At 67.1% G+C, this 55,045-nt stretch carries 52 protein-coding genes (2 of these 52 only partly in view); 25 read left to right on the forward strand and 27 right to left on the reverse strand.

The window, feature by feature from the left end; all coding sequences use genetic code 11:
• From AC5P5W_RS01060 to AC5P5W_RS01070, 3 genes are all read left to right on the forward strand, one after another.
• Positions 1-68 carry the end of a sensor histidine kinase gene (locus AC5P5W_RS01060; protein WP_197574601.1) on the forward strand. It extends 1,246 nt beyond the left edge of the window, so only the last 68 of its 1,314 coding nucleotides appear in the window; the start codon falls outside the window, past its left edge; it ends in the stop codon at positions 66-68.
• A gap of 125 nt (positions 69-193) precedes the next feature.
• A complete protein-coding gene (locus AC5P5W_RS01065; RefSeq protein WP_197574602.1) occupies positions 194-1,207 on the forward strand; it encodes a hypothetical protein in 1,014 nt (337 codons plus the stop codon).
• A 78-nt stretch (positions 1,208-1,285) separates the two neighbouring features.
• Entirely contained in the window at positions 1,286-2,545 is a 1,260-nt protein-coding gene (locus AC5P5W_RS01070; protein WP_197574603.1) for an MFS transporter, read from the forward strand.
• Between the two features lie 4 nt (positions 2,546-2,549).
• Here AC5P5W_RS01070 and AC5P5W_RS01075 read toward each other — a convergent pair whose 3' ends face one another.
• Positions 2,550-3,497: a nucleoside hydrolase gene (locus tag AC5P5W_RS01075; protein ID WP_100449642.1), complete on the reverse strand. Its 948-nt coding sequence runs from the start codon at positions 3,495-3,497 to the stop codon at positions 2,550-2,552.
• A gap of 153 nt (positions 3,498-3,650) precedes the next feature.
• On the opposite strand from AC5P5W_RS01075, the gene AC5P5W_RS01080 reads away from it, so the two are divergent.
• On the forward strand, positions 3,651-3,971 hold the full coding sequence (locus AC5P5W_RS01080; RefSeq protein WP_197574604.1) for a hypothetical protein: 321 nt from the start codon (positions 3,651-3,653) through the stop codon (positions 3,969-3,971).
• 69 nt (positions 3,972-4,040) lie between these two features.
• Here AC5P5W_RS01080 and AC5P5W_RS01085 read toward each other — a convergent pair whose 3' ends face one another.
• From AC5P5W_RS01085 to AC5P5W_RS01100, 4 genes are all read right to left on the reverse strand, one after another.
• On the reverse strand, positions 4,041-6,233 hold the full coding sequence (locus tag AC5P5W_RS01085; RefSeq protein WP_075076127.1) for a TonB-dependent siderophore receptor: 2,193 nt from the start codon (positions 6,231-6,233) through the stop codon (positions 4,041-4,043).
• 326 nt (positions 6,234-6,559) lie between these two features.
• Positions 6,560-8,248, reverse strand: coding sequence for a malate dehydrogenase (quinone) (gene mqo, locus AC5P5W_RS01090; protein ID WP_197575242.1), 1,689 nt, complete (start codon positions 8,246-8,248; stop codon positions 6,560-6,562).
• A gap of 191 nt (positions 8,249-8,439) precedes the next feature.
• A complete protein-coding gene (locus AC5P5W_RS01095) occupies positions 8,440-8,886 on the reverse strand; it encodes a GNAT family N-acetyltransferase (protein WP_014646343.1) in 447 nt (148 codons plus the stop codon).
• Positions 8,887-9,084: 198 nt separating this feature from the next.
• Complete coding sequence (locus tag AC5P5W_RS01100; RefSeq protein ID WP_049441179.1) at positions 9,085-9,990, reverse strand: LysR family transcriptional regulator ArgP; 906 nt, start codon at positions 9,988-9,990, stop codon at positions 9,085-9,087.
• A gap of 137 nt (positions 9,991-10,127) precedes the next feature.
• Here AC5P5W_RS01100 and AC5P5W_RS01105 point away from each other — a divergent pair, with 137 nt between their 5' ends.
• Both AC5P5W_RS01105 and AC5P5W_RS01110 read left to right on the forward strand, forming a co-directional pair.
• Complete coding sequence (locus tag AC5P5W_RS01105; protein WP_005415673.1) at positions 10,128-10,763, forward strand: LysE/ArgO family amino acid transporter; 636 nt, start codon at positions 10,128-10,130, stop codon at positions 10,761-10,763.
• Positions 10,764-10,926: 163 nt separating this feature from the next.
• A complete protein-coding gene (locus tag AC5P5W_RS01110) occupies positions 10,927-12,915 on the forward strand; it encodes an alpha/beta hydrolase family protein (RefSeq protein WP_046429487.1) in 1,989 nt (662 codons plus the stop codon).
• A gap of 54 nt (positions 12,916-12,969) precedes the next feature.
• Here the strand turns inward: AC5P5W_RS01110 and AC5P5W_RS01115 are convergent, their stop codons facing one another.
• Both AC5P5W_RS01115 and AC5P5W_RS01120 read right to left on the reverse strand, forming a co-directional pair.
• On the reverse strand, positions 12,970-14,724 hold the full coding sequence (locus AC5P5W_RS01115) for a peptide MFS transporter (protein ID WP_014646346.1): 1,755 nt from the start codon (positions 14,722-14,724) through the stop codon (positions 12,970-12,972).
• Positions 14,725-14,833: 109 nt separating this feature from the next.
• Complete coding sequence (locus tag AC5P5W_RS01120) at positions 14,834-15,982, reverse strand: acetyltransferase domain-containing protein (RefSeq protein WP_075076123.1); 1,149 nt, start codon at positions 15,980-15,982, stop codon at positions 14,834-14,836.
• 200 nt (positions 15,983-16,182) lie between these two features.
• Between AC5P5W_RS01120 and AC5P5W_RS01125 the strand changes: the two genes are divergently transcribed.
• The 3 genes from AC5P5W_RS01125 to AC5P5W_RS01135 all read left to right on the forward strand — a co-directional run bounded on the left by AC5P5W_RS01125 (position 16,183) and on the right by AC5P5W_RS01135 (position 21,852).
• Positions 16,183-18,147, forward strand: a complete 1,965-nt coding sequence (locus tag AC5P5W_RS01125; protein ID WP_014646348.1) for an OPT family oligopeptide transporter — start codon at positions 16,183-16,185, stop codon at positions 18,145-18,147.
• 241 nt (positions 18,148-18,388) lie between these two features.
• Positions 18,389-20,467: an alpha/beta hydrolase family protein gene (locus AC5P5W_RS01130; protein WP_014646349.1), complete on the forward strand. Its 2,079-nt coding sequence runs from the start codon at positions 18,389-18,391 to the stop codon at positions 20,465-20,467.
• A 140-nt stretch (positions 20,468-20,607) separates the two neighbouring features.
• Positions 20,608-21,852 (forward strand): DUF819 family protein, encoded by a 1,245-nt coding sequence (locus AC5P5W_RS01135; protein WP_046429580.1) that lies wholly within the window; start codon positions 20,608-20,610, stop codon positions 21,850-21,852.
• A gap of 70 nt (positions 21,853-21,922) precedes the next feature.
• Here the strand turns inward: AC5P5W_RS01135 and AC5P5W_RS01140 are convergent, their stop codons facing one another.
• Genes AC5P5W_RS01140 through AC5P5W_RS01160 form a run of 5 tightly spaced genes read right to left on the reverse strand, consistent with a single transcriptional unit; the run spans position 21,923 to position 24,945 of the window.
• A complete protein-coding gene (locus tag AC5P5W_RS01140) occupies positions 21,923-22,402 on the reverse strand; it encodes a hypothetical protein (protein ID WP_495220775.1) in 480 nt (159 codons plus the stop codon).
• A 46-nt stretch (positions 22,403-22,448) separates the two neighbouring features.
• Positions 22,449-22,709: a cell division topological specificity factor MinE gene (gene minE / locus AC5P5W_RS01145; RefSeq protein ID WP_005408532.1), complete on the reverse strand. Its 261-nt coding sequence runs from the start codon at positions 22,707-22,709 to the stop codon at positions 22,449-22,451.
• Entirely contained in the window at positions 22,696-23,520 is an 825-nt protein-coding gene (minD, locus tag AC5P5W_RS01150; RefSeq protein WP_495220777.1) for a septum site-determining protein MinD, read from the reverse strand. Before minD ends, minE begins: the two co-directional genes overlap by 14 nt.
• A gap of 37 nt (positions 23,521-23,557) precedes the next feature.
• Positions 23,558-24,403 carry a septum site-determining protein MinC gene (gene minC / locus AC5P5W_RS01155; RefSeq protein WP_197575234.1) on the reverse strand — a complete coding sequence of 282 codons (846 nt, stop codon included), beginning with the start codon at positions 24,401-24,403 and terminating at the stop codon, positions 23,558-23,560.
• Positions 24,349-24,945 carry a GNAT family N-acetyltransferase gene (locus AC5P5W_RS01160; RefSeq protein WP_014036357.1) on the reverse strand — a complete coding sequence of 199 codons (597 nt, stop codon included), beginning with the start codon at positions 24,943-24,945 and terminating at the stop codon, positions 24,349-24,351. Before AC5P5W_RS01160 ends, minC begins: the two co-directional genes overlap by 55 nt.
• 150 nt (positions 24,946-25,095) lie before the next feature.
• Here AC5P5W_RS01160 and AC5P5W_RS01165 point away from each other — a divergent pair, with 150 nt between their 5' ends.
• The 4 genes from AC5P5W_RS01165 (at position 25,096) to AC5P5W_RS01180 (ending at position 28,717) form a co-directional block, all read left to right on the forward strand.
• Entirely contained in the window at positions 25,096-26,292 is a 1,197-nt protein-coding gene (locus AC5P5W_RS01165; protein ID WP_075675059.1) for a sensor histidine kinase, read from the forward strand.
• Positions 26,292-26,933 (forward strand): response regulator, encoded by a 642-nt coding sequence (locus AC5P5W_RS01170; RefSeq protein WP_006424175.1) that lies wholly within the window; start codon positions 26,292-26,294, stop codon positions 26,931-26,933. Before AC5P5W_RS01165 ends, AC5P5W_RS01170 begins: the two co-directional genes overlap by 1 nt.
• A gap of 234 nt (positions 26,934-27,167) precedes the next feature.
• Positions 27,168-28,241, forward strand: coding sequence for a polyketide cyclase (locus tag AC5P5W_RS01175; protein WP_049406424.1), 1,074 nt, complete (start codon positions 27,168-27,170; stop codon positions 28,239-28,241).
• 104 nt (positions 28,242-28,345) lie between these two features.
• A complete protein-coding gene (locus tag AC5P5W_RS01180; protein ID WP_014646356.1) occupies positions 28,346-28,717 on the forward strand; it encodes a DUF423 domain-containing protein in 372 nt (123 codons plus the stop codon).
• 154 nt (positions 28,718-28,871) lie between these two features.
• On the opposite strand, the gene AC5P5W_RS01185 is transcribed toward AC5P5W_RS01180, so the two are convergent.
• The 5 genes from AC5P5W_RS01185 to AC5P5W_RS01205 are packed head-to-tail and all read right to left on the reverse strand — an operon-like array spanning position 28,872 to position 31,570.
• Entirely contained in the window at positions 28,872-29,681 is an 810-nt protein-coding gene (locus tag AC5P5W_RS01185) for a M15 family metallopeptidase (protein WP_197575236.1), read from the reverse strand.
• Between the two features lie 9 nt (positions 29,682-29,690).
• Positions 29,691-30,284: a PH domain-containing protein gene (locus AC5P5W_RS01190; protein WP_197575238.1), complete on the reverse strand. Its 594-nt coding sequence runs from the start codon at positions 30,282-30,284 to the stop codon at positions 29,691-29,693.
• Between the two features lie 3 nt (positions 30,285-30,287).
• On the reverse strand, positions 30,288-30,467 hold the full coding sequence (locus AC5P5W_RS01195; RefSeq protein WP_014646359.1) for a DUF4177 domain-containing protein: 180 nt from the start codon (positions 30,465-30,467) through the stop codon (positions 30,288-30,290).
• Complete coding sequence (locus AC5P5W_RS01200) at positions 30,464-30,643, reverse strand: type II toxin-antitoxin system antitoxin (RefSeq protein WP_014646360.1); 180 nt, start codon at positions 30,641-30,643, stop codon at positions 30,464-30,466. Before AC5P5W_RS01200 ends, AC5P5W_RS01195 begins: the two co-directional genes overlap by 4 nt.
• Before the next feature lie 45 nt (positions 30,644-30,688).
• Positions 30,689-31,570 (reverse strand): SPFH domain-containing protein, encoded by an 882-nt coding sequence (locus tag AC5P5W_RS01205; RefSeq protein ID WP_014646361.1) that lies wholly within the window; start codon positions 31,568-31,570, stop codon positions 30,689-30,691.
• Positions 31,571-31,707: 137 nt separating this feature from the next.
• Here AC5P5W_RS01205 and purT point away from each other — a divergent pair, with 137 nt between their 5' ends.
• Positions 31,708-32,895, forward strand: coding sequence for a formate-dependent phosphoribosylglycinamide formyltransferase (gene purT, locus AC5P5W_RS01210; RefSeq protein WP_014646362.1), 1,188 nt, complete (start codon positions 31,708-31,710; stop codon positions 32,893-32,895).
• Between the two features lie 84 nt (positions 32,896-32,979).
• Here the strand turns inward: purT and AC5P5W_RS01215 are convergent, their stop codons facing one another.
• On the reverse strand, positions 32,980-34,194 hold the full coding sequence (locus tag AC5P5W_RS01215) for an endonuclease/exonuclease/phosphatase family protein (RefSeq protein WP_197575240.1): 1,215 nt from the start codon (positions 34,192-34,194) through the stop codon (positions 32,980-32,982).
• Between the two features lie 38 nt (positions 34,195-34,232).
• Positions 34,233-34,988: an arginyltransferase gene (locus tag AC5P5W_RS01220; RefSeq protein WP_032961379.1), complete on the reverse strand. Its 756-nt coding sequence runs from the start codon at positions 34,986-34,988 to the stop codon at positions 34,233-34,235.
• Positions 34,989-35,144: 156 nt separating this feature from the next.
• Here AC5P5W_RS01220 and AC5P5W_RS01225 point away from each other — a divergent pair, with 156 nt between their 5' ends.
• Entirely contained in the window at positions 35,145-35,705 is a 561-nt protein-coding gene (locus tag AC5P5W_RS01225) for an EF-hand domain-containing protein (RefSeq protein ID WP_014646365.1), read from the forward strand.
• Positions 35,706-35,756: 51 nt separating this feature from the next.
• On the opposite strand, the gene AC5P5W_RS01230 is transcribed toward AC5P5W_RS01225, so the two are convergent.
• The 4 genes from AC5P5W_RS01230 to AC5P5W_RS01245 form a co-directional block, all read right to left on the reverse strand.
• Positions 35,757-36,974 carry an RNA polymerase sigma factor gene (locus tag AC5P5W_RS01230; protein ID WP_126411832.1) on the reverse strand — a complete coding sequence of 406 codons (1,218 nt, stop codon included), beginning with the start codon at positions 36,972-36,974 and terminating at the stop codon, positions 35,757-35,759.
• A gap of 178 nt (positions 36,975-37,152) precedes the next feature.
• A complete protein-coding gene (locus AC5P5W_RS01235) occupies positions 37,153-37,662 on the reverse strand; it encodes a pathogenicity-like protein (protein ID WP_046429517.1) in 510 nt (169 codons plus the stop codon).
• A gap of 4 nt (positions 37,663-37,666) precedes the next feature.
• Complete coding sequence (gene tesB, locus AC5P5W_RS01240; RefSeq protein WP_005408551.1) at positions 37,667-38,587, reverse strand: acyl-CoA thioesterase II; 921 nt, start codon at positions 38,585-38,587, stop codon at positions 37,667-37,669.
• A gap of 87 nt (positions 38,588-38,674) precedes the next feature.
• Positions 38,675-39,451 (reverse strand): enoyl-CoA hydratase/isomerase family protein, encoded by a 777-nt coding sequence (locus tag AC5P5W_RS01245; RefSeq protein ID WP_014646368.1) that lies wholly within the window; start codon positions 39,449-39,451, stop codon positions 38,675-38,677.
• A gap of 34 nt (positions 39,452-39,485) precedes the next feature.
• Between AC5P5W_RS01245 and AC5P5W_RS01250 the strand changes: the two genes are divergently transcribed.
• Complete coding sequence (locus AC5P5W_RS01250; RefSeq protein ID WP_041863160.1) at positions 39,486-39,932, forward strand: copper chaperone PCu(A)C; 447 nt, start codon at positions 39,486-39,488, stop codon at positions 39,930-39,932.
• Between the two features lie 72 nt (positions 39,933-40,004).
• Here AC5P5W_RS01250 and AC5P5W_RS01255 read toward each other — a convergent pair whose 3' ends face one another.
• The 3 genes from AC5P5W_RS01255 to uvrA all read right to left on the reverse strand — a co-directional run bounded on the left by AC5P5W_RS01255 (position 40,005) and on the right by uvrA (position 44,228).
• Positions 40,005-40,730 carry a hypothetical protein gene (locus tag AC5P5W_RS01255; RefSeq protein WP_014646370.1) on the reverse strand — a complete coding sequence of 242 codons (726 nt, stop codon included), beginning with the start codon at positions 40,728-40,730 and terminating at the stop codon, positions 40,005-40,007.
• A 97-nt stretch (positions 40,731-40,827) separates the two neighbouring features.
• A complete protein-coding gene (locus AC5P5W_RS01260; RefSeq protein WP_032956469.1) occupies positions 40,828-41,235 on the reverse strand; it encodes an acyl-CoA thioesterase in 408 nt (135 codons plus the stop codon).
• Positions 41,235-44,228: an excinuclease ABC subunit UvrA gene (gene uvrA / locus AC5P5W_RS01265; RefSeq protein ID WP_197574637.1), complete on the reverse strand. Its 2,994-nt coding sequence runs from the start codon at positions 44,226-44,228 to the stop codon at positions 41,235-41,237. The genes AC5P5W_RS01260 and uvrA overlap by 1 nt, the downstream gene beginning before the upstream one ends.
• A 318-nt stretch (positions 44,229-44,546) precedes the next feature.
• Here uvrA and rplU point away from each other — a divergent pair, with 318 nt between their 5' ends.
• The 3 genes from rplU to cgtA all read left to right on the forward strand — a co-directional run bounded on the left by rplU (position 44,547) and on the right by cgtA (position 46,383).
• Positions 44,547-44,855: a 50S ribosomal protein L21 gene (gene rplU, locus AC5P5W_RS01270; RefSeq protein ID WP_005408557.1), complete on the forward strand. Its 309-nt coding sequence runs from the start codon at positions 44,547-44,549 to the stop codon at positions 44,853-44,855.
• Positions 44,856-44,873: 18 nt separating this feature from the next.
• The gene (gene rpmA / locus AC5P5W_RS01275) at positions 44,874-45,137 is read left to right on the forward strand and encodes a 50S ribosomal protein L27 (protein WP_005408558.1); all 264 of its coding nucleotides are present in this window, start codon (positions 44,874-44,876) and stop codon (positions 45,135-45,137) included.
• Between the two features lie 193 nt (positions 45,138-45,330).
• On the forward strand, positions 45,331-46,383 hold the full coding sequence (gene cgtA, locus AC5P5W_RS01280) for an Obg family GTPase CgtA (protein WP_014646373.1): 1,053 nt from the start codon (positions 45,331-45,333) through the stop codon (positions 46,381-46,383).
• 166 nt (positions 46,384-46,549) lie between these two features.
• On the opposite strand, the gene rpsT is transcribed toward cgtA, so the two are convergent.
• Positions 46,550-46,819 (reverse strand): 30S ribosomal protein S20, encoded by a 270-nt coding sequence (gene rpsT, locus AC5P5W_RS01285; RefSeq protein ID WP_005408560.1) that lies wholly within the window; start codon positions 46,817-46,819, stop codon positions 46,550-46,552.
• A gap of 117 nt (positions 46,820-46,936) precedes the next feature.
• Here rpsT and murJ point away from each other — a divergent pair, with 117 nt between their 5' ends.
• From murJ to AC5P5W_RS01315, 6 genes are all read left to right on the forward strand, one after another.
• Positions 46,937-48,541, forward strand: a complete 1,605-nt coding sequence (gene murJ, locus AC5P5W_RS01290) for a murein biosynthesis integral membrane protein MurJ (RefSeq protein ID WP_032956397.1) — start codon at positions 46,937-46,939, stop codon at positions 48,539-48,541.
• Positions 48,542-48,616: 75 nt separating this feature from the next.
• Positions 48,617-49,564 (forward strand): bifunctional riboflavin kinase/FAD synthetase, encoded by a 948-nt coding sequence (locus tag AC5P5W_RS01295; RefSeq protein WP_014646375.1) that lies wholly within the window; start codon positions 48,617-48,619, stop codon positions 49,562-49,564.
• On the forward strand, positions 49,561-52,392 hold the full coding sequence (ileS, locus tag AC5P5W_RS01300) for an isoleucine--tRNA ligase (protein ID WP_197574636.1): 2,832 nt from the start codon (positions 49,561-49,563) through the stop codon (positions 52,390-52,392). Before AC5P5W_RS01295 ends, ileS begins: the two co-directional genes overlap by 4 nt.
• Entirely contained in the window at positions 52,392-52,916 is a 525-nt protein-coding gene (gene lspA, locus AC5P5W_RS01305; protein WP_014646377.1) for a signal peptidase II, read from the forward strand. The genes ileS and lspA overlap by 1 nt, the downstream gene beginning before the upstream one ends.
• 27 nt (positions 52,917-52,943) lie before the next feature.
• Positions 52,944-53,894 (forward strand): 4-hydroxy-3-methylbut-2-enyl diphosphate reductase, encoded by a 951-nt coding sequence (ispH, locus tag AC5P5W_RS01310; protein ID WP_005408565.1) that lies wholly within the window; start codon positions 52,944-52,946, stop codon positions 53,892-53,894.
• A 198-nt stretch (positions 53,895-54,092) separates the two neighbouring features.
• Positions 54,093-55,045: the 5' portion of a M61 family metallopeptidase gene (locus AC5P5W_RS01315; protein WP_197574635.1), read on the forward strand. It continues 931 nt past the right edge of the window; only the first 953 of its 1,884 coding nucleotides appear in the window; the start codon lies at positions 54,093-54,095; its stop codon lies beyond the right edge, outside the window.

Genomic DNA, 55,045 nt, shown 5'->3' on the forward strand with positions numbered 1-55,045 from the left:
GCGGCTCGCTGCGGTTGCGCAACCGCGAGGGTGGCGGGCTGATGGCTGAGCTGCAGCTGCCGGGGTAACGGGCGGGGTCGGATCCCCTTGCGGGAGCGAAGGGCTCTGACCCCGATGTGGGATCTGTGACGTTCCTGCACGGCCTTGGGATCGGCGATCATCTGCAGGGAGTGTCAAAACCAGGAAGCACGCAATGCAGGGAACGCAGCATTCAATCCAGCGCCCGCGCCACGTCGCGCTGCTGGTCGGTCTGCTCGCGCTGGCGGCCTGCCAGCGCATACCGGACGCACCGACCGACGCACCCGCAGCGGGCACACCGCCTGCCGCCCCGGCCACCGCAACAGATCTCTCTCCGCTGCTCGACGCCTTGCCGACCTGCGCGCTGGACGGCTGGTACATCGATCAGCAGACCGGGCGCCCGGCCCATCCCTGGTTGGCGGCGAACGCGCCGAAGCCCTGCAAGGAAGACGTGGAGAACGAGATCGCCACGTTCTGCGTGCAGGGGCAGTGGAAGGGGCTGCCGGTGGAAGAGGTGATCCTGCCGACGATGACATTCGTTTCGTTCCGTGGGGCCAGGATCGGCCTGCCGCTGGAGAAGGCACGTCCCATCGTCCGCCAGCGTTTCGGCCAGGACTTCCCGGGTGGTGCGGCTTACGAGGAGGGCCGCGAGCCGAAGCTGATGGCCGATCCCGAAGATGCGCAGCGTTCGTGGCTGCTGTGCAGCACCCCGGAACTGGGCCACGACGTGGACAGCGAGGGAAGCATCAGCTATTCCGGCATGAACCTGCCCTACGACCACGACGGTTGCAGTTACCGCTACAGCCCGGTCGACTTCTGCGATGCGCGGCACCGCGCAGCCATCGAAGATGCCCTCCAGCATCAGAAACCCAATTTCAACCGGCACTACCTGCTGGTACAGGTCGATGATCGTCCGGAGTATTTCCAGCGCACGCTGGTGCTGGTCGATACCCGCACGGGCAGGGCGACGCCACTGCCGTTCGATGCCTTCACCGGGCCGGCGGGAAAGGGCGGTGATGCTACCGGCTACGGGACACTGGAGACGGGCGTGGACCGGCAGCAGTTCTGCCTCGATGGCGCGTTGCTGGTCTACCGCGTGTTCGAGGAAGGGCGCTTCTGCTTCGGTTTTGACGGTGAGCGCTTCACCGGCCATGAAACCCAGTACATGCAGGCAGCGGATGGCCGATGACCGGTATTTCACCCGGGCCATGACATCCTGCCCCGAACCTGCGCAACCGGGACCGAGGCTGTTGAAGGCGAACACGCAATGACCGCGGCGCGGCAGCGCTCGATGTGGGTGGCGGGCCTGTCCACGGTAGTGGAGTGGTACGACTTCACCCTGTACCTGTATTTCGCCACGGTGCTGTCGCGGGTGTTTTTCGGCGGCGGCGAACAGGCGCTGCTGGTCACGCTGGCAGGCTTCGCGGTGTCCTACCTGATGCGCCCGCTGGGCGCGCTGTGCTTCGGCCACCTGGGCGACCGCCTGGGCCGGCGCTGGATGCTGCTGGCTTCGATGGCGTTGATGGCGGCGGCGATGCTGGCCACTGCGTTGCTGCCGACCGCGGCCACCGCAGGTACCACGGCGGGCGTGCTACTGCTGGTATTGCGCTGCGTGATGGCGTTTTCGGTGGGCGGTGAGTACACCGGCGTGGTGGCGTACCTGCTGGAAAGCGCACCGGCGCGGCGGCGTGGCCTGGTGACCTCGCTGGCCTCGGCCGCCAGTGAAGTAGGCGCACTGCTGGCGGTAGCGATCTCGGCGGTCACCGTGGCGCTGCTCGCGCCCGCGCAGCTGGACAGCTGGGGCTGGCGTATTCCGTTCTTCGTCGGCGCTGCGCTGGCACTGGTGATCCTGGTCGCGCGCTCGGGCATGCACGAATCGCCTGAGTTCGAACGCCAGCGCCGCGAAGGCAGCATTCCTGCCACGCCGCTGCGGCATGTGCTGCAGCACCACCCGCTGGCGGTGGCGCGCACCTTCGCGATCTCGGCCTTGGGATCGATCACCTACTACGTGGGCATCACCTATGTGCCCGCATTCCTGCATGCGCGGGGCCACGATGAGGGCGATGCGCTGTGGCTTTCGACAATTGCGGCGGTCGCAGTGATTGCGATCACGCCGCTGTGTGGCGCATTGTCCGACCGCGTCGGGCGGCGGCCGATGCTGCTGGGCCTGACCCTGCTGGCAGCGTTGTTGCCGCTGTCCCTGTTCGCCTGGATGGCACAGGCGCCGCCGTTGGGCATTGCGCTGGCGGCGGTGCTGCTGGCCTGCGTGGCCGGCGGCGTGAGCGCGGTCGCGGCCCCGGCCACGGCCGAGCAGTTCCCCGGCGAAGGGCGGGTGAGTGGGCTGGCACTGGGCGTGACCATGGCCACGGCCTTCTTCGGCGGGGCAACGCCATGGCTGGCGCAATGGTGGGTGGAACGCAGCGGCTGGGCGGCGGCGCCGGGCGCGATGATCGCGCTGGTGGCGGTGCTGGTGCTGCCGGTGCTGTGGACCCTGCCCGAGACGGTCCCGGGCAGGGCCAAGCGCTAGCGGGTCAGACCTTCAGGGTCTGCTCGATGTCGGCCAGCACGGCGGCCGCATCGACGCCGATGGCGATCGACTGCACCACGTGGCCGTCCCACACGCTGGGGCCGAACGCCAGGCCTTCCGGCTTGGGAATGGTCATGCCGCGGGCGACGCCGTCGGTGGCCACGCGCACGCTGGCGCGTTCGAACTGGAACAGCTCCGGTCGGGTCAGCGCGATGCAGGCGCAGCAGTCGTGCACGACCATGCCCTTGTGGCCGGCCTGCAGGTAGAAGTCCACGTAATCCTGCGACAGCGCACGCACCAGCTCGGCGTCGGTACCGCCGATCGCGGCCAGCTTGTCCAGGCCGTCACGGTCCATTTCCACGCGGGTGGTCACGTCCAGGCCGATGGCGGTCACCGGCCAGCTGGCGGTGAACACCACGTCGGCCGCTTCGGCATCGCCCCAGATGTTGGCCTCGGCGGCCGGGGTGATGTTGCCGTTGACGTGGAACGCGCCGCCCATGATCACCACGCCGCGCACCAGGCCGGCGATGTCCGGGGCCTGCTGCAGGGCCAGCGCGAGGTTGGTCATGCGGCCGACCGCGACCAGGGTCACTTCGCCCGGATGGGCGCGGACCAGGTCGATGATCAGCTGGTGAGCGGGGCGCGCGTCGGCGGCCACGTCCAGTTCGGTCGGCACCGGGTGGTTGCCCAGGCCGTTGTGGCCGTGGATGTGCACCGGCCAGGCTTCCGGGGTGGCTTCCGGCTGCAGCGGGCCACCGGCACCGCGCGCGACCGGGGCGGCGAAGCCCCAGGCCTGCTTCAGGTACAGCGCGTTGTGCGTGGTCGACTCCACCGAGGCATTGCCGAAGGTGGTGGTGACGCCGATCAGGTCAATCTGGGCGTGCTTGTGCAGGTACAGCAGGGCCAGGGCGTCGTCGACGCCCGGGTCGGTATCGAAAATGACTTTCAGCATGTTGTTGTTCTTCTTCTTCCGTGTGGTGCGGGGGGCGCCGGCGGCCTGGAAGCAGGCAGGCGCGCCCTGCATTGTCCCATCTTCATGACGGGCAGGGCCATTGCCGGGCTGGCAGGCCCATAATGCCCTCCAGTCCAGGCATGGAGCCGCCGAATGTTGATCGTTGCCCTTCTGCTGGTCCTGCTGGTGCTGGGCCTGAACGTGGCGGCTACCGTGGTGATCGTCAGGCGTGATGGCCTGTCGGCGGGTGGCCGCGCGGTGCAGCTGCTGCTGGTCTGGCTGCTGCCGCTGGTCGGCGCCATCCTGTGCCTGGCAGTGGCCACGGCCGATGGCTCAGGCAGCCGGGGGGATGGCGGTGCAAGCCATGACACCTCCGTTGGCTATTCCACTAACAGCCACAGCCATCACAGCTACAGCAGCTCCGACTGCGGCAGTGATGGTGGTGGAGGGGACGGCGGCAGCTGCGGCGATTGAGGTCCCCGTAGCGTCGAGCATGGCTCGACGCTACAAGGTGCCGGGCATAGCCCGGCAACCCTGCATGCCTCAGAACTTCCAGCGCAGGCTGGCCGACACGAAGCGCGGCTCGCCGAAGTTGTTGTAGTCCAGGTTGGCCCAGTAGGTCTTGTCCAGCGCGTTGCGCACGCTCAGCGTCGCGGTCCAGTTGTCGCTGATGCGGTAGTTGGCGTTGAACTGCACCAGCGAATACGCCGGCTGGTTCACCGTCACCGTGCCGCCGAGCGGGTAGGCGATGTTGTAGCCCTGCACCCGGCTCTGCCACTGCAGGCCACCGCCGATGCTCAGTCGCTCCAGTGCGCCACGCAGCTGCAGCTGGGTGTTGAGCTGCAGCAGGTCCTTGGGCGGATTGGCGTACAGCAGGTCGGTGGCGGCGCGGGTCACCTTGACGCGGGTGTAGCCGGCATTGACCGTCCAGCCCGGCAGGATCTCGCCGTTGACGTCCATCTCCCAACCGCGCGCCTTGGTGCCGTTGATGCCGATATAGGCCGAGCTGCCGTCGCTCAGCGTACCTTCCGGCACGCTCATGTCACGCACCGCGTAGTTGTCCTGCTTGGCCTCGAACACCGCCGCATTGGCGGTCAGGCGGCCATCGAACCACTGCGTCTTGATGCCCGCTTCCAGGTTCGAGCCCTGCACCGGTGCCAGCAGGTTCTCGTTGCGGTCCTTGTAGTTCTGCGGATTGAAGATCTCGGTGTAGCTGGCATAGGCCGACACGTTCGGGGTGATCTCGTAGACCAGGCCCACGTACGGAGTGACCTCATCGCTCACCTTGTATGCACCGCTGGTGCCGGTATAGGCGCCGGCAGCGTTGTACGAGCGGCTGAGCGTTTCCCAGCGGCTCAGGCGCGCACCGGCAATCAGCGACAGCGGCTCGGCCAGGCGCAGGCGGGTGGCCAGGTAGACGCCGCTCTGCGTGGTCTTGGCCACGCGGCGTGCGCCGGTGCGGGTGTAGGTCACTTCGGAGATGTCGCCGTTCCAGTTGAACACGTTGGGGATGTAGTAGCAGCGCTCACGCCCGCAGGTCGCCCAGTCGCCCGGGAAGTTCAGCGCCACGGTATTGGTGGTGCCTTCCAGGTCCGACCACTGCGCGCCGACGGTGAGGTCGTGGTCGCGGCCGAACAGCGGGAAGCTGCCGGTCAGGTAGGCATCGACATTGCGGCGGGTGTCCTTCGAATCACCGGCGGCCGCGCGCAGGTAGATGCCCGCGCCGGTCACCGGGTCCGGGTTGCCGGTGCCGTACAGGCGCACGTTCTGCACGTTGCCGCGGGTGTAGGCGGTGTTGATCTTCAGCAGCCAGTGGTCGCCGAAACGCTGTTCCAGGTTGGCGAAGGCGGTATTGCTTTCGCGCTTCCAGTAGCTCCACTTCGGCGACAGGTTGGTCGAGCGCGCCAGATGGGCGAAGTTGCCCTGGTTGTCGAAGAACGCCACGGTGCCCCAGGTCGAACCGGTCGGGTTGTTGTCCTGGGTCTGGTAGCCGACGGTAACCGTGGTGCTGTCGGTGACATCGCCTTCCAGCACCGCCATGCCGGCCATCTTGTTTTCCTTGTAGCGGTCGTAATACAGGCCACGATCGGTGTAGGCGGCGACCACGCGGCTGCGGAAGCGGCCGTCGGCGGTCAGCGGCGCGGTTACGTCGGCTTCCATGCGGCGGTAGTCCCAGCTACCGGCGCTGACCGCGAACGACGCGTCGAATTCCTTGCCGGGGCGCTTGCGCAGCAGGTTGACCGTGGCCGACGGCACGCCGGCGCCGCTGAGCAGGCCGTTGGCACCGCGGATCACTTCGATGCGGTCGTAGAAGGCGGTGTCGTACTCCTGGTTGGTCGAGCCGCTGTAGGTGGGAATGCCGTCGACCTGGAAGTCGGTGATGGCGAAGCCGCGCGCGTAGTACAGCGGGCGTTGCGTGTCATAGAAGGACACGCTGACGCCGGTCACGTTGCGCATCACATCGTTGATGCTGAACAGCGATTCGTCCTGCAGGCGCTGCAGGCTGATCGCGGTGGCCGACTGCGGGGTTTCCTGCAGGGTGATCGGCAGGCGCGTGGTACTGGCCGGCGGCGCCGACTGTTCGGCACGCACGCTCACCCGGTCCAGGGTCTTGGCGTCGGCAGCGCCATCAGTGGCGGCGAACGCGCTGGGCGCGGCCAGCAGGGTCAAAGACGAAAGCAGGGCAGCCGGCAGCAGCGCGCGGCGGGGCAGGCGGTTATCGAAGGTCAGGCACATGGTGGGCTCGAAGCGTGGAGGCGGGGAGGGGCGGCAACAGTCGTCCAGCACCCGGGGCGGCGGCTTCGGGCACGGTCAGGTCCGTCTGGGGCGAGGCGCGGTCACTGCGCAGGACGCAAATGTAAATAATTCTTAACAACATTACAATTCGCGTCATTGTGCGCAGGGTTCCCGGCACGGGGCATCGCTTTCTGTAGAGCCGAGCCATGCTCGGCTGCTTTTTGCCGGAGCCGAGCATGGGCTCGGCTCTACAGGCGGTAGCCTGCACAAACGCAAACGGCCACCCGAAGGTGGCCGTCCGTCTGCATCGAAAGGAACCTGCGGGCTTACAGCGCCTGCAGTTCCTCGTTGGCGTTGCGCTTTTCCTTGGCCGGCGCCGGAACCGCCGCCGGAGCGGGCGATGCCGCGTTCGCGTCCACCGGCACCTCCAGGTAGGGCAGCTGCAGGGTCTGGCTGGTCAGCGTGCGGATCTCGTTGACCAGCGCGGCGCTGTCGTTGAGCTTGCGCCCGTACGACGGCACGATCTCGCGCAGGCGGGTTTCCCAGCCGGCCTTCATCTGCTCCGGGAAGGCCTTGGCCATCAGGTCAAGCATGATCGGCGGCGAGGTGGACGCGCCCGGCGACGCGCCGAGCAGGGCGGCGAGGGTGTGGTCCTTGTCGGTCACGATCTCGGTACCGAACTGCAGCACCGGGCCCTTCAGCGGATCGCGCTTGATGATCTGCACGCGCTGGCCGGCGGTGACCAGCTTCCATTCACCCGGCTTGGCATTGGGGAAGTACTTGACCAGTTCGGCCTGGCGGTCGGCATCGTTCAGGCGCGCCTGTCCCATCAGGTACTGCACCAGGTCCAGGTTGTCCTTGCCCACTTCCAGCATCGGGCCAACGTTGTTGTGGGTGACCGAGGAATACAGGTCCCACCACGAGCCGTGCTTGAGGAACTTGGTGCTGTACAGCGCGAACGGCCCGAACAGGACCACCGGCTTGCCGTCCAGCTTGCGCGCATCCAGGTGCGGCACCGACATCGGCGGCGAGCCGGTCTCGGCCATGCCGTAAGCCTTCACCCCATGGCGCGAGGTCACGTCCTGGCCCTGGAACGCGAGGAACTGGCCGCCGACCGGGAAGCCGGCGTAGTCCTTCGATTCCGGAATGCCCGACATCTGCAGCAGCTTCAGTGCGGCGCCACCGGCACCGATGAACACGAAGCGGGCGTGGGTGGTGGATTCGGTGCCGGCCTTGAGGTCCTTCACCGTCACGTTCCAGCTCTTGTCGGCGTTCTGCCGCAGCGCGCTCACTTCATGGTTCAGGTGCAGGCTGAAGTTCGGGCTGCGCTGCAGGCCGGCGGTCAGCTGGCGGGTGATCACGCCGAAGTTGACGTCGGTGCCCAGCGGCATCCAGGTTGCGGCAACCTTCTGCTTCGGGTCACGGCCTTCCATCAGCAGCGGGGCCCACTGCTTGATCTGGGCCGGATCCTCGGAGTACTGCATGCCGTAGAACAGCGGGTTCTTGACCAGGGCCTGCTGGCGCTTGTGCAGGTAGGCGATGTTGTCATCGCCCCAGACGAAGCTCATGTGCGGGGTCGGGTTGATGAAGTCGCTGGGCTGGCTCAGCCGGCCCTCCTTCACCTGGTGCGACCAGAACTGGCGCGAGACCTCGAACGATTCGGCGATGCCGACCGCGCGCTTGGTCTCGATGCTGCCGTCGGGCAGTTCCGGGGTGTAGTTCAGTTCGGCGAACGCCGAGTGGCCGGTGCCGGCGTTGTTCCAGCCATCGGAGCTTTCACCGGCGACGCCGTCGAGGCGTTCGTAGACCTGGATGTTCCAGTCCGGCTGCAGCTCCTGCAGGTAGGTGGCCAGGGTGATGCTCATGATGCCGGCGCCGACCAGCACAACATCGACGGGCTTGTCGTTGCTGGCGGCGGGCACCGAGCGCTGGGTCAGCGGCCAGTACAGGAACAGCGCGGCGGCCAGCAACAGCAGCACGAGCAGGGCGAGAAGAGCCTTGCCAAATTTCTTCATGGGGGCGGGATCGTTGGCGGAGGGGAAGGGGTCAGGATGCGCGTGGGGCAGGGAAAGGGCGTGAAGAAACAACGCCTTGCATCATCCACCGGTGATTCTAACCGGATCCGGTCCTTTTTTGATGCAACGCAGCATCCGACGTTTCGCGGCGCTGCCACATGGGCGGCAGGCGATGCCCGGCGACGGTGGGATCAGACCAGCTCAAGGATCTCGTCGCCAGCCTCATCGACCCCGCCGGTCGGGCGCCAGCCCAGGCGGCGGTAGAAGCCGTGCGAGCGCGAACGCGGGTCGGCCGAGCAGGCCAGGAACAGCCGCCGGTGGCCGGCATCGCGGGTCAGGCTGACCACTTCCTGCAGCAGCTGGCGGCCGATGCCGCGGCCCTCGTAGTCCGGCAGCAGGGCCAGCACCAGCACCTCGCCGCTGTCGCGGTCGGCGAAGCAGTAGCCGGCCATGCGCTCGCCCTCCCAGGCGACGCGGCCGATCGAATCGCCCTGGGCGATGCCGGCCGCCCAGCTGTCCACAGTGATGCCCAGCTGGGCCAGCTGCTCGGCGCTGAAGGCGTTCTCGCGGGTGCGCCCACGCAGGTCGATGCAGGCAGCGGCATCCTCGGGGCGGGCGTCGCGCAGGTACACGGGCATGCCGGACATCCTTGTAATGGTCGGCCCGCCAGTATCCGCATCGCGCATGGACCCGGTGTGTAGGCTTGATGGAGATCCGATGGAGCCCCGAAAAAGGGGACGGAAAAAGGGGACGGAGGGGATTAAGCCGTATTTGCCTTGGATGTCGTATTGGCCTTAAGCGACTTAATCCCCTCCGTCCCCTTTTTGCGCTGTGCGTCAGCGCTTGCGCCGGATCAATGCCGAGGATGCATCCAGCACGGCGCGGGTCAGCAGGGCCATGGTCTGCACGTCGCCCTTCCAGTGCTGCCAGTACAGCGGCACGTCTTCCCACGCGCGCTGGCGTACGTAGACCAGGCGGCCGGCATCCAGGTGCCGCTTGACCAGCGGCAATGGGTTCATCGTCCAGCCCATGCCGCCCAGGTTGGCCTGCACAAAGGCGCGCGTGGACGGAATCCACCAGGTCGGTGCGGTGCTGGGCAGGTCATCGCCGGCCATGCGCCGGGCGAAGCGCGACTGCATGTCGTCCTTGCGGTTGAACACCAGTACCGGCGCCTGTGCCAGCGCCTGCGCGGTCACGCCCTTGGCGAAGTGGCGTTCGCGGAATTCGGGGGTGCAGGTCGCTGCATAGCGGATGCTGCCCAGCGCGTGGATCTGGCAGCCCTGCACCGGCTCGTCCAGCGTGGTCACCGCACCCAGCACCGTGCCCTGGCGCAGCAGTTCGACGGTGTGGTCCTGGTCCTCCACGCGCAGGTCCAGGGTGGTCCCGGTGCCCTGCGCGAACTGCGCCGCGGCCTGCGGAAACCAGGTTTCCAGGCTGTCGTGGTTCACTGCCACCGGGATGCTGGCCTGGGGCAGGTCCTCATCCGCCAGGCCCATGCGGTGCAGCGCATCGTGTTCCAGCAGGGCGGTCTGCTCGGCCAGCTGCACCAGCAGCTGGCCCTCGGCGGTCGCGGTGGCCGGGGTGCCACGCTTGACCAGCAGGCGGCCGATCCGGTCCTCCAGTGCCTTGACCCGCTGCGAGATGGCCGAGGGCGTGACATTCAGCGATTGCGCGGCGCGGTCGAAGCTGCCTTCGCGGATCACCGCGGCCAGGGCGCGCAGCTGGGCGTGATCGATGCGCATCGAATTAAGCTCCGCTAATGTTGGTTTAGGAAGTTTAGCTCGTCTTTTCCATGTTGCGGCGCGACAATGGCGCCCGTTCCGGTGCTGTCCGCCTTCGCGAGGCACCGTCCCCCAAGCAATACAAGGCAGTGAATCCCATGTTCTCGGTCATCTCCGCCAGCACCGGCCTCGGTGCCTGGTTCTCTGGTGCAGCCACCGGCATCGGCCTGTTCGCCGTGGTCGGGGCCCAGAGCGCCTTCATTCTGCGCCAGGGCATCCTGCGCAAGCACATCGTGCCGGTGGTCGCCACCTGCGCGGCCATCGATGCCATCTTCATCTTTGCCAGCGTGGCCGGCCTGCGCACGCTCACTTCAGCGCTGCCGTGGCTGACCACCGCCGTGCTGTGGACCGGTGTCGCGTTCCTGGCCTGGTATGCGATGAAGTCGGCACGCCGTGCGATCGCCGGCGGCGGTGGCATGGGCGAGGCCGACAGCGACGACGGCAGCCGCCGCGCGGTGCTGATGGCCGCGGTCGGCTTCTCGCTGATCAACCCGCACTTCTGGCTGGACATGATGGTGATCGGCTCCATCGCCGAGAACTTCGGCAATGCCCGCATGGCCTTCGCTGCGGGCGTGGTCACGGCCAGCTGCCTGTGGCTGACCGCGCAGGGCCTTGGCGCACGCCTGCTGGCGCCGCTGTTCACCAAGCCCAGCACCTGGCGCGTGCTCGACGGCACCATCGCCGTGATCCTCAGCATCCTGGCCCTCATGTTGGCGGTGCGCGGGGTCCACTGACCCGGCGCACGCCCCCCGAACCCACGTCCTGACTCTCTCTCCAAGGTAGTGGCAACGACGGCACCGGCAACGGTGCCGTCGTCTTTTCCGGCTCTGGCGGGAAACCCATTGCCCTGCCTAGAATCGGAGACCAGGACAAGGTGTCCACAGGAGCAGGGGAAGGATGCACAGGACGATTCTGGCGGCCGCACTGGCCGTCATCGGGGGCGTTGCCGCAGGCAGCGCGGGGGCGGTGGAGCTGACGCAGTACCTGCGGCGGGAGACCTTCACCGACATCAAGATCTCGCCGGGGGGCGAGTACGTAGCGGCAACGGTGCCGAGGGAAGACAGCACCGCGATCGCGATCCTGCGCCTGAAGGACAAGGAGGTGGTTGGCAGTTTCTGGCCGCCCAGCCGCAACCACGCGCAGGAATTCGATTGGGTCAGCAACGAGCGCCTGTTGATCGGCCTGGCCCAGAAGTGGGGCTCGCTCGACCAACCCAATCCCACCGGCGAACTCTATGCCATCGACGCCAACGGCAACCGCGGCGAACTGCTGGTCGGCTATCGCGTCGAAAGCAAGGGCCCGGGGACCCGCATCCAGCCGAAGAAGGTCGAAGCAGTGGCCGCCTTCCTGGCCGACGACCTGCCGGGCGACGAGCGCAACGTGCTGGTGACCGTATGGCCGCTGGCCGAGGATCCGTACACCCGCGTAGATCGCATGGATGTGACTACGGGTCGTCGCTCGCGGGTGGCGTCCTCGCCGGTACGGCGCGGCGAGTTCACCACCGACGGCGCCGGCGAAGTGCGCTTCGTGCATGGCTCGGGCAGCGACAACATCAACAAGCTGTACTTCCGCGAACGCAGTGGCGACAGCTGGAAGCTGATCAACGACGAGGCCGTCAGCAAGCGCATCGAAACCGCCCTCGGCTTCTCGGCCGATGACAGCCTGGCCTACCTCAACGTCGAGCAGACCCAGGGCCCGGACGCGATCGTCAGCTGGAACCCGCAGACCGGCGAGCGTGCCACGCTGCTGCGCGACGAGGTGGTCAATCCGTATCGCATCATCCATCGGCCCGGCACCCACGTGCCGGTGGGCGCGCTCTATCTGGGCGATACGCCGCGTACCCGGTTCTTCGACGAGAAGTCGCCGGAGGCGCGCCTGTACCGCAGCCTGGAAGCCGCCTTCGGAGGGCCGGTCTACATCACCTCCAGCACCCGCGATGGCCGTGTCGTGCTGGTGGAAACCTGGTCGGGCTCGAACCCGGGCGATTTCTACGTCTACGACACGGTGGCGCGCAAGGCTGACCACCTGATCAGCCGCAGCGACTGGATTGACGTGGACCGCAGTGCCAGCGTGAAGCCGATTGCACTGAAGGCGCGGGACGGGCTGCCGTTGCATGGCTTCCTGACCCTGCCGGCCGGCAGCAACGGCCGCAACCTGCCGATGGTGGTGATGCCGCATGGCGGTCCGTTCGACATCTTCGATTCCGGCCAGTACGACCGCGAAACCCAGATGCTGGCCGCCGCCGGGTATGCGGTGCTGCAGGTCAACTTCCGTGGGTCGGGCAATTACGGCCGGGCCCACACCCAGGCCGGTGCGCAGCAGTGGGGCGCGGCGATGCAGGACGATGTCACCGATGCCACCCGCTGGGCAATCAGCGAAGGCATCGCCGATGCTCGTCGCATCTGCATCTATGGCGCCAGCTACGGGGCCTACGCGGCGATGATGGGGGCCGCCCGCGAACCCGGGCTGTATCAGTGCGCGGCCGGCTATGTGGGGGTCTACGACCTGCCGATGATGTACACCCGTGGCGATATTCAGGACCGCGGCTCAGGCGTGACCTACCTGCGCGAATGGCTGGGTGATCCGGCCAAGCTGGGCGCGGTGTCGCCGGTGAACCTGGCCGAACGGATCAAGGTGCCGGTGTTCCTCGCGGCCGGTGGCGAAGACAAGCGTGCGCCGATCCAGCATACCGAGCGCATGGAAGCGGCGCTCAAGCGCGCCGGCACACCGGTGGAAAGCCTGTACTACAAGACCGAAGGCCACGGCTTCTACACCGAGGCGCATCGCAGCGAGTACTACGACAAGCTGCTGGCGTTCCTGGCGCGCAGCCTGGGGGGCAAGACCGCGACGACCGCGCCCGTGGCCGGCAAGGACAAGGCGCCCTGAGCTGACAGGGCGGCGGATGAATTTTCCGCCGCCCTGGTCTTCCGCACGCGGGACTTACTTCACCCCGTGCATCATCTTCTTCAGCAGCGGCGCGGCGATGAAGGCCGCCAACGCGCAACCCAGGCCGATCCACATCAGCAGCCAGAACAGGTGCGCGTAGGCACCGGCGGCAGCCACCATGTCCAGCGATTCGCCTTCCGGCACCTCGATCGCGGCCAGCTTGCCGAACAGCGCGGCCAGCGTTTCCGAGAATGCGGTGGCCAGGAACCAGGTGCCCATCATCAGGCTCATCACCCGCGGCACGGCCAGCTGGGTCACCGCCGACAGGCCGACCGGCGAGAGGCACATCTCGCCGCTGGCCAGCAGGAAGTAGGCCAGCACCAGCCACCACACGCTGGCCATCTCGCCGGTGGCGCCCACCTGCTGTGCGGCCAGCGCCAGCGGCACGAACGACAGCGCGCCGATCACCAGGCCCCAGGCCGACTTCACCGGCTTGCCCGGTTCCCAGCCGCGGCGGTCCATCCACGTCCACAGCGCGGCGAAGGCCGGAGCGAGCAGCACCAGGAACAGGCCGCCGAGGTAGGTCAGCGAGCCGGCGGTCTGCGGAATCACCAGGCAGTCGCGCACCAGCAGCACCAGCATCAGTACGACGATGGCGGCGAAGAACGTGCGCGGCGCGGCCGAGCCCGGGCGCCGTTCCGACAGGCGCGCGCTGACCACGAAGCCGAGCGGTGCCAGCAGCAGCGAGAGGATCGACCACGGCAGCGGCGTGCCGCCGGTGATCACCAGCGAGGGCACGATGTCCTTGGTCAGCAGGCGGTCGGTGAAGGTCACCCACGAGCCGTAGGACTGCTCGTACATCGTGAAGAACACCAGCGCCATGAAGATCAGCACCATCAGCGCGATCATCTGCTGGCGCTGCACCGGCGTGCATTTCGTGCCGGTGAACCAGGCGAACCAGACCAGCACGCCCCCCAGCACCACCAGCATCAGCATCAGCGCCAGGCTGATCTCACCGCCCAGCGCGAACGCGCCGTTGCCGGCGGCCCACATCAGCCATGCCACCGGCAGCACGCCGAGCACCGCGCACAGATAGATGAGCCATTCGCGTGGCAGGCCCAGCACCTTCTGCTTCAGCGCCGCCGGTTGCGGCGGTTCGGCATGGCCCTGCAGGTACTTCTGGCCCCACAGGAACATCGCCAGGCCGGCCAGCATGCCGATGCCGGCCGCACCGAAACCGTACTTCCAGCCGTAGGCCTCACCGAGGAAGCCACACACCAGGGACGAGAACAGCGCGCCGAGGTTGATGCCGGCGTAGAACAGCGAAAAGCCCGAGTCGCGACGCGGGTCGTCCTTGGCGTACAGCTTGCCGACAATGGTGGAGATGTTCGGCTTCAGGAAGCCGACGCCCATGATGATCAGCGCCAGCGACAGGTAGGTCACCGCCAGCGCCGAGGTGTCGCGCACCACTTCGCCGTTCACCCGGTACGCGGCGTGGCCCTCGAAGGCCATGCCGAGGTGGCCGAGTACCAGCAGGATGCCGCCGAACAGCACTGCCCGGCGCATGCCCAGCCAGCGGTCGGCCAGCATGCCGCCGAACACCGGGATGCAGTACACCAGGCCACCGTAGGCACCGAGCAGGTCCAGGCCGGCCTTGTCGCCGAACAGGTGGTATTTGGTCAGGTACAGCAGCAACAGCGCCTTCATGCCGTAGAAGGAGAAGCGCTCCCACATTTCAGTGAAGAAGCAGACGTAGACGCCCTTGGGGTGGCCCAGGAAGTCGTCGGAAGCAGAGGCGGCAACGGTCATCGACGGCGGGGACAGCGGAAAGGGCGCGATTATAGGCCTCTGGGCCTGGGCAGGCAGCCGCCGGTGGATCCACGCCATGCAGGGATGGCGCTCCCCCGGCGGCCACCGCTCACAGGTATCGCAACCAAGGCAGATCGCGCCTTCGCGCTTTGAACCGCGCGAAGGCCCGCGTCGGCGGGTACAGCACCACCGCCAGCGCACAGGCCACCAGCAGCAGGCCGCTGACCGAATCCAGGGCATATAGCTCGCCATGGGTCGGCCCCCAGGCCGCCAACGCGGCCAGGTACAGCCCCTTCAGTACGTACAGGTGCAGCAGGTAGAAGAACATCGGCGCGGCGCCGATATCGGACAGCGGGCGCAGCGCAAGCGCGAGGGGCGGCCATTCGTACAAGCGCAGCAGCAACAGCCCCACGCCCAGGGTCAGCAACAGGAACTGCAATGACGGCGGGTACTTGGTGACGTTGAAGATGCTCAACCACGTGCGCAGCGTAGTGGTCTGGTACGACCAGGGAGCATCCCCATACTGGTTGGCGAACCGCAGCAGCGCGAACAGGGCCAGCGCGCTGACGCCTGCCCACAGCAGCCAGCGCTGGCGCTGCTCCGGCGCGCGCGCGCGGCCGAACCAGGGCCCCATCAGATAACCCAGCGCAATCACCCCGATCCACGGCAGTACCGGGTAGGAGGTGCGCAGGCGCAGCGCGCCGGCCTCGATCCAGTCGCGCTGGTGCAGCACTTTCCACGGCACCGCCAGCAGGCCGCTTCCTTCCACCCGCACACCATCCAGCAGGTTGTGCCCGGCCACCACCGCGACCGCGACCGCCAGCAGGACGGGGCGTGGCAGCCATAGCAGCCCGGCCAGCGCGATCATGCTCAGCCCGATGGCCCAGATCACCTGCAGGTACAGCGTTTCCGGCGGCAGCTGGAAGGTCCAGGCGAAATTCACCAGGGTCAGTTCCAGCACCACCAGGAACAGCCCGCGCTTGAGCAGGAACGCAGCTGTGGCCCCGCGCGGATCCGCCTGGCGCTGGCCGTACAGCCAGGCCGACAGCCCGGTCAGCAGCACGAACACGGGGGCGCACAGGTGGGCCAGCAGACGGCAGGCGAACAGCGCGGGGGAGACCGTCGCCGCGTCCATCGGGTCGCTCACCTGGTGCTGCAGGAAGAAGGTCTCGCGCACGTGGTCCAGCAGCATCAACAGCATCACGGTGCCGCGCAGCTGGTCGATGGAGGCCAGGCGGGGGGAGGGGGAAGGGGGCATGCGATGCAGTAACAACAAGGTATCATTAAGATATAACATATCATTTACGGCGTGCCCAGCCGGACTTTGCCGGGTCGGTCGATTGCCGGTCCACGTACCGGCCCATTGCGCCGCAGCACACGCCCCCATCCTTTGGCACGCTGGACTTGATCTGCCCTGAACGCTAGCGTGGCAGGGATTTTTTGCCAGCAGGGGCTTCCATGAACCACGACGCTGCGCCCAAGCAGCTCACCTTCCGCGCAGTGGCCCTGGCCATCGTGCTGGCGGTGGTGCTGTCGGCCGCAAACGCCTACCTCGGTCTGTTCGCAGGCCTGACCATCGCCACCGCCATTCCCGCCGCGGTGATTTCCATGGGCGTGCTGCGCCTGCTGGGCGGTGGCTCCATCCTCGAGAACAACATCGTGCAGACCGGCGCCTCGGCCGGTTCGTCGATCGCCGCCGGTGTGATCTTCACCATCCCGGCGCTGGTGATCATGGGCTACTGGCCGGACTTCAAGTACTGGTGGGTGCTGGGCATCGCCGGCCTCGGTGGCCTGTTGGGCGTGCTGTTCTCGGTGCCGCTGCGCCGTTCGATGATTGTCGAAGACCCGCTGCCGTTCCCGGAAGGCAAGGCTGCGGCCGAAGTGCTCAAGGCCGGTGAGAACCCGGGCCCGGGCCTGAAGATCCTCGGCCTGTCGGCGGTGATCGGTGCCTTCGTCAAGCTGGCCGCGGAAAGCGGCATGCGCCTGATTCCCGATGCCTGGGCCACCTCGGCCTACGTCGGCAGCTCCAAGGTCACCGCCTTCATCGGCACCAACCTGTCGCCGGCACTGCTGGGCGTGGGCTACATCGTCGGCCTCAACGTCGGCATCGTGGTGGTGTCCGGCTCGATCCTGACCTGGCACATCGCCATCCCGATCTACCAGGCGTTCTTCATGAACACCGATCCGGCGCTGGCCGCGTCGGTTGCCGCGGCCTCGTCCACCGAGGCAGCGTTCGCCATCTGGGGCGCGAAGATGCGCTACCTGGGCGTCGGTGCGATGCTGATCGGTGGCATCTGGACCCTGATCTCGCTGCGCAAGTCGCTGCTCAACGGTGTCAAGAGCGGCTTTGCGGCCGCCCGCAAGAGCGGTGGCCCGGTGCTGGCGCACACCGAGCGCGACCTGCCGATGAAGTGGATGCTCGTCGCCCTGGTGGTCTTCGTGCTGCCGCTGCTGGCCCTGTACCAGGCCATCGTCGGGCAGTGGCACGTGTCCATCCCGATGACCCTCATCATGATCGTCGCCGGCTTCCTGTTCGTCTCGGTCTCGGCCTACCTGGCCGGCCTGATCGGTTCGTCCAACAACCCGGTCTCGGGCATCACCATCTCCACCATCCTGTTCGCCTCGGCCGTGCTGGTCGTGCTGCTGGGCAAGGATGGCCTGCAGCCGGTCGGCGCCTTCGGCGCGCCGCTGGGCGCGGTGGCCGCGATCATGATCGGCGCGGTGGTGTGCTGTGCTGCAGCGGTCGGCGGTGACAACCTGCAGGACCTCAAGGCCGGTTACATCGTCGGTGCCACCCCGTGGAAGCAGCAGCTGATGCTGGGCATCGGTGCGTTCTCGTGCGCGCTGATCATGGCCCCGGTGCTGAACCTGCTGGCCACCGCCTACGGCATCGGCGTGAAGTCGGAGCTGCACCCGAACGCGCTGGCCGCGCCGCAGGCCAACCTGATGGCCTCGGTGGCCAAGGGCCTGTTCGGTGGTGAACTGCCGTGGACCTTCATCGGCATCGGTGCCGTGGTCGGTGCCGCCATCATCGCGTTCGACAGCTGGCTGAAGTCGCGCAACGCCCGCTTCCGCGTGCCGGTGCTGGCCGCCGCCATCGGCATCTACCTGCCGCTGGAACTGATGGTGCCGATCTTCCTCGGCGGCCTGATCGCCTACCTCGTCGAGCGCTTCCACAAGGTGCGTGCCGATGACGAAGAAGGTCGCGACCGCGTGCACAAGCCGGGCGTGCTGTTCGCCGCCGGCCTGATCACCGGTGAGGCACTGATGGGCATCGCCATCGCGATTCCGATCGTGGTGAGCAGTCGCGCCGACGTGCTGGCCGTGCCGTTCCACCTGCCGGGCGCACAGTGGATCGGCCTGGCCGTGCTGTTCCTGGTCGGCTGGCTGATCTACCGCACCGGCAAGCGCGCCATGGCGTAAGGGTTGGGGTCGGATCCCTTCCCGCCGGGAAGGGCTCTGACCCCGGGTTGACAGCGTCTGGGGTCAGAGCCGATTCCGTCGGAATCGGATCCGACCCCGGTGTCCCCACAAACCGCGCCACGGCGCGGTTTGCTTTTTCTGGCGGCGGGGCCGCGCCCCACCGGCAGCCATGACCGATGGCCTTGGCAGCCCCGGCCGCACGGGCCTACCATCGGTTTTTTGCCGTCCTGCGGAGACCCCGATGAAACTGCGTCATGCCCTGCTGCCACTGAGCCTGCTGGCCGCCCTGCCCAGCGTCGCCGCTGCCCGTGGCCTGGAAGTCCGCGACATGGTGGCCATGGACCGCGTCTCCGCGCCGGTACTGACCGCTGACGGCGGCACCGTGGTGTTCGCCAAGCGCAGCGTGGATGCCAACCTGAAGGCCTCCACCGCGCTGTACGCACGCAACCTGCGTACCCGCGACGCAGCGCCGCCGAAGCAGATCACCCCGGCCGGCTGGAACGTCAATTCCGCTTCGCTGTCGGCCGATGGCCAGACCGTGTATTTCCTCAGCGCCAGGAACGGCAGCCAGCAGCTGTACGCGCAGCCGGTCAGCGGCGGCGCCCCGCGCCAGCTGACCGACTTCCCGGTCGACGTGGACAGCTACCACGTGTCGCCGCAGGACGACCGCGTGCTGTTCAGCGCCGGCGTGTTCCAGGCCTGTGCCTCGGACCTGACCTGCACCGAGAAGAAGCTCAAGGACGTCGCCGGCGCCAAGGCCAGTGGCAAGGTCTTCGATTCGCTGTTCGTGCGCCACTGGGATACCTGGAACGACGGCCGCCGCAACACCCTGTTCGTCGCGCCGCTGCCGGCAGCCAAGGCCGGTCCGGTCAAGGGCGCTTCCGCGCTGAGCGCCACCATCGACGGTGATGCCCCGTCCAAGCCGTTCGGCGGCAATGATGATTTCGCGTGGTCGCCGGATGGCGCCAGCGTGGTCGCCAGCATCCGCGTGGCCGGCAAGCAGGAGCCGTGGTCGACCAACTTCGACCTGTACCGCTTCGACGCGGCGGGCAAGCAGGCGCCGGTCAACCTGACCGCCTCCAACCCGGCCTGGGATGCCGGCCCGGTGTTCAGTGCCGACGGCAAGACCCTGTTCTACCGCGCGATGAAGCGCCCGGGCTTCGAGGCTGACCGCTTCGGCCTGATGGCGATGGACCTGGCCAGTGGCAAGACCCGAGAGATCGCCCCGCAGTGGGATCGTTCGGCTGGCGGCATCACCCTGTCGGCCGACGGCGCCAGCATCTACACCACGGCCGATGACCTCGGCGAACACCCGCTGTTCCAGATCGACGTGGCCAGCGGCAAGGCCACCAAGCTGATCGGCGACGGCAGCGTGACCTCGGTCGATGTGGCCGGCAACAGCGTGGCGATCACCCGCAACAGCCTGAAGAGCAACGACCAGGTGCTGGTTGGCTTGCTGCCGGCCGCGGGCGAAGCCATCGGCGAGCTGCGCGCGCTGACCCCCGCCGCCGGTGAGGTGCTCAAGGATGTCAGCTTCGGCGACTACGAACAGTTCGAGTTCAAGGGCTGGAACAACGACACCGTGCATGGCTACGTGGTCAAGCCGCACAACTACCAGGAAGGCAAGTCGTACCCGGTCGCGTTCCTGATCCACGGCGGCCCGCAGGGCAGCTTCGGCAATGGCTGGAGCTACCGCTGGAATCCGCAGACCTACGCGGGCCAGGGCTATGCGGTGGTGATGATCGACTTCCACGGCTCCACCGGCTACGGCCAGGCGTTCACCGATGCGATCAGCCAGCACTGGGGCGACCGCCCGCTGGAAGACCTGCAGAAGGGCTGGGATGCGGCGCTGAAGAAGTATTCCTTCCTCAATGGTGACAAGGCCTGTGCGCTGGGCGCCAGCTACGGCGGCTTCATGGTCAACTGGATTGCCGGCAACTGGAACGGCCCGTTCAAGTGCCTGGTCAACCATGACGGCGTGTTCGACCAGCGCATGATGGGCTACGCCACCGAAGAACTGTGGTTCACCGAGTGGGAGCAGGGCGGTACGCCGTACCAGAAGGCGGCGAACTACGAGAAGTTCAACCCGGTCAACCACGTGGCGGACTGGAAGAAGCCGATCCTGGTCATCCACGGCCAGCAGGACTTCCGCATCCCGGTCGAGCAGGGCCTGGCCGCGTTCACCGCTGCCCAGCGCCAGGGCATCGAATCGAAGTTCCTGTACTTCCCGGATGAAAACCACTGGGTGCTGAAGCCGAACAACAGCATCCTGTGGCATGACACCGTCAATGCCTGGCTGAAGCAGCACATCGGCAACTGATGGTTGCGGCGCCGCCCTCCGGGGCGGCGCTTCTGTTTCACCATCTGCTTTACCGGTGGGTGCCGACCGTTGGTCGGCACACCTTCCTGATCTGCCGCCACCAGCAGCCGGCCAGCGGCCGGCTCTACCAGAGCGCCTGCATGCCTTCGACTGCCCTGATCCAGAACGACATCGTCGTCTTCGGTTTGATCGCCGCCACTCTTGGCGCCGTGTTCTGGACCGCCTCGCGCGAGCAGGGGCTGTGGAAGCGCTTCTATACGTTCGTGCCAGCGCTGCTGCTGTGCTACCTGATTCCCGGCATCTACAACACCGTCGGCCTGATCGACGGCCAGAACACCAAGCTCTACAACCCGATCGCGCGCGACATCCTGTTGCCGGCGGCGCTGATCCTGCTGACCCTGGCAGTGGATATCAAGGGCATCCTGCGGCTCGGCCCGAAGCTGGTACTGATGTACCTGGGCGCCTCGGCCAGCATCATGCTCGGTGCGGTGGTGGCGTTCCTGGTGATGCGCGCGATCCATCCCGACACCGTGGCCGGCGATACCTGGGCCGGCATGGCGGCACTGGCCGGCAGCTGGATCGGTGGTGGTGCCAACATGCTGGCGATGCGCGAAGTGTTCGACGTCAACGCGACCACCTTTGGCCAGTTCGCGGTGGTCGATGTCGGCGTCGGTTACGTGTGGATGGCCGCGCTGATCTTCCTGGCAGGACGTGCAGCGAAGATCGATGCACGCAGTGGCGCTGATACCTCGGCCATCGATGAACTGAAGGAACGCATCGCGCGCTTCCAGGCCGAGCACGAACGCATTCCCAGCCTGACCGACCTGATGCTGATCGTGGCGGTGGCCTTCGGCGGCGTCGGCCTGTCGCATGCGATCGGTGCGCCGCTGGCGGCCTGGTTCAAGGCCAACGTCAGCTGGGCGTCGCAGTTCAGCCTGGACGCGCCGTTCGTGTGGGTGGTGGTGCTGTCGACCACGCTGGGCCTGAGCCTGAGTTTCACCCGCGCACGCAACCTGGAAGGGGCGGGTGCATCGCGGCTGGGTTCGTTGCTGCTGTACTTCCTGATCGCCTGCATCGGCATGCAGATGGATCTGCTGGCGCTGCTGGATCGCCCGTGGCTGTTCCTGCTTGGCCTGATCTGGATTGCCGTGCACATCGTGCTGCTGTGGTGCCTGGGCAAGCTGCTGAAGGTGCCGTTCTTCTATTTCGCCGTCGGTTCGCAGTCGAACATCGGTGGCCCGGCCTCGGCGCCGGTGGTGGCGGCCGCGTTCCATCCGGCCCTGGCGCCGGTGGGCGTGCTGCTGGGCACGATGGGCTATGCCACCGGCACCTACCTGGCCTACATCGTCGGCATCACCCTGCGCGCACTGGCCGGGCAGGGCTGATACGGCGACGGGTGATGGGGTCAGATCCCTTTTGCGACGCAAAAGGGATCTGACCCCGGTTCCCGGTGAATCACGCCACCGGCAAGCCGCGTTCGACCAGCCACGCCTTCGCGTCTTCGGCGTCCTGCTCAAACCACGCCTGTGTCGACCCCAGCCGATACGTATACCCCCAGGCATCCATGTCGGCCATCAGCCGCTGGCTGCCGACGCCGGGCAGCTGCCCGGCCAGCACGATCTGCAGGTAGCAGGTCGCGTCTTCCTCGGCCACCGAGTCGGTGGCATCGGTATGCACCTGCGCCCGCCGCTCCGGCGGCAGTACGATCAGGTGGCAGGCCTCATGCAGCATCGAGTGCACGGGCGTGTCATCGCGCACGTAGACGTTGCTGGCGATGATGCCCGCCTCGGGCTCGCCCCAGTAGCTGCCGGGAATCGGCTCGCCGGCGGCCACGTGGTGCAGCCGCAGGCCATGCGCGGCGAGCAGGCACTGCGCATCGGCGAAGGCGATGTCGCCCACGCAGGTGATGTCCATGGCGGTTGTCGTATCGGTCATGCGGGTCAGGCAGCCCCGCCCATGCAGGCACGGGCGGGGCAGGGGATCAGGGTTTGTCCGGGCCTTCCGGCAGCGCCACGGAGATGTCCAGCACATCGTGCTGGCCATCCTTCACCAGGTCGACCTTCACCGCATCGACGTCGATGTTCACGTACTTCTTGATCACTTCCAGCAGCTCGCGCTGCAGCAGCGGCAGGTAGTCCGGGCCACCACGGTGGCTGCGTTCCTGCGCGATGATGATCTGCAGGCGGTTCTTGGCGGTTTCGGCGGTGGTCTTCTTCGCTTTGAGGAAATCAAACAGGCCCATGCTTACCTCCGAACAGCTTGCTGAAGAAGCCCTTCTTCTCGACGTTGGTGAAGCGCATCGGGCGTTCTTCGCCGAGGATGCGCGCGACGGCGTCTTCATAGGCCTGGCCGGCAGCGGATTCGACATCCAGGATGACCGGCTCGCCCTTGTTGGAGGCGTTGAGCACGTCGCCCGATTCCGGAATCACGCCGATCGCCTTCAGGCCGAGGACTTCCTCGACGTCGGCGATGCTCAGCATCTCGCCGCTTTCCACGCGCAGCGGGGTGTAGCGCGTCAGCAGCAGGAAGGCCGGCACGTCCTGGCCGGATTCGGCCTTGTGGGTCTTCGAATCGAGCAGGCCGATGATGCGGTCGGAGTCGCGCACCGACGACACTTCCGGGTTCACCACCACCACCGCGCGGTCGGCGAAGTACATCGCCAGGAAGGCGCCCTTCTCGATGCCGGCCGGGGAGTCGCAGATGATGTAGTCGAAGCCGTCGGCGGCCAGGTCCTTCAGGACCTTGCCCACGCCTTCCTGGGTCAGTGCGTCCTTGTCGCGGGTCTGCGAGGCCGCCAGCACGTACAGGTTGTCGAAGCGCTTGTCCTTGATCAGGGCCTGCTTGAGGGTGGCTTCGCCGTGCACGACGTTGACGAAGTCGTACACCACGCGGCGTTCGCAGCCCATGATCAGGTCGAGGTTGCGCAGGCCGACGTCGAAGTCGATCACCGCCACCTTCTTGCCGCGCCGCGCCAGGCCGCAGGCCAGGCTCGCGCTGGAAGTGGTCTTGCCGACGCCGCCCTTGCCGGAGGTGACTACGATGATTTCAGCCAAAGGACTTCTCCTGGTTCTGCATGAGTTTGGTGCTGCGTCAGTCCAGCGCAGCGATCTTGATCTGGTCCTGTTCCAGCCACACCTGGACGGCCTTGCCGCGCAGGTTGTCCGGAACATCGTCCAGTACCTTGTAGTGGCCGGCAATGGCCACCAGTTCCGCATGGAAATCACGGCAGAAGATGCGTGCCGCGGTGTTGCCCTGGGCCCCTGCCAGCGCGCGGCCACGCAGGGTGCCGTAGATATGGATGCTGCCATCGGCGATGACCTCGGCGCCGGCGCCGACGGTGGCCATCACGGTCAGGTCGCAGTTTTCCGCGTACAGCTGCTGGCCCGAACGCACGTTGCCCAGCTGCATGCGGCCCGGCTGCGGTGCAGCGGCGTCGGCCACCTTGGCCACCGGCGTCGCCGGGGCTGGCTTCGGTTCGGCACGGGCTGCCCGGCGCGGTTCCGGTGCGGGCGGCGGCGGGGCCGGTTCGCCCTCGGCACGCTCGTACTGCGCGCGGAACTTGGCCAGCAGCGGCAGGCCGAGCTGCTGGGAGAGCAGGTCGACCGCGCTGGTGCCGTAGGCCAGCGCCACCGGCAGCACCCCGGCGCTGCGCAGGCCGTCGACCAGCGCCTGCGCGGTGGACACGTCCGGCACCTGGCTCAGGCCGCCGAAGTCGAGGATCACCGCGGCGCGGCCGAACAGCTTCGGGGCGCGGGTCACGCGCTCGCGCATTTCCTGCACGAGACGTTCGACATCAAGGGTACGGATGCGCAGGTTGGCGATGCCCACCTGGCCGATCTTCAGTTCACCGGCCTGTTCGTAATCGAAATTCACCGCCACGCTCAGGTCCCCGTCGGCCGCTGTGCCTGCGCCGGCAGCTGCCGGGCGCGTGTCCATGCCACATCCGGCAGCTTGTCGCCGTAGGTCTCCTGGACCCATGGGTAGCTGCACAGTTCCTTGGCCAGCATGCTGGCGCGCACATCGACCTGCGGCATGGTGTTCTGGCCCAGCTCGCGGAAGCCGAAGCTGCCGTGGAAGAGCAGGGCGGCATCGGCGCCATGGTCGAGGAAGACTTCGCAGGTCATCTGCGGGTAGCGCAGCTCGGCGAAGCTCTGCGCGTCGGCGTAGAACGCACGCCCGACGCCACCGCCACGACGGCGGCTGGCGACCACGATGCGGTCGATATAGAAGAACGGGGTGTCCAGCTGCTGCTTGAACCAGGCGAAATTGCTGCTGTCGTGCTGGCTGTCGCTGCCGAAGCCGATCAGGAAGCCGGCCAGGTTGCCGTCGCGCTCGGCGACGCGGAAATACTCAGCGGTTTCATAGAACAGGCGCAGGCGGGCCGCATCCAGGGGAAGGATGGCCAGGCCAGCGTTGTTGTTCAAAGCCAGGACGGAATCGAGCTCGTGCTCGCGCACGTCGCGGATGACAATCGACATTGTGACTCCGTGGGGTAACGCGGTTGGTCCATCAAGGGACCCTGCGCACGATTATTGCATGCCCGGGGTGGGCTGCGGCATGAACAGGCGACCGGGCAGGCATGACTTCCGTGGGGTGCGGTGCGCAGGCGGGGCCCGTAGAGTGCTGGCATGTTGGGAGTCCTCAGCCATACCCGCGTCCTCCGCCTGGCCGGCCTGTTCACCTGGGTCATGGTCGGCCTGCCCCTGGCGTACTCGCAGTTCGAGAACCTGCACAGCCGCGGTGACATGGGCGGCTGGGCGATCCTGTTGTTCGTCGCCTACCTGTCCTTCGGCACGGCCTACTACTGGTTGACCCGTATCCTGCGCAGCGACAGCCACACCAGCTGGCTGGACCGCGGCCTGCTGCTGTTGCTGACGGTCTCGGCGCTGGGGGTCAGTTTCCTCAGCGGTTCGGGCCTGGGCAGCATCCTGATGATGGTGGCCGCCGGGGTCATTCCGTGGATGCTGTCGGTACGGCTGGGGGTGCTGTGGCTGCTGGTCAGCCAGCTGGCGGTGGCGCCGGTCTATTACATGCTGCTGCGCTTCCCGCTGTTCGAAGCGGTGATGCAGTCGCTGCTGTACGGCGGCTTCTCCATGTTCATCTTCGTGACCAGCCTGGTTGCACGGCAGCAGACCGAGGCCCGCGACGAGCAGCGCCGGCTCAATTCGGAGCTGCGTGCCACCCGCGCCCTGCTGGCCGAGAGCGCGCGGGTCAACGAGCGCACCCGCATTTCGCGCGAGCTGCACGACCTGCTGGGCCACCAGCTGACTGCGCTGACCCTGAACCTGGAGGTCGCCGGCCACCTGGCCGAGGGCCAGGCGCTGGACCACGTGAAGCGCTCGCACGCGCTGGCCAAGCTGCTGCTGGGCAATGTGCGCGAGGTGGTCAGCCAGCTGCGCGAGACCGGCGCGATCGATCTGGCCGCGGCGCTGCGCCCGCTGACCGAGAACGTGCCCTCGCTGGATATCCAGCTGGAGATCGAGGATCCGTTGAACGTGGAAGACCCGCAGCGGGCCCACGTGCTGCTGCGCTGTACCCAGGAGATCATTACCAACGCGGTGCGCCACGCCGGCGCCCGCCACCTGTGGATCAAGGTGTACCGTGAAGCCCCCGACCGGGTGGTGGTGGAGGCCCGCGACGACGGCGTCGGCGCGGATATGGTCAATGTAGGCAATGGCTTGCGCGGCATGCGCGAGCGCCTGCAACAATGTGGTGGCCAGCTGCAGATCGAAACCCGTCCCGGAGAAGGCTTCCGGCTGCGGGCGACGGTGCCGGCAACGGTGCTGGTGGCGGCCCTTACCAAGGTTCCTGAAGGAGTGCGTTGATGATTCGCGTCTGCCTGGTCGACGACCAAACCCTGGTGCGGCAGGGAATCCGCTCCCTGCTGGCGCTCGACGACGGCATCGAGGTGGTGGCCGAGGCCGGCGACGGCCGGCAGGCGGTCGAGCTGATACCGCAGGTGCGCCCCGACGTGGTGCTGATGGACATGCGCATGCCGGTGATGTCCGGTCTGGAGGCATTGCAGGTGCTGTCGCGGCAGGAACAGCTGCCGCCGACCATCATCCTCACCACGTTCGACGATGACCAGCTGGTGCTGGCCGGGCTCAAGGCCGGTGCCAAGGGCTACCTGCTCAAGGATGTCACCCTGGCGCAGCTGGTCGGTGCCATCCGTACCGTGGCCGACGGCGGTTCGCTGGTGCAGCCGGCGGTGACCCAGCGCCTGCTGTCCGGCCTGGAGCACATGCGCAACGAGTTCGTCAGCCTGGACCGCCCGGACCCGCTGACCGACCGCGAGACCGAGATCCTGCGGCTGATGGCCAGCGGCTTCTCCAACAAGGAGATCGCCAATTCGCTCGGCGTGGCCGAAGGCACCATCAAGAACCACGTGTCCAACATCCTGTCCAAGCTGGGCGTGCGCGACCGTACGCGTGCCGTACTGAAGGCGTTCGAACTCCAGCTGGTCTGAAGAAAATCGTTCAAGTACAAAGACTTGGGTCGTAGTTACGGGTTCCTGCCAAGGTTGCCCCCTACTTGCCGGGTAGCGGTATGCGTTACCCTTCGAATTCTTTGTCCATACAAATACGCAGCCGGCAGGGAAACCGGTGCGCCAATCCCGATAAACAATGCCCGCGAAGCCTGCTAGGATTGGCGCTTCGCTTCAATCAACCCGGCCGTGGGATCGGCCCCGGAGACTCTCTGAATGACCCGTATTATCGAGTTCCTGATCGCCTTGGGGATCGTGGCTGGCCTGTTCGTCATCATTGGCGTATGTCTGCCGGGCGAGCGTCACATCACCGAAAGCATCGAGACCAACCGCAAGATGACGATCGTGTACGACACGGTCAGCAGCCTGCGCCGCTTCAAGGACTGGAACCCGCTGGTACTGCGCGATCCCGCCGTTGAACTGAAGCTGTCCGGCCCGGCCTCCGGTACCGGTGCCACCCTCGACTTCACCTCCAAGGAGCTGGGCACCGGTTCCTGGAAGATCACCGAAGCCGAAGAGAACAAGCGTGTTGTGATCGCCATCGAAGACGCCACCAAGGGTCACGACAAGGTCACCACCTTCAACCTGGAGCCGACCGGCAAGGGCGGTCGCAACGTCAAGATCACCCAGGACTACTCGGTGAAGTACGGCTTCGACCTGTTCGGCCGTTACGCCGGCCTGTATGTCAGCCGCCAGATCGGCGATGACATCAAGCTGGGCCTGTCGCGCATCGCCAACATGCTCGCAACCGTGCCGAACGTGGACTACCGCACGCCGGAAGCCCCGCTGACCGACCTGGCCATCGTTGAAGTGCCGGCCGAGAACCTGCTGGTGGTCAACGCCGGCAACGTGGACCGCGGTCAGGACACCATCACCAAGTCCATCAAGGACAACCAGGAGTGGATCAAGCGCGTGATGGAGGCCAATGGCCTTGAAGCCGCCGGCCCGTTCCGCATCATCACCACCGACTTCGGCCAGGAGAAGTACGCCTTCGACATCGCCCAGCCGGTGAAGAAGAAGGGTGCTGAAGGTGCTGCTGCCGACGAGCTGACCGTCAAGATCGACGGCGGCGCTCCGGTCAAGTACGTGCACGTTGCTCCGCACCGTTCGGCGCATGCGGCCTACACCGGCCACATGGCGGGTCTGGACGTGGCCCGCAACGGCCTGCGTGCCTGGGCCGTGACTTCGGGCAACGAAGTCATCGACCGCCCGTACGAAACCTGGAAGGACGGCATCGACAAGTCGTTCACCCCGGAAGCGACCTACGACATCTACTGGGCCGTCAAGTAAGCCTCGGCTGACCCATGTAGTGTTGGACACGAAAACGCGCCGCTCATTGCGGCGCGTTTTTTTTGATCCGGCGCCCGGCAAGGGGCGCTGCGCAAGGAGCCCCCATGTTCAATCTCGAACGTCGTGCACGTAAGCCGTCCCTGCTCGCCTGCCTGGGGGCGCTGCTGGCCGCTGCCTCGATCGGCCTGTCCGCCTACGCCTCGCATGGCGTGGCCGATCCGCTGGCGCAGCAGCACCTGAACATGGCGGCGCTGTACGCGTTCGCGCATGGTGCGGTACTGGTGGCACTCGGGCCGCGCGCGCACGGGGCGATCGCACACCTGGCGCTGTACGTGCTGCTGCTGGGTGTGCTGTTGTTTTCAGGCAGCCTGGTGGGCGGGGCGCTGTGGCAGTGGCCGACGCGGATGGCGCCGATCGGTGGCACCAGCATGATGGCCGGCTGGGTGGTGCTGGCGATCAATGCGTTGAGGCGGTGACGGCAATCCGGGTACAGCCGAGCATGGCTCGGCACGACATGGGGGCGTTGCGCGGCAGCTGCTGTAGAGCCGAGCCATGCTCGGCTTCGAGCGAAGCGGCCCGCTTTTGTCTTCGCTCTCTCGTTCCATTCCGCGTGCGGGCGCCACGAGGGGCTCAGCTGTTGGCCGGCCTCCAGCACCAGTGCCAGGGTTCGTAGACGATGCCGTGCGGGTTGTCGCGTGGGTAGCTCAGATGGAAGCCATGCCCGCCGGCATGCACCTGCAGCCAGGCGAACGCGTCGGTGGCTTCAAATGATTCCTCGGCCGGGGCATCGCCCGGTGTGCCGATGTCCAGCGCGTGGCCGCTGTGGTGTTCGCTGAAACCCGGGGCGGCATTGACCTTCAGGATCTCCGCCACGCTCAGGCCGCGCGCCAGTTTCCGTTCAAAGATGCCCAGCTGGTAGGCATGGCTGCGGAAGCCGGAAATTGCGTCGAGCGCGATGCCCTCCCGTGCCGCCTGCAGGCGCATCCGCCGCCATCCCTGCGCGGCGCCACGGCGCAGCCACAGCGGGCGGCCGAAGCGGTCACGGCCGGCGAAGTGCAGCAGGCACGGTTCGGGCTCCAGTGGCAGGCCGCTGTCGTCGGCATAGCGCTGTGCATCCAGGCCCAGTTGCTGCAGGCGTTGCTGCAGCCCGGCCAGCGGCAGCCACTGTTCCTGCAGCGCAGCGCCGAACGGACGTGCCGCCGCTGCATCGAGCAGCGCCAGTGCGTCCTCGGCCCCGGGCTCGCGCGGCAGGCGTGGCACCAGCGAATGCACGCCATGCGTCGTTACCGCCGCCAGGTAGCGGCCATCGCGCTTGCGCCGCAGCACCCACTGTGCCTGCGACAGCAGACGGGCATCCAGGTTGCTTCGTGCGCGCAGCAGGTGGGCGGGCCACAGCTCGATGGCCTCGGTATTGATCAGCAGGGGGGCGCGTCGTTGCATCGCCGCAGCTTACCGCCGAGGCGCCGGTGCGGCCACCTTGCGCAGTGCGTCCAGCAGCACCTGCGGCCGCTCCAGGCTGAGCAGCAGCGTGCTGCCATCGCTGACCGGCAGGGCGAGAACGCGCGTGCGGTCGGTGACCAGCGCGAACCCCTTGCTGCCGCCCTGCAGGCGGAAGTGGCCGGAATAGAAGCCCGGCATCGCATAGCCATTGGTCTTGAAACGAATGCCATAGCGGCGGTCACGCTGCAGGTCGACCACCTCGGCCTGGTCCAGCCGCAGCTGTGCCACCGGAACGCGGCGGCGGTACATCGTCGAGCGCACGTCCAGCACGTCGTCGGCTAGTTCCACCCGGCGGCGGAAGAACGCCGCGCCCAACCCGATGCCGAGCGCGGCGATCACCAGCAGGCTCCAGGCGGCACTGCCGCCCATCCGGAACCAGGGCGGCGACAGCGTCACTTCGATCCAGGGCGCCGTGGCCGGTGCCTTGTACAGCTGCGCATACAGGCAGGCCACGAAGGCGGCGAGCAGGGGCAGCACGATCCACAGCACGCGCAACGGCGAACTCTCGGCCACCTCGTACTGCTTTGGATCGCTGGCACCCATGGCTCAGGCCTCCTTCTTGAATACCAGCATCGCCGGGCGCATCGGTGCGGGGATGATGATGTTGACCAGCTCCCAGCCCAGTTGGCCCTGGCGGCTCAGTTCGCTCTGGATGTCCTCGGCCTTGAGCTGGCCCATCATGGACGTCTTGACCTCGATCGTCTGGTAGCTCCAGCGCTTGCTCATTCCTTGTCCCCCGAAGATGGCGTGGGTTTCGGCAGGCGTCCTGCCTTGCGCAGGGCGTCGCGCAGCACGTATTCGATCTGTGCGTTGAGGCTGCGCAGCTCGTCGTCAGCCCAGCGTTGCGCGGCGGCCAGGACGTCGGCATTGATGCGCAGCGGGTAGGCTTTCTTCTCACTCATGCAAGCTCCTGGCGGGGTGGTGGGGCACCCCGTTGCGAGGGTGGTTCAGTACAGCGAACCGGCGTTGACGATCGGCTGGGTACCGCGGTCCGAGCACAGCACGGTCAGCAGGTTGCTGACCATGTGCGCCTTGCGTTCTTCATCCAGCTGCACCACGCCGTTCTTCTGCAGTTCGGCCAGGGCCATTTCAACCATGCCCACCGCACCGGCCACGATGCGCGTGCGTGCGGCGATCACCGCGTTGGCCTGCTGACGCTGCAGCATCGCCTGGGCGATTTCGGCGGCGTAGGCGAGATGGCTGATGCGTGCGTCGATCACCTGCACGCCGGCGTCGGCCAGGCGTTCGGCCAGCTCGTTCTTCAGGTGCTGGGAGATCTCGCTGGCATGGCTGCGCAGGGCCAGCTGGCCATCTTCGTGCTGGTCGTAGGGATAGCTGGTGGCCATCGCACGCAGCGCCGATTCGGACTGGATGTGCACGAAGCTCTCGTAGTCGTCCACGTTGTAGACGGCCTCGGAGGCGTCGACCACCTGCCAGACGATCACCGCGGCGATCTCGATCGGGCTGCCGTCCAGCTCGTTGACCTTCAGCTTGCCGCTCTCGAAGTTGCGCACGCGCTGGCTGACCCGGCGCTTGGCAAAGAAGGGGTTGTTCCAGCGCAGGCCGTTGTCCTTCACCGTGCCCACGTACTTGCCGAACAGGCTAAGGACCGCCGCCTGGTTGGGCTGGATGGTGTACAGACCGGCCAGGATGAACACGCCCAGCGCCACCAGCAGGGCGCCCAGCAGCATCAGCAGCAGGCTGGGCGAGCCGGTGCTGGCCTTGGCCGCCACGCCCACCACGAACAGGGCGGCGCCGGCGAGGCCGACGAGCAGGGCGCCGACCAGCGTGCCGAGGCCGTTGAGGGAAGACAGCGACTTCTCTTTCATGGCGGTACGTCCTTGAGGGTTCAAATTTAAGATATCAAAGTGATATCACCTGTCCACTACCGTTCGTCGGATGCCATGGTCAGGGTGCCCGGCCAGCTAGAATGCCCTCCCGCCTTCACATCGCTGCTGGAACCGCCATGGCCAAGCTTGGAACGCCGTTGTCCCCCTCCGCCACCCGCGTGCTGCTGCTGGGCTCGGGCGAACTCGGCAAGGAGGTGGCCATCGAGCTGCAGCGGCTGGGCGTGGAGGTGATCGCCGCCGATCGCTATGCCGACGCCCCGGCCATGCAGGTCGCGCACCGCTCGCACGTGATCGACATGCTCGATGCGATGGCGCTGCGGGCGCTGATCGCCCAGGAGCAGCCGCACCTGGTGGTGCCGGAAATCGAGGCCATCCACACCGAGACCCTGGTCCAGCTGGAACAGGAGCAGGGCCTGCGGGTGATCCCGACCGCGCGCGCCGCACGCCTGACCATGGATCGCGAAGGCATCCGTCGCCTGGCCGCCGAAACCCTGGGACTGCCGACCTCGCCGTACCGCTTCGTCGATACCGAGGCGGAATACCGTGCTGCCGTCGCCGCCATCGGCCTGCCGTGCGTGGTCAAGCCGGTGATGTCGTCCTCGGGCAAGGGCCAGAGCACCCTGCGCAGCGAGGCGGACATCGCCCCGGCCTGGGACTACGCGCAGACCGGTGGCCGCGCCGGTGCCGGCCGCTGCATCGTCGAAGGCTTCATCGATTTCGATTACGAGATCACCCTGCTGACCGTGCGCCATGCCGGTGGCACCTCGTTCTGTGCGCCGATCGGCCATCTGCAGAAGGATGGCGACTACCGCGAAAGCTGGCAGCCGCAGCCGATGTCGAGCGCGGCACTGGCGCGTGCCGAAGAGATTTCGCGCGCGATCACCGATGACCTCGGCGGCTGGGGCCTGTTCGGCGTGGAGCTGTTCGTGAAGGGCGACGAAGTGTGGTTCAGCGAAGTGTCGCCGCGCCCGCACGACACCGGCCTGGTGACGCTGGTATCGCAGGAGTTGAGCGAGTTCGCGCTGCATGCGCGCGCCATCCTCGGCCTGCCGATCCCGGTGATCCGCCAGAGCGGCCCGTCGGCGTCGTGCGCGCTGTTGGCACACGGCGAGGGCGTGCCGTACTTCAACAACGTCGCCGCTGCATTGCAGGTGCCGGATACTGCCGTACGCCTGTTCGGCAAGCCGAGCGTGCATGGCCATCGCCGCGTCGGTGTCACCCTGGCGCGCGCGGAAACCATCGACGAGGCGCGCGCCATCGCGCGAGATGCCGCCGACGCCATCGGCGTCGAACTGCGACCGTAAAGCAAAAAAGGGGACGGAGGGGATTAAGTCGTTTGTGCCACAAACGACTTAATCCCCTCCGTCCCCTTTTCAGGGCCGTCGACTCTACCGCACGTCCACCCACACCAGGTGGTGGTCGCTGCCGTCGGCGATCTTCGCTTCCGGGCTTTCATTGGCCGGCCAGAAGATACCGCTGCCGACATATTCGAAACCGGTCGAGGGCAGTACGTAGTCCAGGCGCATCGTGCCGGATTTCGGGCCGAAATCGCCGGTGGCATGGAACGGTGCGCCATTGCGCTCGATGCCCTTGGCCGCATAGGCCAGGCTGGTCTGCTCGCCACCGACGCTGCGCGGGGTGGGGTAGCGCAGCACGCGGGCGTTCTCGATCAGTTCGACGATCGCCTCATGGCGGCCATCACCATCGACCGGGTCGTTGTTGAGGTCGCCGAGGATCACGAAGCGCGCGTCCTGGGCCAGGCCGCCGCACTGACCCTTGTCGTCGCACAGCCATGGCTTGTCACCCTTGGACAGGTATTCCTGCCACAGGCGCAGCTCGTCATGGTTGCGCGCCGCGTTGCGCTTTTCCGGGCCGTCGAACACCGGCGGGGTCGGGTGCGACACCAGCGCGTGCACCACGCCGGCCGGGGTCTTCACCGGCACGTCCCAATGCGACTTCGACGACAGGCGCAGCTGCGACCACACATGGTCGTTGTAGAAGCTCTGGCCGGTACGTGGGTCGACCGGGCGGATCGCGCCGGGCATCGCGCTCCACTTCAGTAGCTGGAAGCTGCGCACCCTGGCTTCGTCGATCGGGTAGCGCGACAGCACCAGCATGCCGTACTGGCCCGGGTGCAGGCCGTAGCCCCAGGCATCGTTGCCGCGGCTGCGGCCTTCGCCACCGACCACGCCGTTGTTGTCCAGGTCCAGGCCGCTGGGCACGCCGGTGTTGACCGGTGCCAGATAGCGGTAGGCGAAGTGCAGCGGTTTGCCGCCACCGGGCTGGGCGACCTCCAGGTAGCGCTTCTGGAACAGGTCGGCGGCGCGATGGGCGTCGTCGAAGTCGAATTCGTTCAGCAGCACCAGGTCCGGGCGCACCTGCTGCAGCACTGCGGCGATCTTGCGCGCGTGTTCGCTGTCGCCTTCCAGCTCCTTGATCAGGCCACCGGCGTCATCGGAGTACAGCGAGGTGTTGTAGGTGGCCAGGCGCAGCGCAGCGGACGGCTTTTCGGTCATCGCAGGGGACGTGGCGAAGGCAGGGGCGGTGGCGCCGCAGAGCAGGGCCAGGGCGAGGATCAGGGGATGGCGGCGGGTCATGTTCATGGGCCGTATTGTGCACCCGGCCCGGTGTCAGCGGTTTGTCAACGCCCGTCCAGATCCTTGTCGAAATCGTGCCAGCGGCGGCCATCGTAGGCTTCCAGCGGATGGAAGCGGCGCTTGTAGTCCATCTTCTGGTGGCCGCGGATCCAGTAGCCCAGATACACGTGCGGTAGGCCCTCGCGGCGCGCCCACTCGATCTGCTGCAGGATCGCGAAGGTGCCCAGCCCGCGCGCGGCGTGGTCCGGGTCGAAGAAGGTGTAGACCGCCGACAGGCCGTGCTCGGTGACGTCGGTCACCGCTACCCCCAACAGCTGGCTGGGCTGGCCGTCGTGGCCGGGCAGGCGCATCTCCATGAAGCGGGTGTGCGACCAGCTGCCGATCAGGAACTGCTCGAACTCGTGCGGGCCGTGGTCGTCCATGCCGCCGTTGGCATGGCGGTGGGTGAGGTAGCGGTGGTACAGCGCGAACAGGTCATCGCGGGCGGTGGCGGCGGTGATCCGCACCTCCAGGTCGTCATTGCGGGTGGCACAGCGGCGCTGGCTGCGGTCCGGGGCGAAGCGGGCCACCGGGATGCGCACCGCCACGCAGGCCTGGCAGTGCGCGCAATGCGGCCGGTAGACCAGGTCGCCGCTGCGGCGGAAGCCCCAGCTCAGTGCCAGTGGATAGAGTGCGCCGAGGCGGCGGTCGTTCGGGTCCAGCACCAGGTCGCGTGCCACCCGGTCCGACCAGTACCCGCAGGGGTGCTCGCCGGTCTGGAAAAGTCGCAGTTCGTCGTCTCTGTCGCCATGTATCGCCATGGGCACAGCATAGCCCCAGGTTGTCGCAGTGGCGGCGACTGTCCGCCGGATGAATGGAATCGGCAGTAGCGTCAACCGACGTCGCGCCCGGGCGTTGTTGTCCCCCGAGGGTGAAGTGATCACCCCGACGCTGTTCCCATTCCCAGGAGTGACCTCATGATCCGTACCCCCCTGCTGCTGGCCCTGCTGCTCGGCACCTCCGCATCCGGTATCGCGCTGGCGGCCGACACCCCGGCCACGCCGGCACCGCGCCCGGCCAAGCTGGACACCAACGGTGACGGCGTGATCGACCGCAGCGAGGCGGCCGCCAACCCGCGCCTGGCCGCGAAGTTCGACGAGCTGGACAAGAACAAGGACGGCAAGCTCTCGCGCGACGAGCTGCCGCGCTGGCAGCATGGCCGTCGTGGCCACGGCGGTGAGCGCTGGGCCGCGCTGGACGTCAACAAGGATGGCCGCATCAGCCGCGAGGAAGCCAAGGCCGATCCGCGCCTGGCCGCGCGCTTCGACCAGCTTGATCTGAACAAGGACGGCTACCTGGACAAGGCCGACCGCGAGCTGCGCATGAAGCAGCATCGTGATGCCTGGTTCGCCGCCGCCGACACCAACAAGGACGGCCAGCTGAGCAAGGCCGAGTTTGATGCGGCCAAGGGCCCGATGCATGGAGGCCCGCGCCATGGCGGTCCGCGCGACGGCGGCGCACCGAAGCCGCAGCGCTGAGGGTCAATGCAGTGATGACGACAACGCCGGCGGCACTGCCGGCGTTGTCCGTTACAAGCGGCCGCTGCGCATCAGCGAGTACGCCACAAGCGCAATGACCATCAGGTTCATGGCGATGATGGCGGTGCGGCCGTACATCGATTCGAACTTCCAGTTGATGCCGGTTCGCCCGCGCCGCGCCGAATCGCGCGCGATCATCGGCGCCATCACCCGCTGCAGCGTCACCAGGCACTGGTAGTTGACCACGCCCAACCCGACCGCCAGCACCGTCAGCTGCGTCCAGACCGGTGCCTGCAGCACCACAGCCAGCAGGATTGCCAGGCACCAGAACATGCCGGTGGTGATGTTGAGGTAGAGGAAGCGGCGCACATCGGCCCGCTCTGCCGCAGTTTCGGTGTACGACATCAGGAAGCGCCCGCCGAGATAGCTGCCGATCGCGCCACCGGCAACGCCACCAATGACCGCCCCCCAGCTTTCGGCCGGCAACACATGCAGCTGGCCCAGGGTGGCGGTCAACGAGCCCATCGCGGTTCCACCGGCAACGCTGGCGCCGCCGAGGCCGAGCTTGCTGCCGCCGATGCCGACGCCGGTGCCGAGCAGCACCGCTGCACTGGCGGTGCCGGGCGCGGCCACCAGCACCATCGACACCACGGCGGTGGCGAATGCAGCGCTCGGCGCGCTGCTGCGGGCGAATTCACCGAAGCGCTGCAGCAGGCCTTCGCGCACCAGGGCACGTGCACGCGACAGGCGCTTGCGCACGGCCGCATCGCTGAGCCCGAGCAGGTCGGCGACCTGCTGCGAGCGCTGTCCTTCGCGGTAGTACAGCAACAGGACTTCGCGGCTGTCGGCGGGCAGCGCGGAGATGATGTCCTCGGCGGCGATCTCCTCTTCCACCCGCTGCAGGCGATCGGCCGCACCTGGGGCCGGGTCGGCGGCCATGCCCATCGCCACCTCCGCGGCCTCGCCGGTCAGCGGCCGGCCGCGTTGCGCACGCAGCCAGTCGCGGGCCAGGTTGCGGGTGATCTGCCGCAGCCAGGGCAGGAAGCTGGTCGCGCTGCGCAGCTGGTGCAGCTGCTGCCAGCCCTTCACGAAGGCCTCCTGGGCGATGTCCTCGCTGGCCTGGCGGTCGCGGGTGATGGCCAGGGCGATGGCGGTGACCGTGTTCTGGCAGGCCAGCACGATACGGCCGTAGGCGTGCTGGCAACCGCTGGCGGCGGCGGGCAGTTCGCGTTCCAGGGTCTGGTCGATCGATGCGGCGAACGTCGTCATGGCGGCGGCTCTCCTGCTGGGATTGTGTCCCATGACGGAGCCGCGCGCCCAATGTGACCGACTTTCTGTGCTGACAAAAAAGGGGACGGAGGGGATTAAGTCGTTTGTGCCACAAACGACTTAATCCCCTCCGTCCCCTTTTTGCAGTTGCCGGCCAGCGGCGGGTACGACCCGTGGGTTATTTCGATGGCTGGATACGGACCCGGACTTCTTCCTCTTCCGGTGCGGCCTGCGGGGCCGGTTGCGCCTGCTGCGGCTGGGCCTGCGGGGCAGGGGCCGGTGCTGCCGGGGCCGGGGCATCGCGATGGCGCAGGCCGATCACCAGCGCCACGCCGGCGATCACCACCAGCAGGGCGATGCGGATGCGCCAGGCCCAGCTGCGGCCGCCGCTGCCCTGTTCCGGCGTGTCGCGGAAGGCGAACTCGGCGGTCGGATGGTCGCGGCGGGTGGTGTCGAGCAGGCGCGCCTCACGCAGGATCTCGCGTGCACGCGGCTGGTCGTCGGCGCGCACGATCCATACCGCCGGGTAGGCGTTGGCGTTGCCGAGGTCGGTATAGCTGAACTGGCCGCGGCGACGGGTCTTGTACGAGCGCCCGTTGGTCACCTTGACGTCGATGCCATGCCCGCGCAGGAGCTCGGCCACGCCTTCGACGGTTTCCACGCGCTGGCTGCTGAAGATCTGGCGCATGGGTTTACTCCTTGGCCGGCACGGCGGCCGCGGCAGCCTGGTCGGGAACCACGCGGATCAGGCCCTCCTGCGCGGTGCTGGCCACCAGCACACCATTGCGGGTGAAGAACTGGCCGCGGGCCAGGCCGCGCGAATCCTGCGCGCTGGGGCTGTCCAGCGAGTACAGCAGCCAGTCGTCGGCACGGAACGGGCGGTGGAACCAGATCGCGTGGTCGAGCGAGGCCATCTGCACGTGCGGGTGGTAGTAGCTGATGCCGTGCGGGAACGTCGCCGTGCCCAGCAGGTGGAAGTCCGAGGCATAGGCCAGCAGGGCCTGGTGCAGTTCCGGAGCATCGCCGACCGGCTCGCTCAGGCGCAGCCACACCTGGTGGTAGGGCGGGCGCTTGGGCGGGTTCAGTTCGTCGCGCGGGTAGACGTGGCGGAATTCGAACGGGCCGCCGCGCGACAGCCAGCGCTGCACCTTGATCGGCAGCCGCTCCAGCACTTCGGCCGGCAGCGGCCGGTTCGGTTCGATGTCTTCCGGCTGCGGCACTTCGGGCATCTTGTGCTGGTGCTCGGCGCCGGTCTCGGCCTGCTGGAACGATGCCGCGCAGAAGAAGATCACCTTGCCGTGCTGGATCGCGGTGACCCGGCGCACCGAGAAGCTGCCGCCGTCGCGGGTACGGTCCACGTCGTAGACGATCGGGTGGTCGATGTTGCCGGCGCGCAGGAAATAGGCGTGCAGCGAGTGCACGTGGCGGCCGTTGTCGACCGTGGCCTGTGCCGCGGCCAGCGCCTGGCCCAGCACCTGCCCGCCGAACACGTACTTGGTGCCGATGTCGCGGCTCTGCCCGCGGAACAGGTTGTCCTCCAGCCGCTCCAGCGTGAGCAGGTCGATCAGCTCGGAGACGACGGGTTCGGGCGTGTCGTTCAAGGGGGCGGCCACAGCAGTGAAAGAGGGCCTGATTATACCGGTCAGGGGTCAGATCCCTTTCGCCCGGCGAAAGGGATCTGACCCCGGGCGGGGCAACCGCTATTTGCCCAGCCGGGCTACCAGGGCCTGCAGGGCGTTCTGTGCGTCCGGGGCGAACCAGGCCTCGACGAAACGGTCGAGCTGGATCAGGTCCGGCTGCAGCGCCACGTGCAGGTCGGCGCGGGCGATGGCGCGGGTCAGCAGCATCGGCTGGCGCGGCTGCCTGAGCAGGTCCTGCAGCCAGGCAATCGCGCGTGCCACCACCAGGTCCCCCTCTGCCAGCTCATCCACCAGGCCGATCTGCACCGCCTGTTCGGCCGGTACCAGCGAACCGGTGGTCAGCAGCACGCCGGCGCGGTGCACGCCCACCGCACGGCGCAGCAGGCGCTGGATGCCCTCCGGCGCGATCAGGCCCACCTGCACCTCGTTCAGGCCGATGGCATATGGCCGCGACGGATCGGCGCTGCGGGCCATCACCCGGTAGTCGCAGCACAGGGCCAGCACGCAGCCGCCCGCCGGGGCGTGGCCGGTGATCGCCGCGACCACCGGGATGCGGCTCTCGGCCAGCGTGCGTACGGCGCCAAAGAAGGCGTTCCAGGTGTCCAGCAGCTTGTGCTTGTCATCGCCATGCGAGAGCAGGTGCGGCACGTCCATGCCGCCGGTGAAGATGCGCTCGCTGCCCGACAGCACGATGCCGTGCGCGTCTTCGGCCATGGCCAGCTCGATGGCATGGATCAACTGCCGGCACAGGTCGGTGTCCAGTGCGTTGACCGGCGGCCGCGCCAGGCGCAGTTCGCGGATGGGGCCATGGTTGATCACCTCGATGAGCGTCGTCATGCTGCGGTCTCGTTGCGAAGAAGGAACCTGGGCGATGATAACCAAACCATTCGTTGGCGTACTGTGGCTTCTGTGTGCGGCCGCAGCATCGGCCTCGGCGGCGGAATCGGGCTGCGTCACGGTGGATCAGGGCTGGGCGCGGTTGCCACCGAATCCGGCAATGCCGATGACCGCTGGCTACGGCGTCATCCACAACGGCTGCGGCAAGGCGGTGGTGATCACCGGCGCGACCAGCAGCAGTTTCAATGATGTGTCGCTGCACGAAACCACGATCACGGATGGGGTCAGCCGGATGCGCGCGATCGAGCGCCTGCCGCTGGCGCCGGGTGCACGTGCCGAGCTCAAGCCCGGTGGCCTGCACCTGATGCTGATGCAGGGCAAGGGCGCGCTGAAGGAGGGGCAGGCGGTGCCGCTACGGCTGCAGCTGGAAGGCGGCGGCGAAGCAAGTGCGACGCTGGCCGTACGCAAGGCTGCGCCGTAGCGGGATGGTCGTGCCGGCCGCTGGCCGGCAGCACGGGCAATGCCGGCCAGCGGCCGGCACTACCACAGGGCCTTACGACCAGTCGTACGAGAACAGCACGGTGCGGCTTTCCGGCTCGTACAGCATCACGATCGCATCGGCGCCGGTGGCGCACCAGTTGTAGCCGGCTACGCCGGCCACGGCGAAGAACTTGTTGCCGTTGCGGGTGATGATCACCGTTTCGGCATCGTCCGCAGCGTTTGGGTCATCGGCAGCGTCGGTGAAGCCCAGTTCGAAGGCCGCGGGAATCTCCGCGGTCTCGGTCCAGTTGCCGAAGCCTATCGGTCCGCCCAGCGTATCCAGGTAGTCGCGTTCGCTGGCCTCACCCTTGCCGTAGCGCGAGTAGCAGGCGAGACGACCGTGCGCGGCATGGTAATCGCGGGCCTTGGCGTAGCTGTCGCGCATCTGCGCGATGTGCTCCTGCGCATCCTTGTCCTGCACCGCCTCGCCGATGAAATAGCCCTCATTGCCGAGGAAGCGCATCTCGTTGCCGGCGGTCAGTTCGAAGGCGATCCAGTTGGTGCCGGTGAAATCGTTGTGGTGTTCTTCGGTGGTCTCGCCGATGCAGCCGTCGTACGGCTCGATCGGGCACAGCATCGTCGCCACCTGGCCGGCCAGTTCCGGCCGCAGCACGCCCAGGTCAATCTTCAGCAGCGGCAGCAGGTGCTGGCCGAGCCAGGCCTGGTCGGCGGGAAAGACGTCGGTGGGGAAGGGGACCATGCCGGGCAGCAGGTCGCGCAGTTCAGTCTGGTGGATCATGTCAGTCCATTGAATGGGATCGGTAGTGCCGGCCGCTGGCCGGCAACCTCATTGCAGCCAAAGCGTGCCGACCAAGGTCGGCACCTACCAGGGCGCGTCAAGTGGAGGCGCTGCGGATCGCCTCCGGCAGCGGCGCGCTCTTGCCGGTCTGCGTATCCATCCACACCACCACCACGTTGCCGTCGGAATACAGCTTCGACGCGTCCTGCTGGTCGACGATGCGGTGGCCGATGGTCACGCTGCTGTTGCCCAGGCGCTCGACGAACAGCTCGACCAGTATGTCGTTGGGCCACACGATCGGCAGCCGGTAATTGACGTTGGTCGCGGCCACCACCGGTGCGATGCGGTCGGTCATCGATACGCCGTCCACGCCCAGCATCCAGCGCACGCGCGCTTCTTCCAGGTAGGAAATGTACTTGGCGTTGTTGACGTGGCCCATGCTGTCCATGTCACGCCAGCGCACGCTGATCGGGATGCGGGCCAGGATCTTGTGTTCGCTGCTCATCAGGCGTCCTTCTTCTTCGATGTGCTCTTGCTGGCCTTGCCGGTGCTCTTGGCGGCCGCGGCCTTCTTGGCAACCTTGGCCGGCTTCTCAGGCTTCACCTTGCGTGGCGGGCGGGCGTCGGGCTTGTTGGCCACGGCGGCCGGCTGTTCCGGGCGCGCGTTGGTGGACGGCAGCATGCGCGCCAGGAACTGGCCGGTATACGACTGCGGACAGGCCGCCACGTCTTCCGGCGTGCCGGTGACCAGGATGGTGCCACCGCGGTGGCCGCCTTCCGGACCCAGGTCGACGATCCAGTCGGCGGTCTTGATCACGTCCAGGTTGTGCTCGATCACCACCACCGTGTTGCCTTCGTCGCGCAGCTTGTGCAGCACGCCCAGCAGCGCTTCGATGTCGTGGAAGTGCAGGCCGGTGGTCGGTTCGTCGAGGATGTACAGGGTGCGGCCGGTATCGCGGCGCGACAGTTCCTTGGACAGCTTCACGCGCTGTGCTTCACCACCGGACAGCGTGGTCGCGCTCTGGCCCAGTTTGATGTAGCTCAAGCCGACGTCGACCAGGGTTTCCAGCTTGCGTGCGATCGACGGCACCGGTTCGAACAGCTTCAGTGCATCCTCGACGGTCATTTCCAGCACGTCGTTGATGTTGAAGCCCTTGTACAGGATCTCGAGCGTCTCGCGGTTGTAGCGCTTGCCATGGCAGACGTCGCAGGGCACGTACACGTCCGGCAGGAAGTGCATCTCCACCTTGATCAGGCCGTCGCCCTGGCAGGCTTCGCAGCGGCCACCGCGCACGTTGAAGCTGAAACGGCCCGGCGAATAGCCACGCGCACGCGCTTCGGGCACCTGTGCGAACAGTTCGCGCAGGGGGGTGAACAGGCCGGTGTAGGTGGCCGGGTTCGAACGCGGGGTGCGGCCGATCGGTGACTGGTCGATGTCCACCACCTTGTCGAACAGGTCCAGGCCATCGATCTCCTTGTACGGGGCGATCGGGTGCGAGGAACCGTTGATCTCGTTGGCGGCCAGCGAGAACAGGGTGTCGTTGATCAGGGTGGACTTGCCGGAGCCGGACACACCGGTCACGCAGGTCAGCAGGCCCGACGGAATCGCCAGGTCCACACCCTTGAGGTTGTTGCCGCTGGCCCCGCGCAGGTGCAGGGTCATCTTCGGGTTCGGCTTGTGCCGGCGCGCGGGGATCTCGATCGCGCGCTTGCCCGACAGGTACTGGCCGGTCAGCGAGCGCGGTGCCTCCAGGATGTCCTGCAGGGTGCCCTGGCCGACGATCTCGCCGCCATGCACGCCCGCGCCCGGGCCGATGTCCAGCACGTAGTCGGCCAGGCGGATCGCATCCTCGTCATGCTCGACCACGATCACCGTGTTGCCGAGGTCGCGCAGGCGGGTGAGGGTGCCGAGCAGGCGCTCGTTGTCGCGCTGGTGCAGGCCGATCGACGGCTCGTCGAGCACGTACATCACGCCGACCAGGCCGGCGCCGATCTGGCTGGCCAGGCGGATGCGCTGTGCCTCGCCACCGGACAGGGTGTCGGCCTTGCGTTCCAGGGTCAGGTAATCCAGGCCCACATCGACCAGGAAGCCGAGGCGCTCACCGATTTCCTTGACGATCTTCGCGGCGATCTCGCCACGCCAGCCCGGCAGGCTCAGTTCGCTGAAGAACTTCAGCGCCTCGTCGATCGGCAGCACCACCAACTCCGGCAGCGGGCGGTCGGCCACGAACACGTTGCGTGCCGCTTTGTTCAGGCGCGCGCCATGGCATTCCGGGCACGGCTGTTCGCTGATGTACTTGGACAGCTCTTCGCGCACCGCCGGCGATTCGGTTTCCTTGTAGCGGCGCTCGAGGTTGGGAATGATGCCCTCGAAGCGGTGCTTGCGCTGGGTGCGGCCACCGGCTTCGGTGAAGTAGGTGAAGGTGATCGCCTCATCGCCGCTGCCGTACAGCACGGCCTGCTGCACGTTCTGCGGCAGCGAGTTCCATGCCGCGTCGACGTCGAACCGGTAGTGCTTGGCCAGCGAGGCGATCAGCTGGAAGTAATAGGCGTTGCGGCGGTCCCAGCCGCGCACCGCGCCGGCGGCCAGCGACAGCTCGGGATGCACCACCACGCGCGAAGGATCGAAGAATTCGGCCATGCCCAGGCCGTCGCAGCCGGGGCAGGCGCCCATCGGTGCGTTGAACGAGAACAGGCGCGGTTCCAGCTCCGGCAGCGAGTAATCGCAGACCGGGCAGGAGTACTTGGAGGAGAACAGCGTCGGCGAAGCGTCGGCACTGTCCAGGCTCTGCACCGAGGCCATGCCGTCGCCCAGCTTCAGCGCGGTCTCGAAGCTCTCGGCCAGGCGCTGCTTGATGTCCTCGCGCGGGCGGAAGCGGTCGATCACCGCCTCGATGGTGTGCTTCTGGCGCAGCGCCAGCGGCGGCACCGCATCGATTTCATGCAGCTCGCCGTCCACGCGCACGCGCACGAAACCCTGCGCGCGCAGCTGGTCGAACACCTGGGCATGCTCGCCCTTGCGGTCGCGGATGACCGGGGCCAGCAGCATGTAGCGCTGTTCCGGGTCCAGGGTCAGCACCTGGTCGACCATCTGGCTGACCGTCTGCGCCTCCAGCGGATAGCCGTGGTCCGGGCAGCGCGGGGTGCCGACGCGGGCGTACAGCAGGCGCAGGTAGTCGTAGATCTCGGTGATCGTGCCGACCGTCGAACGCGGGTTGTGCGAGGTCGACTTCTGCTCGATCGAGATCGCCGGGGACAGGCCCTCGATGTGGTCCAGGTCCGGCTTTTCCATCACGCTCAGGAACTGGCGCGCATAGGCCGACAGCGACTCGACATAGCGGCGCTGGCCTTCTGCATAGATGGTGTCGAACGCCAGCGAGGACTTGCCCGAGCCGGACAGGCCGGTGATCACGATCAGCTTGTCGCGGGGCAGGTCGAGGTCGAGGTTCTTCAGGTTGTGCGTCCGCGCGCCGCGGATGCGGATGAAATCCATCGCCATGGGGGATCCGGTTGTGGGGGCGTTGGCTGGGTGCCGGGCCAGCAGGGAACGGCAATCGGTCAGCCTACCGAGGTGACCAGATGGGGGCAATGGGCGACAATGCCAGCCCGATGTCTCATCTGGTGAGACAGGCCGTCAGGCAGGGGTCAGATCCCTTTTCACGGGGTGAAAAGGGATCTGACCCCGTTCCGGAGCCGTCCCCCCGCGGCGTTCGGGGGTTGACTTGACCCGCGCCCGCTGATCTGCGTACAATTCCGCTCCTGTCCGCCCTCGATGGCGGCAGCTCAGACCACAATAACTACAGAGGAAGGCCTGGTCATGTACGCAGTACTGGTCACCGGCGGTAAGCAATACCGCGTGGCGCAGGGCGAAAAGCTCCGCATTGAAAAGCTCGAAGTCGAAGTCGGCAGCGAGATCAAGTTTGACAACATCCTGATGCTGGGTGACAGCGACGGCGTGAAGCTGGGCGATGCGCTGAAGGGCGCTGCCGTCACCGCCAAGGTCCTGTCCCAGGGTCGTGCTGACAAGGTCCGGATCATCAAGTTCCGTCGCCGCAAGCACCACATGAAGCGTCAGGGTCACCGTCAGTACTACACCGAAATCGAGATCACCGGCATCGCCGGCTAAGCATCAGGAGAAGCAGTCATGGCACATAAAAAGGGCGTAGGCTCCTCGCGCAACGGTCGCGACTCCAACCCGAAGTACCTGGGCGTCAAGATCTTCGGCGGCCAGGCCATCGAAGCCGGCAACATCATCGTGCGTCAGCGCGGCACCCAGTTCCACCCGGGCACCGGCGTTGGCCTGGGCCGTGACCACACCCTGTTCGCCCTCGTGGACGGCAAGGTGGAGTTCTCGGTCAAGGGCGCCAAGAAGCGTCGCACCGTCAGCATCGTCTCGGCCGACGCCTGATCCAGGCATCGCCGGCACCCGTGCCGCGGCATGGCCGTGCTGGATGAAGAGCACGCTGCATGGAGAGCCCCGCTTCGGCGGGGCTTTTCGTTAGAGTTGAAGCAAGACCGGCTGGGCCGGGTTGCCGGCCCGCGGCCGGCATGACATTCAAGGTGGCGGCCAACAGGTCGCGCCCATCGCAGGCATCGAAACAATGAAACTGGTAGACGAAGCAGAAATCGAAGTGTTCGCCGGCAACGGCGGCAACGGCTGCATTGGCTTCCGTCGCGAGAAGTTCATTCCGCTCGGCGGCCCGGACGGCGGCGACGGCGGTGCGGGCGGCAGCGTGTACATCCGCGCCGACGAAAACCTGAACACCCTGGTCGACTTCCGCCATGAGCGTATCTTCAAGGCGCAGCGCGGCGAGAACGGCATGGGCCGCCAGGCCTATGGCAAGGGCGGCGAAGACCTGACCATCACCGTGCCGGTCGGCACCGTGGTCATCAACGTTGCCACCGATGAAGTCATCGGCGACCTGACCCAGCACGGCGACCGCCTGCTGGTGGCCAAGGGCGGTCGCGGTGGCCTGGGCAACATGCACTTCAAGAGCTCGACCAACCGCTCGCCGCGCCAGGCGCTGCCAGGCGAGCCGGGCGAAGAGCGCACGTTGAAGCTGGAGCTGAAGCTGCTGGCCGATGTCGGCCTGCTGGGCTTCCCCAACGCCGGCAAGAGCACCCTGATCCGTGCCGTTTCGGCGGCAACGCCGAAGGTGGCCGATTACCCGTTCACCACGCTGTACCCGAACTTGGGCGTGGTGAAGGTGGAGAACCACCGCAGCTTCGTGATCGCCGACATTCCGGGCCTGATCGAAGGCGCTGCGGACGGCGCCGGCCTGGGTGCGCAGTTCCTGCGCCACCTGCAGCGCACCCGCCTGCTGCTGCACCTGGTGGACATCTCGCCGATGGAAGGCGGCGTGGAGGGCATTTCGCCGGTGGAGCAGGTGCGTGCGATCGAACGCGAGCTGGAGAAGCACGATCCGGAGCTGCTGAACAAGCCGCGCTGGCTGGTGCTGAACAAGGCTGACCTGATGTTCGAAGACGAGGCGCAGGCCGCGGCCGAGCAGATCGTCGCCGAGCTGGGCTGGAAGGAGCCGTGGTTCCTGGTTTCCGCGCTGGGCCGCGAAGGTACCTTCCCGATCATGAGCCGGATCATGGCCTTCTTCGATCGCCAGAAGGAAGACGAGCTGGAAGCCCGCAACGCGCAGTGAATGCCGTTGTGGTTCCATGCGGAAAACCCGGCTTCGGCCGGGTTTTTCATTTGGTAGTGCCGGCCGCTGGCCGGCAATCCCGGTGAACCGCAGGCAACAAAAAACCCGGCCGGGGCCGGGCTTTTGTCTGCTGCCCAACCCCGAAGGGCAGGGCGGCAACGCCGGATCAGGCGGCCTTGAGGGCCTTGATGCGGTCGTTCAGGCGGCTCTTGTGGCGAGCAGCCTTGTTCTTGTGGATCAGGCCACGCGCGCTGAAGCGATCCAGGATCGGCTGGGCAACGGCGAAGGCGGCTTCGGCGCCGGCGGCATCGTTGGCGTCCAGCGCCTTGATCACTTTCTTGACAGCGGTGCGCAGCATCGAGCGCTGAGCCACGTTGCGCGCGTTGCGCACGACGGTCTGCTTGGCGCGCTTCTTGGCGGACTTGATATTGGCCACGGTGGTGGTTTCCTGAAAAAATCGGTGTTATGGGAACAGCAAGCTAGCTAGTATGATGGCCCGAGAAATGCACGTCAAGTCGATTGTCAAGAGGGACGCTGAGTGAGTTCACCGAAGATGTTGCGGGGCCTGCTGTCGTTCAGCAGCATGACCATGGTCTCGCGGGTTCTCGGACTTGTCCGGGATCAGGTGATCACTACCACGTTCGGCACCAATGCGGTTACCGATGCGTTCTGGGTTGCCTTCAGGATACCCAATTTCCTGCGCCGGTTGTTCGCGGAGGGGTCCTTCTCCACCGCCTTCGTGCCGGTGTTCACCGAGGTGAAGGAGACCCGCAGCCACGCCGAACTGCGTGAGCTGATGTCCCGGACCGCCGGCACCCTGGGCGGGGTGCTGATGCTGGTCACCGCCCTGGCGCTGATCTTCGCGCCGCAGCTGGCGGTGGCATTCTCAAGTGGTGCTGACACCGACCCGGTCAAGCAGACCCTGCTGGTCGACCTGTTCCGCCTGACCTTCCCGTTCCTGCTGTTCGTGTCGCTGACCGCGCTGGCCGGCGGTGCGCTGAACAGCTTCCAGCGCTTCGCGATGCCGGCGCTGACCCCGGTCATCCTCAACCTGTGCATGATCGCCGGTGCGCTGTGGCTGGCGCCGCGGCTGGGCGGCACCCCGGAGAAGCAGATCCTGGCGCTGGGCTGGGCGGTGCTGGCGGCCGGTCTCCTGCAGCTGCTGTTCCAGCTGCCCTCGCTGAAGGGCATCAACCTGCTGACCCTGCCGCGCTGGGGCTGGAACCATCCGGGGGTGCGCAAGGTGCTGACGCTGATGGTGCCGACGCTGTTCGGTTCGTCGGTGGCGCAGATCAACCTGCTGCTGGATACCCTCATCGCGGCCAAGCTGACCGACGGCTCGCAGTCCTGGCTGTCGCTGGCCGATCGCTTCCTGGAGCTGCCGCTGGGTGTGTTCGGCGTGGCGCTGGGCACGGTGATCCTGCCGGCGCTGGCCCGCCACCACGTCAGCACCGACCGCGAAGGCTTCTCGCGCTCGCTGGACTGGGGCCTGCGCATGACCCTGCTGATTTCCGTGCCGGCGATGCTGGGCCTGGTGCTGCTGGCCGAGCCGCTGATCGCCACCCTGTTCCAGTACCGCCAGTTCACCGCGTTCGATACCCGCATGACCGCGCTGTCGGTGTACGGCCTGAGCTTCGGCCTGCCGGCGTTCGCCCTGCTCAAGGTGGTGTTGCCGGCCTTCTACGCCCGCCAGGACACCAAGACCCCGGTGCGTGCCGGCGTGGCCGCGCTGGTGGCCAACATGGTGTTCAACTTCGCGCTGCTGGCCGTGCTGTACCAGGTGATGGTGCCCGACGCGCTGAAGGCGCAGGGCGTGATGGCGGCGATCGGCAAGCAGCCGGGCCTGCACCTGGCGCTGGGCATTGCCAGTGCGCTGTCCAGTTACCTGAACCTGGGCCTGCTCTGGTACTGGCTGGGCAAGACCGACGTCTACCAGCGGCGGCCGGGCTGGGGCGGCTATCTGGTGCGGCTGGGGGTGGCCTGCGTGGCCATGGTCGGCGTGCTGCTGGCCCTGCTGCACTGGGTCCCCGACTTCACCGGCATGGACAAATGGCACCGTATCGGTGGCCTGATGCTGCTGGTCGGCGGCGGCGGCGCGACCTACGCGGTGGCCATGCTGGCGATGGGCTTCCGCCCGCGCGACCTGCGCGGGCATTGATCGCGGTCCGTGGCGGCTATACTTCAGGGTTACACCATTGAAGCGGCGGCCCCGGTCGGGCCGGAACGAGAGTTGATGAGCAGGCTGTTCAGAAGCGTCGAGGGCGGGGAGCTGTTCCCCAACGGAAGCGTGGTCTGTATCGGTGCATTCGACGGCCTCCACCTGGGCCATCGTGCGCTGGTCCGCCACGCGGTTGCCCGCGCGCGCGCCTTGGGCGTGGCCGCAGTGGCCGTGGCATTCGAGCCGCTGCCGCGCGAATTCTTCGCCCAGGGCACGCCGCCGCCGCGGCTGACCCTGGCGCGCAGCAAGGTCGAGATCCTGCGCGAGCTCGGCGTCGATGCGATCGGCCTGCTGCGTTTCGACGCGGCGATGGCGGCGATGCCGGCCGAGACCTTCGTGCGCCGGTTGCTGGTGCACCGGCTGGGCGCCCGCGAAGTGTGGATCGGGCCCGAGTTCTGCTTCGGCAACCGCCGCCGCGGTGATCTGGCACTGCTGCAGGAGATGGGCGCCGAACTCGGCTTCACCGCGGGCGAGATCGAAGCGGTGGACCTGCATGGCGAGCGCATCTCCAGCACCCGCATCCGCCAGCTGCTGCAGGAGGGCGATTTCGCCCGCGCCAACGACCTGCTCGGCCGCCCCTACGCGATCAGCGGGCGGGTGGTGCGCGGGCGCCAGCTCGGCCGTACGCTGGGCTTCCCCACCGCCAACCTGCGCTTCCCGAAGACCCCGGCACTGTCGGGCATCTACGCGACCTGGGTGCACGGCGTGTTCGACCAGCCCTGGCCTTCGGTGTCCAGCTTCGGTACGCGGCCGACGGTGGAGGGCGTGGAGCCGCTGCTGGAAGCCCACCTGTTCGATTTCCAGGGCGACCTGTACGGCCGCCACATCGACGTGGAGTTCGTCGCCAAGCTGCGCGACGAAGAGAAATTCAATGATCTGGCGGCGCTGACCGACCAGATGCACCGCGACGCCGAACAGGCGCGCGCCATCCTTTCCGAACATAGATTGCGAGCCACTGCGTGAGCCAGGACTACAAGACCACCCTGAACCTGCCAGCCACCGAATTCCCGATGCGCGGCGACCTGCCCAAGCGCGAGCCGGGCATTCTGGCGCGGTGGGAAGAGCAGGGGCTCTACCAGCAGCTGCGCGACAACGCCGCCGGCCGCCCGCTGTTCGTGCTGCATGACGGCCCGCCATACGCCAACGGCCGCATCCACCTGGGCCACGCGGTCAACAAGATCCTGAAGGACATCATCGTCAAGTCGCGCTACCTGGCCGGCTTCGATGCGCCCTACGTGCCGGGCTGGGACTGCCATGGCCTGCCGATCGAGATCGCGGTCGAGAAGAAGTGGGGCAAGGTCGGCACCAAGCTTGACGCCGTCGAATTCCGCCAGAAGTGCCGCGAGTTCGCCGAAGAGCAGATCAACATCCAGCGCGTGGACTTCAAGCGCCTGGGCGTGACCGGTGACTGGGACAACCCGTACAAGACCCTGAGCTTCGATTTCGAAGCCAACGAGATCCGCGCGCTGGCCAAGGTCGTGGCCAACGGCCACCTGGTCCGCGGCGCCAAGCCGGTGTACTGGTGCTTCGACTGTGGCTCGGCGCTGGCCGAGGCCGAGATCGAGTACCAGGAAAAGGAATCGCCGGCGATCGACGTCGCCTACGCTGCACGCGATGCGCAGGCCATCGGCCAGGCGTTCGGCGTGAGCGTGCCGGTCGACGTCGAAGTGGCCGTACCGATCTGGACCACCACGCCGTGGACGCTGCCGGCCTCGCTGGCGGTGTCGCTGGGCGCGGAGATCAACTATGTGCTGGCCGAAGGCCCGGCCCACAACGGCAAGCGCCGCTGGCTGGTGCTGGCCGCGGCCCTGGCCGAGCGCGCGCTGCAGCGCTATGGCGTGGACGAAGTGGTGCTGCACGGTGAAACCACCGGCGCTGCGCTGGAAAACCAGCTGCTGGCGCATCCGTTCTACCCGGAGCGCGAGATCCTGGTGCTCAATGGCGACCACGTCTCCGACGAGGACGGTACCGGTGCGGTGCACACCGCCCCCGGCCACGGCCAGGAAGACTTCGTGGTCAGCCAGAAGTACGGCCTGCTGGACAAGTACAACGCTGGCCAGGTCACTCCGATCGACGGCCGCGGCGTGTACCTGGAATCGACCCCGCCGGCCGGTGACGTGGTGCTGGCTGGCCAGCACCTGTGGAAGGCGCAGGAGGCCATCGTCGGCGTGCTGCGCGACAACGGTTCGCTGCTGGCGTTCCATCCGATCCGCCACAGCTACCCGCACTGCTGGCGCCACAAGACGCCGGTGGTGTTCCGCGCCACCCCGCAGTGGTTCATCTCGATGGACAAGGGCAACCTGCGCAACGATGCGCTGGCCGCCATCGACACCGTCGGCTGGTTCCCGACCTGGGGCAAGGCGCGCATCCAGAGCATGGTCGACGGTCGCCCGGACTGGACCATCTCGCGCCAGCGCACCTGGGGCGTGCCGATCGCACTGTTCACCCACCGCCAGACCGGCGAGATCCATCCGCGTTCGGTGGAGCTGATGCAGCAGGTCGCCGACCGCGTCGAAGCCGAGGGCATCGACGTGTGGTATTCGCTGGACGCCGCCGAACTGCTCGGTGCCGACGCGGCCGACTACGAGAAAGTCACCGACATCCTCGACGTCTGGTTCGATTCGGGCGTGACCCATGAAGGCGTTCTCGCCGCGCGTGGCTTCGGCAAGCCGGCCGACCTGTACCTGGAAGGGTCCGACCAGCACCGCGGCTGGTTCCAGTCCTCGCTGCTGACCGGCGTGGCGATCGACAAGCGCGCCCCGTACAAGCAGTGCCTGACCCACGGCTTCACCGTGGACGAGCACGGCCGCAAGATGTCCAAGTCGCTGGGCAACGGTATCGAGCCGCAGGACATCATGAACAAGCTGGGCGCGGACATCCTGCGCCTGTGGATCGCCTCGGCCGACTACAGCAACGAGATGTCGCTGTCGCAGGAGATCCTCAAGCGCAACGCCGACGCCTACCGCCGCCTGCGCAACACCGCGCGCTTCCTGCTCGGCAACCTGGACGGTTTCGACCCGGCGCTGCACCTGCAGCCGCTCGAGCAGATGGTCGCACTGGACCGCTGGATCGTGCACCGCGCGTGGGAGCTGCAGGAGAAGATCAAGGCGGCCTACGACGGCTACAACATGGCCGAGATCGTGCAGCTGCTGCTGAACTTCTGCAGCGTGGACCTGGGCTCGCTGTACCTGGACGTGACCAAGGACCGCCTGTACACGATGCCGACCGATTCGCACGGTCGCCGTTCGGCGCAGAGCGCGATGTACCACATCGCCGAAGCGTTCACCCGCTGGGTGGCGCCGATCCTGACCTTCACCGCCGACGAGCTGTGGGGCTACCTGCCGGGCGAACGCGCCGGCCACGTGCTGTTCACCACCTGGTATGACGGCCTGGCGCCGTTGCCGGCCGATGCCCAGCTCAATGCCGCCGACTTCGACCAGCTGCTGGCCGTGCGCGAGCAGGTGGCCAAGGTGCTCGAGCCGATGCGCGCCAACGGTGCGATCGGTGCGGCGCTGGAAGCGGAGATCACCATCGCCGCCAGCGAAGAACAGGCCGCGCGCTGGCAGCCGCTGGCCGATGAACTGCGTTTCCTGTTCATCAGTGGCGACGTGCAGGTGCGCCCGGCGACCACCGACGAGGTGTTCGTCAGCGCCCAGCCGACCACCAAGGCCAAGTGCGTGCGCTGCTGGCACCACCGCGCCGACGTCGGCAGCAACGCCGACCATCCCGAGCTGTGCGGCCGTTGCGTGAGCAACGTGACCGGCGCCGGCGAAGTGCGGAGCTGGTTCTGATGGCCGCGCCCCGTCCGCATCCGAACGCCCTGGTCTGGCTGCTGCTGTCGGTGGCCATCATCGGCCTGGACCAGTGGTCCAAGGCCTGGGTGCTGTCCAGCCTGCCGGAGTTCCAGCCGGTGGTGGTCATCGACGGCTTCTGGAACTGGTACCGCACCTACAACACCGGCGCGGCATTCAGTTTCCTGAGCGACGCCGGTGGCTGGCAGAAGTACTTCTTCACCGCGCTGGCGATCGCCATCAGCGGGCTGATGGCCTGGTGGCTGCGCGGCACCGCCCGCGGCAACTGGAAGGCCGCGGTGCCGTATGCGCTGATCATCGGCGGTGCCATCGGCAACGTGATCGACCGCCAGGTGCACGGCCACGTGGTCGACTTCATCCAGTGGTACGTGGGCAGCTACACCTGGCCCTCGTTCAACATCGCCGACTCGGCCATCGTGGTGGGTGCCATCGGCATCGCCCTGTTTGGCCTGTTCGACGGCAAGTCCGCCAAAAAGGCGGATAATGCCAACCCGAAACCGTAAGCCGGCTGCCGCCGGGAGACTGAACTGATGGATGTGCTGCTCGCCAACCCGCGTGGTTTCTGTGCCGGTGTCGATCGTGCGATCGAGATCGTCAAGCGCGCGATCGAAACGCTGGGCGCGCCCATCTATGTCCGCCATGAAGTGGTGCACAACCGCTTCGTGGTCGACGACCTGAAGCAGCGCGGCGCGATCTTCGTCGAAGAGCTCGACGAGGTTCCGGACAACAACACCGTGATCTTCAGCGCGCATGGCGTGTCCCAGGCCGTGCGCCAGGAAGCCGAGCGCCGTGGCCTGAAGGTGTTCGACGCCACCTGCCCGCTGGTGACCAAGGTCCACTTCGAGGTCGCGCGCCACTGCCGTGCCGGCCGTGACGTGGTGCTGATCGGCCACGCCGGTCACCCGGAAGTGGAGGGCACCATGGGCCAGTGGAACCGCGAAGCCGGGACCGGCCAGATCTACCTGGTCGAGGATGTCGAGCAGGTCGCGACGCTGCAGATCAACCAGCCGGAAAACTTCGCCTACACCACCCAGACCACGCTGTCGGTGGATGACACGCGCGGCATCATCGATGCGCTGCGCGAGCGGTTCCCTGCGATGCAGGGCCCGAAGAACGACGACATCTGCTACGCCACGCAGAACCGCCAGGATGCTGTGCGCGACCTGGCCAAGCGCTGCGACCTGGTGCTGGTGGTCGGTTCGCCGAACAGCTCCAACTCCAACCGTCTGAGCGAGCTGGCCCGCCGCGAAGGCGTGGAGTCGTATCTGATCGATGGTGCGCACGAGATCGACCCGGCATGGGTGGCAGGCAAGCAGCACATCGGCGTGACCGCCGGCGCCTCGGCGCCGCAGGTGCTGGTCGATGGCGTGCTGGCGCGCCTGGCCGAGCTGGGCGCCACCGGCGTGGGCGAGCTGGACGGCGAACCGGAATCGATGGTGTTCGCGCTGCCGAAGGAACTGCGCCTGCGCCTGGTCGACTGAGCGCGGAAGGACGTCTGCAGGGTACGGCCCGCCACTACCCGGTGTGGGTGCGAACCGAAACTGATCTGGTGGGTGCGAACCTTGGTTCGCACGCCTTTGGCATGGCCGGGTGGGCGCACCGCCCATGACCTTTGGCCATGGGGCCGGCCATCGCACAGGCCTAGCATCGGAGGATTCCCCGTTGTTGGAAACTGCCTGATGAAGACCCGAGCCCTGGCGATGTCGTTGCTGTTCGCGCTGGCGGCCACGCCTGCACTTGCGCAGACCTCGCCACCGGCCAACGCGGCAGCCCCAGGACTGCTGCGCATCGATGTGGACGCGCGCGATCTGGCCCGGCGCATCTTCAAGGTGACCGCCACCGTGCCGGCCACGCCCGGCCCGATGACCCTGCTGTACCCGCAGTGGATTCCCGGCAACCATTCGCCCACCGGCCCGATCGACAAGCTGGCCGGCCTGCGCGTGACCGCCAACGGCAAGCCGCTGGCCTGGCAGCGTGACCAGTACAACGTCTATGCGTTCAAGGTGGACGTGCCGGAGGGCGTGAGCGAGATCGTCGCCCACTTCGATTTCCTGTCCTCGCAGGGCGGCAGCCAGGGCCGGGTGGTGATGACCCCGGAAATGCTCAACCTGCAGTGGAACGCCAACTCGCTGTATCCGGCCGGCATCGACGCGCGCCAGCTGCAGGCGCAGGCCAGCGTTACCCTGCCCAAGGGCTGGTCGTTCGCCACTGCATTGGAGACCGCGCGCCGCGACGGTGACATCGTGGTGTTCAAGCCGATCTCCTATGACCATCTGGTCGATTCGCCCTTGTTTGCCGGCGAGCACTACCAGCGCATCGATCTCGATCCGGGCGCGAAGGTGCCGGTGCACCTCAACGTGTTTGCCGACGACGCCAAATCGCTGAAGCCGAGCGAGGCGCAGATCACGATGCACCGCGCGCTGGTGCAGCAGGCCGACAAGCTCTACGGCGCGCGGCACTACAACCACTATGAGTTCCTGCTGGCATTGACGGACCGCCTCGGCGGCATCGGCCTGGAGCATCACCGTTCCAGTGAGAACAGCGCCGACCCGGGCTACTTCACCGAGTGGGACAACAACGCGTGGATGCGCGATCTGCTGCCGCACGAGTACACCCATTCCTGGAATGGCAA

This window comes from Stenotrophomonas sp. YJH_SMC_123 (assembly GCF_059368215.1).

Excerpts from the sequence above, each read along its gene's own strand:
- AC5P5W_RS01105 (WP_005415673.1), top strand. The coding sequence starts at position 10,128 with ATGTTCTCGGTCATCTCCGCCAGCACCGGCCTCGGTGCCTGGTTCTCT.
- AC5P5W_RS01230 (WP_126411832.1), bottom strand. The coding sequence starts at position 36,974 with ATGACGACGTTCGCCGCATCGATCGACCAGACCCTGGAACGCGAACTG.
- AC5P5W_RS01175 (WP_049406424.1), top strand. The coding sequence starts at position 27,168 with ATGACCCGTATTATCGAGTTCCTGATCGCCTTGGGGATCGTGGCTGGC.
- AC5P5W_RS01125 (WP_014646348.1), top strand. The coding sequence starts at position 16,183 with ATGAACCACGACGCTGCGCCCAAGCAGCTCACCTTCCGCGCAGTGGCC.
- AC5P5W_RS01185 (WP_197575236.1), bottom strand. The coding sequence starts at position 29,681 with ATGCAACGACGCGCCCCCCTGCTGATCAATACCGAGGCCATCGAGCTG.
- uvrA (WP_197574637.1), bottom strand. The coding sequence starts at position 44,228 with ATGGCGATGGATTTCATCCGCATCCGCGGCGCGCGGACGCACAACCTG.
- AC5P5W_RS01140 (WP_495220775.1), bottom strand. The coding sequence starts at position 22,402 with ATGACCGATACGACAACCGCCATGGACATCACCTGCGTGGGCGACATC.
- cgtA (WP_014646373.1), top strand. The coding sequence starts at position 45,331 with ATGAAACTGGTAGACGAAGCAGAAATCGAAGTGTTCGCCGGCAACGGC.
- AC5P5W_RS01295 (WP_014646375.1), top strand. The coding sequence starts at position 48,617 with ATGAGCAGGCTGTTCAGAAGCGTCGAGGGCGGGGAGCTGTTCCCCAAC.
- AC5P5W_RS01170 (WP_006424175.1), top strand. The coding sequence starts at position 26,292 with ATGATTCGCGTCTGCCTGGTCGACGACCAAACCCTGGTGCGGCAGGGA.
- AC5P5W_RS01245 (WP_014646368.1), bottom strand. The coding sequence starts at position 39,451 with ATGACGACGCTCATCGAGGTGATCAACCATGGCCCCATCCGCGAACTG.
- AC5P5W_RS01065 (WP_197574602.1), top strand. The coding sequence starts at position 194 with ATGCAGGGAACGCAGCATTCAATCCAGCGCCCGCGCCACGTCGCGCTG.
- AC5P5W_RS01215 (WP_197575240.1), bottom strand. The coding sequence starts at position 34,194 with ATGAACATGACCCGCCGCCATCCCCTGATCCTCGCCCTGGCCCTGCTC.
- rpmA (WP_005408558.1), top strand. The coding sequence starts at position 44,874 with ATGGCACATAAAAAGGGCGTAGGCTCCTCGCGCAACGGTCGCGACTCC.
- rplU (WP_005408557.1), top strand. The coding sequence starts at position 44,547 with ATGTACGCAGTACTGGTCACCGGCGGTAAGCAATACCGCGTGGCGCAG.
- AC5P5W_RS01075 (WP_100449642.1), bottom strand. The coding sequence starts at position 3,497 with ATGCTGAAAGTCATTTTCGATACCGACCCGGGCGTCGACGACGCCCTG.
- AC5P5W_RS01160 (WP_014036357.1), bottom strand. The coding sequence starts at position 24,945 with ATGTCGATTGTCATCCGCGACGTGCGCGAGCACGAGCTCGATTCCGTC.
- AC5P5W_RS01165 (WP_075675059.1), top strand. The coding sequence starts at position 25,096 with ATGTTGGGAGTCCTCAGCCATACCCGCGTCCTCCGCCTGGCCGGCCTG.
- AC5P5W_RS01070 (WP_197574603.1), top strand. The coding sequence starts at position 1,286 with ATGACCGCGGCGCGGCAGCGCTCGATGTGGGTGGCGGGCCTGTCCACG.
- AC5P5W_RS01115 (WP_014646346.1), bottom strand. The coding sequence starts at position 14,724 with ATGACCGTTGCCGCCTCTGCTTCCGACGACTTCCTGGGCCACCCCAAG.
- AC5P5W_RS01100 (WP_049441179.1), bottom strand. The coding sequence starts at position 9,990 with ATGCGCATCGATCACGCCCAGCTGCGCGCCCTGGCCGCGGTGATCCGC.
- AC5P5W_RS01180 (WP_014646356.1), top strand. The coding sequence starts at position 28,346 with ATGTTCAATCTCGAACGTCGTGCACGTAAGCCGTCCCTGCTCGCCTGC.
- AC5P5W_RS01220 (WP_032961379.1), bottom strand. The coding sequence starts at position 34,988 with ATGGCGATACATGGCGACAGAGACGACGAACTGCGACTTTTCCAGACC.
- AC5P5W_RS01085 (WP_075076127.1), bottom strand. The coding sequence starts at position 6,233 with ATGTGCCTGACCTTCGATAACCGCCTGCCCCGCCGCGCGCTGCTGCCG.
- AC5P5W_RS01260 (WP_032956469.1), bottom strand. The coding sequence starts at position 41,235 with ATGAGCAGCGAACACAAGATCCTGGCCCGCATCCCGATCAGCGTGCGC.
- purT (WP_014646362.1), top strand. The coding sequence starts at position 31,708 with ATGGCCAAGCTTGGAACGCCGTTGTCCCCCTCCGCCACCCGCGTGCTG.
- AC5P5W_RS01095 (WP_014646343.1), bottom strand. The coding sequence starts at position 8,886 with ATGCCCGTGTACCTGCGCGACGCCCGCCCCGAGGATGCCGCTGCCTGC.
- minE (WP_005408532.1), bottom strand. The coding sequence starts at position 22,709 with ATGGGCCTGTTTGATTTCCTCAAAGCGAAGAAGACCACCGCCGAAACC.
- AC5P5W_RS01080 (WP_197574604.1), top strand. The coding sequence starts at position 3,651 with ATGTTGATCGTTGCCCTTCTGCTGGTCCTGCTGGTGCTGGGCCTGAAC.
- murJ (WP_032956397.1), top strand. The coding sequence starts at position 46,937 with ATGTTGCGGGGCCTGCTGTCGTTCAGCAGCATGACCATGGTCTCGCGG.
- AC5P5W_RS01135 (WP_046429580.1), top strand. The coding sequence starts at position 20,608 with ATGCCTTCGACTGCCCTGATCCAGAACGACATCGTCGTCTTCGGTTTG.
- AC5P5W_RS01130 (WP_014646349.1), top strand. The coding sequence starts at position 18,389 with ATGAAACTGCGTCATGCCCTGCTGCCACTGAGCCTGCTGGCCGCCCTG.
- minC (WP_197575234.1), bottom strand. The coding sequence starts at position 24,403 with ATGGACACGCGCCCGGCAGCTGCCGGCGCAGGCACAGCGGCCGACGGG.
- AC5P5W_RS01205 (WP_014646361.1), bottom strand. The coding sequence starts at position 31,570 with ATGAAAGAGAAGTCGCTGTCTTCCCTCAACGGCCTCGGCACGCTGGTC.
- AC5P5W_RS01120 (WP_075076123.1), bottom strand. The coding sequence starts at position 15,982 with ATGCCCCCTTCCCCCTCCCCCCGCCTGGCCTCCATCGACCAGCTGCGC.
- AC5P5W_RS01235 (WP_046429517.1), bottom strand. The coding sequence starts at position 37,662 with ATGCGCCAGATCTTCAGCAGCCAGCGCGTGGAAACCGTCGAAGGCGTG.
- lspA (WP_014646377.1), top strand. The coding sequence starts at position 52,392 with ATGGCCGCGCCCCGTCCGCATCCGAACGCCCTGGTCTGGCTGCTGCTG.
- ispH (WP_005408565.1), top strand. The coding sequence starts at position 52,944 with ATGGATGTGCTGCTCGCCAACCCGCGTGGTTTCTGTGCCGGTGTCGAT.
- AC5P5W_RS01255 (WP_014646370.1), bottom strand. The coding sequence starts at position 40,730 with ATGATCCACCAGACTGAACTGCGCGACCTGCTGCCCGGCATGGTCCCC.
- AC5P5W_RS01190 (WP_197575238.1), bottom strand. The coding sequence starts at position 30,284 with ATGGGTGCCAGCGATCCAAAGCAGTACGAGGTGGCCGAGAGTTCGCCG.
- AC5P5W_RS01110 (WP_046429487.1), top strand. The coding sequence starts at position 10,927 with ATGCACAGGACGATTCTGGCGGCCGCACTGGCCGTCATCGGGGGCGTT.
- mqo (WP_197575242.1), bottom strand. The coding sequence starts at position 8,248 with ATGAAGAAATTTGGCAAGGCTCTTCTCGCCCTGCTCGTGCTGCTGTTG.
- AC5P5W_RS01250 (WP_041863160.1), top strand. The coding sequence starts at position 39,486 with ATGATAACCAAACCATTCGTTGGCGTACTGTGGCTTCTGTGTGCGGCC.
- AC5P5W_RS01195 (WP_014646359.1), bottom strand. The coding sequence starts at position 30,467 with ATGAGCAAGCGCTGGAGCTACCAGACGATCGAGGTCAAGACGTCCATG.
- AC5P5W_RS01225 (WP_014646365.1), top strand. The coding sequence starts at position 35,145 with ATGATCCGTACCCCCCTGCTGCTGGCCCTGCTGCTCGGCACCTCCGCA.
- AC5P5W_RS01200 (WP_014646360.1), bottom strand. The coding sequence starts at position 30,643 with ATGAGTGAGAAGAAAGCCTACCCGCTGCGCATCAATGCCGACGTCCTG.